This is a genomic window from Pelagibius sp., assembly GCF_965249265.1.
Lineage (GTDB): Bacteria > Pseudomonadota > Alphaproteobacteria > Kiloniellales > Kiloniellaceae > Pelagibius.
On the sequence record NZ_OZ252224.1, the window covers coordinates 3,332,653 to 3,387,441 of the forward strand.

Below are 54,789 nucleotides of genomic sequence, written 5' to 3' on the forward strand. Positions count from 1 at the left end.
CGCGGAGGTGGCGTTGATCCTGCTGCTGGAAACCGTGCTGGGGCCCTTGTGGGTCTGGCTGGTGATCGAAGAATACCCCGGCAACTGGTCGCTGATCGGCGGCGCCATCGTGGTGACGACCCTGGTCGCACACGCCCTCACCGCCAACGGCAAAGCCCGTTCACCATGATCGAAGTCACCGAGCGGATCAGCCTGGACCCGGAGGAAATCGAGGAAACCTTCGTGCGCGCCTCCGGCCCCGGTGGCCAGAACGTCAACAAGGTCTCCACCGCCGTTCAACTGCGCTTCGATATCCGGCACTCGCCCTCCCTGCCGGAAGCGGTGCGCCAGCGGGCCGAGCGGCTGGCCGGAAAGCGTCTCACCAAGGACGGCGTGCTGGTGTTGACCGCCGCCCGCTTCCGCAGTCAAGAGCGCAACCGCGAAGACGCCATCGCCCGCCTTGTCACTTTGCTGCAGGAGGCCGCAGAGCGCCCAGAGCCGCGCCGGCCTACCCGGCCGACACTCGCCGCCAAACGCCGCAGGGTCGATGCCAAGACCCAGCGCGGCAGCATCAAGAAACTGCGCCAGCGCCCGCCGCGCGACGACTGACGCCCTTGCCGCCCTGCCGGCGGTGACTAGGTCTTACCTTGTAACGCCGTCCCGGGAGACCTTATGCGCGCCGTCCTCTTCGCCATCTTCGTGGTTCTGTTCAATCCCATCGCGGAAGCGCTGGCCGCAGACACTGCGATTCTGCAGCGCCTCAACGAGCCGCGCACCCATGCGATCATGCGCCATGCCCTGGCGCCGGGAACCGGCGATCCGGCGAACTTCACTCTGGGAGACTGCACGACCCAACGCAACCTGAGTGATCGCGGGCGGAATCAGGCCCGGGCCATCGGCGGCGCCATCCGAACTGCCGGTGTATCGGTCGACCGGGTGCTCACCAGCCAGTGGTGCCGCTGCGCCGAAACCGCCCGCCTGCTCGACCTTGGAACGGTGACGGCGGAACCGGCCGTGAATTCCTTCTTCGCCGACCGCAGCACCGCTGAGAAACAGACAGCGGCCGCCCGCGACCTCCTGGCCGCCATGCCGGAAGACCAAACGGCAATCCTGGTCACCCATCAGGTGAACATCACCGCCCTGATCGATGTCTTCCCGCAGTCGGGAGAGGTCTTCGTTCTGAAGGTTGCCGAGGACAGCAGGATCGACGTCCTCGGCTCTTTCCTGCTCACCGAGTAACCGGTTCTAGCCGCGCCCGATGAAGGGCATGTTGGTGGCCATGATGGTCATGAACTGCACGTTGGCCTCCAGCGGCAGGCCGGCCATGTGGACCACGGCATCGGCGACGTGGGCCACATCCATCACCGGCTCCGGCTTCATGCTGCCGTCGGCCTGCGGGACGCCCGCCGACATCGCCTCGGTCATCAAGGAGGCGGCGTTGCCGATGTCGATCTGGCCGCAGGCGATGTTGAAGGGCCGCCCGTCCAGGGAGATGCTGCGCGTCAGCCCGGTGATGGCGTGCTTGGAAGAGGTATAGGGCGCAGAGCCCGGGCGCGGAACATGGGCCGAAATCGAACCGTTGTTGATGATCCGCCCGCCCTGCGGCGACTGGCGCTGCATCAGCTTGAAGGCGCCGTGGGCGCAGAGAAAAGCGCCGTTCAGATTGACGCCGATGACCTGCAGCCACTGATCGGGCGTCAGGTCGCCGAAGCTGGTCGCCGGGACGTTGGTGCCGGCATTGTTGAAGACCACGTCGAGATGACCGAGTTCACTTTCCACCTTGGCGTAGAGCGCCTCGACAGCCGCCGGGTCCGTGACATCGCAGGGCATGACGGCCATGCCGCCGCCACCGGCGGCATCGGTTTCCTTCAACGCCTCCTCGCGCCGTCCGACAAGCGCCACCTTGAAGCCCGCCTTGTGCAGCGCCAAAGCGCTCGCACGGCCGATCCCCGATCCCGCACCCGTCACCAAAGCCGTCTTAGCCATCGCCTCTTCCTCCAACAGATTTTCTTGATTGATGACGGATCGCGAACCTGAGCACGGCAAACCCGACAAGAGCGCCGGAGTTTAGTACAGAGTCAGCGATCCTGGCCAGACTTGCCTCTGAGGGCCGAGATGATGCCGTGCAGCGTGTTCACTTCACCCTCAGTCGGCGCGATGCGATGAAAGAGGTTGCGCAGGTTGCGCACCATGGTCGGGCGCTTTTCCGGCGGGTAGAGAAAGCCGGTTTCGTCCAGCGCCGCCTCCAGGCGGGTGAAGAAGTTCATCAGCTCCGCCTTGCTGGCCGTCTCTCCGACGCCCAGTTCCAGCCTGCGCGCTTCGGTGTCGTCGGCCGCCATGAACCAGGCATGGCCGACAAGGAGGACCGCCTGCGCCAGATTGAGCGAAGAGAAAGCCGGATTGAGCGGCACCGACAAGACGGCATCGGCAAGCGCGATGTCGTCGTTCACGAGGCCTGAGCGTTCGGGCCCGAACAGCAGCCCGGTACGTCCCCCCTTCGCAGCCGCCGCGCGCAGTTCCGTTGCCGCCTGTCCCGGGGTTACGACCGGCTTCACCATGCCCCGCGGCCGGGCCGTGGTGGCATAGACCCTTTGCAGATCGGCCAGCGCCGCCTCTGTGGTGTCGAACAACCGCGCGCCCTCGATCACCTCCAGCGCGCCGGAGGCCGCCGCCGCGGCTTTTTCACTGGGCCAGCCGTCACGCGGCCGCACGAGGCGCAACTCGGTCAGACCGCAATTCAGCATCGCCCGCGCGACCATGCCGATGTTCTCGCCCAACTGCGGGGCGACCAGGATGATTGCCGGCCCGCCGTCTTTCACGGGTTCTTGGGTGCGGTCTGTCCCCGCCATGACTCTCAGGACCCGCCTATTCGGCCAAGAGGCTTTTGGCGCGCAGGTTCACTTCTTCGATGCTCATACCGACCGTCAGCGCGTCGTTGAAGAAAAGCCTGAAGACGGCCTGGCCGAGCGGCGTCAGGCTTGGCCCCAACGCTTCGTCGTTGCCGACCAGCCCGGTCAGTTCCGGCCCCAGGGTCACCCCACCCAGTGCCCAGACCGTCGCGAGGATGAAAGAGGCTTCGCGGGCCAGGGGCGGCTCGTCGTCGGCCAGCAAGACGATGCTGCGGCGCCCCGGCAGCTCGGCGAAGGAAAACATGAACGGCAGGGTGCCGAGTTCGAAACGCGCCAACATGCCCAGATCGAACTTTTCCGCAAAAGCGATCTGCGCCAGGTCCGGGCGCGAACCGATGGCAATCACCAGATCCGCTTCCGGGGCCATGCCCGCGGCGTCCTGCTCCGGCGCGGGCGAGGCGCCGGTTTCGATCAATGAAACTGGCTGGCCCGTCGCTTCCGAGAAGATCGCCATGACCCGCTCAAGCGAAGACGTCAGGCTCGCGGCATCCTCCGCCAGCAAGGCGATCTGCAGCCCGCCGCTGCGCCGCCAGAAAGCGTCCGCCGGCAGCCCAAAGAGCTGCGCGCGCATCTCGCCGCGGTCCACCAGTTTCACAAAGGCACTGTGTACGGTCTCGGCATCGACCGCCTCTGAACCACTACTGTCCTGGGCAAGGCTGGAGAGCGGTAGCAAACAAGCCATCGCCATCACCCATGCGAGAACAAGCCTCATTCAGCAACCTCCTCGGGCACCTCTGCGCCATCCTGTAACAGCTTCCAGGTAATGCCGTCATGCAGGGCATTAAAGGAGGCATCGATCACGTTGGTCGAAACCCCGATGGTGTTCCAGCGCCTGCCTTGGGAATCCGCGCTCTCGATCATCACCCGGGTAACCGCCCGCGTGCCGGCCTGGGGCGTCAGGATACGCACCTTGTAATCAACCAGCCGCATGTCCTGAAGTTGCGGATAGAGCGGCACCAGGGCCTTGCGCAAGGCGGTGTCCAGAGCGTTCACGGGACCGTTGCCGTCGGCAACCTCCATCTTGGCCTTGCCCGCCACCTCCAGCGTCACCGTCGCCTCAGACTCGGTCACCAGTTCGCCGCGGGCGTTCCAGCGGCGGTCATCCATGATGCGAAAGCGGGCCAGCGAGAAGTAGCTCGGCACCTCGCCGCGCGCGCGCCTGGCCAGCAGTTCGAAAGAGGCCTCGGCGCCGTCGTAAGCAAAGCCCTCGAATTCCCGCGTCTTTACCTCGTCGACCAGCCTGTTGATGGCGCGATCATCACCGTCCAGGGCAATGCCGATCTCGGAGAGGCGGGCGAGGATGTTGGAACGGCCCGCCTGATCGGAGACCACGATATGGCGTTGATTGCCGACCTTGGCGGGGTCGATGTGCTCGTAGGTGCGCGGGTCCTTGGCGACGGCGGAGACATGCAGCCCGCCCTTGTGGGCGAAGGCCGACTCGCCGACATAAGCCGCGTTGCGCTGCGGCTGCTGATTCAAACGGTCGTCCAGGAGCCGCGACACATGGGTCAACTGTTTCACCGCCGCTTCGTCCAGGCCGACATCGTAGTCCGTTTTCAGAACCAGCGAGGCGATTAGGGAAATCAGATTGGCATTACCGCAGCGTTCGCCCAGCCCGTTGATGGTGCCTTGAACCTGGCGCGCACCGGCGCGGATCGCCGCCAGCGAGTTGGCCACCGCATTCTCGGTATCGTTGTGGCAGTGAATGCCCACATGGCTGCCCGGGATTTTTTTGCAGACCGCCGCAACGATACGCTCCACTTCGTCCGGCAGGGTCCCGCCGTTGGTGTCGCAGAGCACCACCCAGCGCGCGCCCGCCTTGTGGGCTGCCTCGATACACTCCATCGCATAAGCCGGGTTGGCGCGGTAGCCGTCGAAGAAATGCTCGGCGTCGAACATCACCTCGTCCTTGCGGGTCAGGGCATGGGCCACAGAGTCCGCGATCATCGCCACGTTCTCCGAGCGCTCGATACCCAGGGCCACGTCGACGTGAAAGTCCCAGGCCTTGCCGACCATGCAGATGGCATCCGCGGAGGAGTTCAGCAAGCCGGAGAGGCCGGGGTCGTTTTCCGGGCTGCGGCCCGGCCGCCGGGTCATGCCGAAAGCCACGAAGCGGCTGTTCTCGAAGCCCGGCGGTTCGGCGAAAAAAGCATCGTCGGTCGGATTAGCGCCGGGCCAGCCGCCCTCGACGTAATCCACCCCCAGGCGGTCGAGCGCCGAGGCGATGGCCAGCTTGTCCGATACCGAAAAATCGACGCCCTGGCTCTGCGCCCCGTCACGCAGAGTGGAATCGAAGAGATAGACCCGCTTATCCTCGGCCATGCCGCTTTCCCGCCCGTTGGAGGGCGCTATTCACCACAGGCAGGACGTTACGTCAACTTGGGGCCCCTGAAATGCCGGCCATGGCGGCCTCTCCCGCCACATCCTGACAATCCTGGTAGGCAGGGATCAAGACGCGACGCCGTCCTCCGCCTCGGCGCCGTCGCGGGCCGTCTCGCGGGCGAAACTGCGGCCCTCAGCCACCAGCCAGTCACGGAAGGCGGCAACCTTGGGCTTGCGGGCGGCGGCCTTGGTGGTCAGCACGAAATAGGCCATGGAGCCCTCGATCGAGCGGTCGAACAGCCGCACCAGCCGCCCTGCCCGCAGGTCATCGTCGGCCAGTGTCGCCCAGGTCAGCGCCACGCCCTGACCGTGGATCGCCGCCTGAATCAGCATGTAGCTGTTAGGAAAGCTGGGCCCCTGGCCGGGATCGACCCCCGGCACGCCGAGAATACCGAGCCAGACTTCCCAGTTCGCCATGGAGTTCACCTCCATCCGGGTGGACTCGCTGTGCAGCAGGGTATGGTTTTCGAGATCCGAGGGCCGGCGCAGCGGCAGGCCCTTGGTCAGCAGGTCCGGGCTGCAGACGGCAAAAACCGTCTCGTGCATGATCACCGTGGCGTCGAGACCGGGAAACGGCCCCTGGCCGAAGCGGATCGCCATATCGATGGTGCCGGCCTCCGCCTCCACGTCGATGCGCAGGCCGCTGGGCTTGATCCGGACGTCGATGTCAGGATGCAGGGCATGGAAGCGCCCGAGCCTGGGGATCAGCCACTTCACCGCCAGGGAGGGACTGGCCGAGACTGTCAGGATGCCGCCGTCGCCGGGCTGCTGAAGCTCTTCGACCTTGTCGAAAAGGCGGCGAAAGACGCTATGGGCGGTCTCCGCCAGCGCCTCGCCCTTCTCGGTCAGGCTGAGGCCGCGGGCGCCTCTGTGGAAGAGCGCAAAACCCAGATTGGCCTCCAACTGCTTGATCTGCTGGCTCACCGCCCCCTGGGTCACGTGAAGCTCTGCCGCCGCCTTGGTGAAACTGAGGTGGCGGGCGGCGACTTCAAAGGTACGCAGGGCGGCCAGCGGCGGCGGCGCCATCGGCTTCTCCGGGATTAGTGTTTCATTAGGTCAGCTTATCCAACCCATTAACAATCGTCGTTTGTGAATTCTTATCGATTACCCGATATTTCTGGGCAGAAGAGAATTGTGCTGTCAAGCCTCCCAGCCACCCAAGCCAATCAGGTGTTCTAATGACGACCCTTTCGAAAGGGGCCCAGCCCGGGGCCCCCGCAAGCATCCCCTACCTGCCGGGCCGTTCACCCTACAGCCAAGCCGACCTCGGGCGGCCGGATGTCCGCTGGCGCCATGGCCGCGGGCTGCTGCTTCAGGCCCTGATCAGCGGATTTTTCATGCTGGCCAGGCCGCTGATTGCGTGGCAGCGGCGGGTTCAGGACAATGACCGGCTGCGCGACATGCCGGACTACCTGCTGCGTGACATCGGGCTGGACCGGAGTCACCTGGACATCGACTGAAGTCCGCCCGAACCGAAACCCACAAGCCCGGGACCGCTGATCCTCTCAGCATTCCCACCTTGTAAACGTTCTTACCCTGCAAACTGCGGCGGCGGGCCGTTCCCCCCGAATACCGGCCCGCCGCCGAATTTTTTCTCCCGAACACGAAGCCCGCAGGTCAGTCTTCATCCTTGAAGGGATCCGGGTCGCCGGGATCTCTCAGCTTGGCGATTTCCGCAGCCACCCTTGGTGCATCGGCAATGCCGAAGAATCCCTCGATCTGATAGCTGCCGCCGGCCGAGCGCCGCCACCAGCCCAGCTTACGCTCCAGAAAGATCACATTGCCCCGCCCGCCCTCGTCAGCCATGGCACGCGGCTCGTCGAGCTCCGCCGGCGCAAAGGAGCGTTCAAGGCGAAACGGCCAGAAAGACAGGATCATCACCCGCCGGTCGGTAACGGCATAGACCATGCTGCGGGCCGCATGCCGGGCAATGTTCGGCGCCACGACCAGCACGATGCAGTAGAGGCCGGCGGCGGCCAGGAAACCGAACAACAGGGCGTTTTCGGTGCTCGACCGCCAGTCCGGCACATAGCCGTACCAATGCAGCCCCGCGATCACCGCCAGCCCCAGCACCCCGCGGATCACCTGCGGAAACTTGGTGCGGGCATAGGCATGGAGGCCCGGCCGGTCGGCCCAGATCAGCGTTTCGCCCGGCGCCAGCGCCTGGCGTGCGATCTCAAGCGGATCACCCGACATGGTGAAGCCGATCGGCAGCCAGAACCCTAATCATGCGCCACCATGACCGGCACCTTGGCGAGGTGCAGGACCTTGCGGGAGACCGAACCCAGCAGCAGTTCGGCGTACTCACCGAGGCCACGGCGGCCGACGACGATCAGATCGGCACCGGCCCGGCCCGCCTCCTCAAGGATTTCGTCCGCGGGATCGCCATGGCCGACGCGGCGCTCCACCGTCACGCCCGCCGGCACTTCGGCCAGAACCTGGGCTGAGGAGAGGATGCGGTCGAAAACCTCGGCGCGGCTGAGGTCCTCGGCATTGGCGAGATCGGCCAGAGGCCCCTTGAGCGGGCGGTGGCCGTCGACCGCCATCAAAATCAGGGTCGCCCCGTAGGTCTTGGCCAGGTCGCCGGCGCAGCGGACCGCCTTGCCGGCATGGCCGGAGCCATCGACCGCAACCAGAATGGTCTTGAACATCGCCCTTTCTCCTTCCCCTTTCGAAATCCTGCTTTGCGGTTTCGCGCCTTTCGGCGGCGCACAGCTTAGCCGCCCCGGTCTGCACGTCCAACGGCCATGCCCCCGACAATGCAAAAAAGCGCCACAAAATGGCCGCATCGGGCGATGAACCTCCAGCATCAAGCGAACGACTTATGGAAAGCCTGGAAGTAGGGAGACATGACCAAGAAAGCCTCTTCGGCCCTTCTGCTCGCCCTTGCCATCGCCTTGGCGTTGCCGAGGACCGGCGACGCAGAAACCGCCGCGCCTGTCAGCCTCGGCTTCGCCGAACGGCTCAACGATGCCGCTTTGGCGCGCACAGAGGCCTTCGTGCTTTACGACCCCGCCTATGTGCGGATTGCCTATCCCGGCGGCGACGTCGCCGAGAATCGCGGTGTCTGTTCCGATGTTGTGATCCGAGCCTATCGCGCGCTCGGCGTCGATCTGCAAAAGCTGGTGCACGAGGACATGCGCGCGAACTTTGCCGCCTACCCCAAACATTGGGGCCTGACGCGGCCGGACAGCAACATCGACCACCGCCGCGTGCCGAACCTGGAAACCTTCCTGCGGCGCCAGGGGACGGCCCTGCCCCCGAGCGACGATCCCGCGGATTACAAACCGGGTGATGTCGTGGCCTGGAACCTGCGCGGCCCCGGCGGTTTCCTGCCGCACATCGGCATCGTCACCGACCGGATCGCGCCTTCCGGCCTTCCCAGGATCGTTCACAACATCGGCGCGGGGCCGCAGCTTGAAGACGTGCTGTTTTCCTGGCCCATGACCGGCCATTACCGCTACCTGCCGGAGGGTGTTGCGGAACCCGCCGCAGAGAGCGCCTTAATCGCTGAACCGGGGCGCTGACGACGACGACACAGAGGTGACAATAAGGGGGTCCCCATGCCGAACAACATTTTCATCCTCGCCACCGGGCTCTGCCTGGCCATCGGCATCGCCGTGAGCGGCTGGTTCGTCGGCGAGGGCTTTTTGGAGGGCCGCAAGGCCGACCGCTATGTCACGGTAAAAGGTGTCGCCGAGCAGGAAGCCAAGGCCGACCTCGCAGTCTGGGCGCTGCGCTTTGTCGCCACCGGCGACGACCTGACAGCCGTGCAGCAGAAGATCGCCGCGGACAGTGCGGTGGTGCGGGACTTCCTGATCAACAGCGACTTCAAAGCCGAAGAGATCGAGAACCGGGATCTTCAGGTTGTCGACCGCCTGGCACAGCAGTATCGCCAGGGCGAGGTCGACAGCCGCTTCATCATCGCCCAGACCGTCGCTCTGCGGACAGCCGATGTGGACCGGGTTGCGGACACCTTCAAGCGCATCGGCGAACTGGTCGCCACCGGGCTGGTCCTCTCCGACGAAAACCAATGGGCCGCGGGACCGACCTACATCTTCACAGGCCTCAATGATTTGAAACCGGCGATGATCGCCGAGGCGACCAAGAATGCCCGCGCCGGCGCCGAACAGTTTGCCGCCGATTCCGGCAGCACTGTCGGCGGTATCCGCCGCGCCAATCAGGGTGTTTTCGTGATCCGGCCGCGCGACCAGATCCCCGGCGCCAACGAGGCCAAACAGATCTACAAGACGGTCCGGGTGGTCTCCACAATCGAGTTCAGCCTTCAGGACTAAGGCGGCTCAGTCCACGAAGGCCCAGGTGTCTGCACCATCGAAGTGACGGATGCGCAGATCGGCGATATCGGCTGGCTCTGCCATGGCGCAGTTCACCGCCATGCGGGCCTCCGGCCCCGGGGTGAGGTTTTCCCAGTGGGTCGTGCAGCCGCAGGTCTTGCAGCTATGAAAGGCGAGCAGTTTATCGCCCCAGATGTAGCGGATTGTCGCACCTTCACTGAAATTCAGCGTGATACGCCCGGTCTCGGCATAAGCCCAAAGCGCACCGGCGCGCCGGCAAAATGAGCAGTTGCAGCGGTTCAGCCAATCCGGCCGGTCCGGATAGACGAAGCTGACCGCGCCGCAGTGGCAGGCTCCTCGAATCATGACGATCTCCGTTTCGCCTGATTTTCGCTGATTGCCAGCAATATCCAACATCGCCGCGCGACTCCAGGGTTAACGGTGCATTTTGGTTAATCAGATTGCGGCTTTTCCTGTGGAAAAACCGGGTCAAGGCGCGTAAAACCGGCGGTCCGAGAGTTTCTGAGGAATGAAGAGGTCCGCCATGGCCACGACCTGGACGCCTGAGTCCTGGCGCAACAAGCCGATCCGGCAGGTGCCGGATTATGCCGATAAAGCCGCGCTGGAGCGTGTCGAGCAGCAGCTTGCCGCCTACCCGCCGCTGGTTTTTGCCGGGGAAGCGCGGCGCCTGCGCCAACAACTCGGCGAAGTGGCCGAAGGCCGTGCCTTTCTTCTCCAGGGTGGCGACTGCGCGGAAAGCTTCGCCGAGTTCCATCCCAACAACATCCGCGACACCTTCCGCGTCATGCTGCAGATGGCAGTGGTGCTGACCTTCGGTGCCGGCTGCCCGATCGTGAAGGTCGGCCGCCTCGCCGGCCAGTTCGCCAAGCCGCGTTCCGCCCCGACCGAGGTGATCGACGGCGTTGAGCTGCCGAGCTATCGCGGCGACATCATCAATGGCATCGATTTCGACGCGGACGAGCGGGTCCCCGATCCGGAACGTCTTGTGCGCGCCTACAACCAGGCGGCGGCGACCCTCAACCTGCTGCGCGCCTTCGCCCAGGGCGGTTTCGCCGACCTGCACAAGGTGCATCAGTGGAACCTGGAGTTCGTTTCCGACGGCGCACCGGCCCAGCGTTATGAGGAACTGGCCGGCCGCATCGACGAGGCCCTCGCCTTCATGCGCGCCTGCGGCATCGCGCCGGAGACAGTGCCGAAACTGCGCGAAACCGATTTCTATACCAGCCACGAGGCCCTGCTGCTGTGGTACGAACAGGCACTGACCCGGGTCGATAGCCTGACCGGCCAGTGGTACGACTGTTCGGCCCACATGGTCTGGATCGGCGACCGCACCCGGCATCCGGACGAAGCCCATGTCGAGTTCATGCGCGGCATCCAGAACCCCATCGGCATGAAGTGCGGCCCGACGACGGACCCGGACGAATTGATCCGCCTGATCGATACCCTGAACCCGGAGAACGAGGCCGGACGCCTGACCCTGATCGCCCGTATGGGCCATGACAAGGTCGGCGACCATCTTCCGGCCCTGATCCGCGCCGTCCAGCGCGAAGGCAAGCAGGTCGTCTGGTCCTGCGATCCCATGCACGGCAACACGGTCAAATCCTCCAGCGGCTACAAGACCCGGCCCTTCGACCGCATCCTGGCGGAGGTGAAGAACTTCTTCGCCGTGCATCGGGCCGAGGGCAGCTACGCCGGCGGTGTCCATTTCGAGATGACCGGCCAGGACGTGACCGAGTGCATCGGTGGCGCCCAGGCGATCAGCGACGAGCGCCTCGGCGACCGCTATCACACGCATTGCGATCCGCGCCTCAACGCCAAGCAGTCGCTGGAACTGGCCTTCCTGATCTCGGAAGCCCTGAAGGACGAACGTGTCGCCCGCCAAAACGGGAACGGCCGCAGCGGCGGTGACAAGGTAGCGGCGATTTTCTAGGGTTTTCGGGCCTTCCCGATACCTTTTGGCCTGCTTCGCGTCAGGCGCATGGCAGCCCGCAGCTCAGGGGTGCTGGCCCTGGCCAGCCCGCTGGGCTAGGCTTTCCAGGACAAGCAATCGCTTGAGGGAGTTGGGTAATGCCGGAAGGTCCCAGCCGCAACAGTATTCCTGATTCGCCGACACGGATCGATCGCTGGCCGATGGATGAGGCCGACATCGCCGCCTGGACCGATGTCTATTTCAAACGCACCCGCAAGGCGGTGGAGCGGTTCGGCGACATCACCGTCACCTACGCCGTCTTCATGCGCCGTCCGGTCATCTCGGCGCCGCGCTTGGCGATCGACTGGCTGCACCAGATCGCCGAGCGCCGAAACACCCGTTTCGAGATCGACCTGCGCTACCCCGAGGGCAAGTGGGTCGGCGCCGGCGAACCGCTGTTCTACGTAACCGGCCAGATGCTGCACCTGGCCGACCTGGAAACCCTGCTGCTGCAAAAGCTGGGGCCGACCTGCGTCGCCGCCTACAACGCCTATACCATGTGCGCGGAGCTGCCCAAGGCGGCATTCCTGGCGATGGACGCCCGGCACTGCGCCGGTGCGGAGATGGCCGAGGCGATGGCCTATGCCGCCTCGGTTGGCTCGGAGCGGGCCCGCCGCAAGGCCGGGGCCGTCGGCTTCATCGGCAATGCGACAGACGCGACCGCCCACTATTTCGGCCAGGACCGCGGCATGGGCACCATGCCCCATGCCTTCATCGGCTATGCCGGCAGCACACTGCGGGCGGCGGAGATGTACGACGAGACCTTTCCCGACGAACCGATGACGGTGCTGGTCGACTACTTCGCGCGGGAGGTGACCGACGCCCTCACCTGTTGCCGCCGCTTTCCCGGACGCGCCGCAGACGGCAGCCTCGCGATCCGCATCGACACGCCGGGCGGCCGCTTCATCGAAGGGCTCGACCCGCCCGGATCCTACGCCGTGGTCGAACGCAACGTCCCCGGCGTGCTGCGCGGCTACCGTACCGATGACGAACTGCGCTATCTGGTCGGCGCGGGTGTCTCCGCCGCAGCCATCTGGCGTATGCGGGAGAGCCTGGACAACGAGGGCTTCGACAAGGTGAAGATCGTCGCCTCCTCCGGCTTCAGTCCCGCCAAATGCCGCCTGATGGCGGAGGCCAAGGCGCCGGTCGACGTGATCGGCACCGGCTCCTACTTGCCCGGTAAGTGGTCGGAGACCTACGCCACGGCAGATATCGTCGAGTACGACGGTGTTTCGCGGGTGAAGGTCGGCCGCGAGTTCCTGTTGCGAAAATAGGCCGCCTCACCCATAAACCGCCCGTAACGGCAAGCTTCGCCGGGCAGGGTCCGATCCGCCACCATCTTTACAGAAGAACCATGCAAGACAGCCGCATCGCCGAAGTGATCGACAACTTCTCCTTCCTGGACGATTGGGACGAGCGCTTTCGCTATCTCATCGACCTCGGGCGCAAGCTGCCCCCCATGGACGAGGCCCTGAAGACCGAGGAGACCAAGGTCCGCGGCTGCACCAGCCAGGTCTGGATCATCGACGAAGTGCTACCCGGAACGCCGCCACGGCTGCAGTTCCGCGCCGACAGCGACGCCCACATCGTCAAGGGACTGATCGCCGTTCTGCTGTCGATCTACGACAACCGGAGCCCGGAGGAGATCCTGGCCGTCGACATCAAGAACGCCATCGGCGAACTGGGATTGGCCGAACACCTCAGCCCCAACCGGGCCAACGGCCTGTTTTCCATGGTCGAACGCATTCGCCAGCTTGCCCTGCAAGAGGTTGGGCCGGAAAGCGGCCAGAGTCCGGAGGGCCTTGTCGCTGAGGCGTCGCGGGAGTAAGTATCGCTTATGGCCGACCGACTGAAAATCGCCCTGGCGCAGATCAACCCGACGATGGGCGACATTGCGGGGAATCTTGAGCGCCTGCGCGCGGCCCGCAAGGAAGCCGCCGCCAAAGGCGCTGATCTGGTGGTCGCTTCCGAGATGGTGATCACCGGCTATCCGACCGAGGACCTGGTGCTGAAGCCGATGTTTCTCGATGCCGCTGAAGACGCCATTGCCGAACTGGCCAAGGACACGGCGGACGGCGGGCCAGGTATGATCGTCGGCGGCCCTTCCCGACCGGATCCGGAAGCCAGGCCGCCGCTCTTCGGCAAGGTCTTCAACTCTGCCTATGTTCTGGATGCCGGCGAAATCGTCACGCTGCGCTCCAAGTACGACCTGCCCAACTACGGCGTGTTCGACGAGAAACGGGTTTTCGGCGCCGGCCCCCTGCCCGGCCCGGTAAACTACCGCGGCGTGCGCCTGGGATTGATGGTCTGCGAGGACATGTGGACGTCGGAGGTAAGCGAGTGCCTGGAAGAATCCGGGGCCGAGATCCTGATGGTGATCAACGGCTCGCCCTACGAGGCGAACAAGACCGAAGAGCGTATCCAGCTCGCGGTCAGCCGGGTCAGCGAAACCGGCCTGCCGATCATCTACGTGAATCAAGTCGGCGGCCAGGATGAACTCGTTTTCGACGGCGCCTCCTTCGCCCTGAACAGCGACAACTCCATGCCCATCCATCTGCCGGCCTTCGCCGAAGCGGTGGCGGTCAGCGATTGGCAGCGCGGTGACGAGGGATGGCGTTGTGAAGAAGGTTTGCGCGAAGCCCCCGACAGCAGCCTGGACGGCGGACCCGATGCGGGCATGGAGCCGGTCTATCGGGCTTTGATGCTGGGACTGCGCGACTACGTGCAAAAGAACCGTTTTCCCGGGATCATTCTCGGTCTGTCCGGCGGCATAGACTCCGCCCTTTCGGCGGCAATCGCTGTCGATGCCCTGGGCCCGGAGCGGGTGCACTGCGTTATGATGCCCTCGCCCTACACCAGTCAGGAAAGCCTGGACGACGCCGCCGAGGCCGCCGACCTGATGGGGATCAAACTGGACTCGGTCTCCATCGAGCCGGCCATGCAGGCCTTCGGCGAGATGCTGACGCCGATGCTGAACGGCTTCGCGGCCGCCAACGGGGCCGGCGACACAACGGAAGAAAACATTCAGGCCCGCTCGCGCGGCCTGACCCTGATGGCGATCTCCAACAAGCTCGGCTACATGGTGCTTTCGACGGGCAACAAGTCAGAGGTCTCGGTCGGCTATGCCACGCTCTACGGCGACATGGTCGGCGGCTACAACGTGTTGAAGGACGTCTACAAGACCTTGGTCTTTTCGTTATCGCGCTGGCGCAACCAGGTGCTGCCGCCGGACGCTCTCGGCCCGGCCGGCCGGGTGATCCCGGAGCGGATCATCACCAAGCCGCCCTCGGCGGAGCTGAAGCCCGACCAGAAGGACGAGGACAGCCTGCCGCCCTACGACGTGCTGGACGAGATCCTGAAAGCGCTGATCGAGGACGAGGCGAGCATCGACGGTATCGTCGCGCGCGGCCACGACCGCGACCTGGTGAACCGCATCTGGCGGATGCTGGAACTCGCGGAATACAAACGCCGCCAAGCCTGCCCGGGGGTGAAGATCACCCGCCGCGCCTTCGGCCGCGACCGCCGCTATCCGATCACCAACGCCTTCAAGGGCCCGGCCTGAGCCAGGCCCCCAAAAGCTTTTACCCTCAGAGCTTTCTGACCTCGCCGAGGAATAGGCCGACACGCTGCTTGAGCTCGTCGGCCTGTCTGTTCAGTTCGCCGGCAGCCGAAAGGACCTGACCGGCGGCATTGCCGGTTTCGGAAGAGGCGCTGGAGACGCCGCCGATGTTGCCGGTTACCTCCTGGGTGGCGGCCTGCTGCTCTTCGACGGCGGCGGAAATCGCGGTCGTGACTTCGCTGATTTCGCCGATGGTTCCGGTGATCACCTTGATGGCGCCGACAGCCCCATCGGTCGAAGTCTGGATCTGCGCGACCTGTGCGGCGATGTCCTCCGTCGCCTTCGCGGTTTGATTGGCCAAAGCCTTCACCTCGCTGGCGACCACGGCAAAGCCCTTACCTGCCTCTCCGGCCCGGGCCGCCTCGATGGTGGCGTTCAGGGCCAGGAGATTGGTCTGCTCGGCGATTTCCTGGATCAGATTGACCACGTCGCCGATTTTCTGCGCGCCCTCCGAAAGGCCGTTGACCAGCTCGGTGGAGCGTTTGGCTTCATCGACCGCTTTACCGGCGATGGTCGTGCACTGACTGATCTGCCGCGAGATTTCCTGCGCCGAGGCGGTCAGCTCTTCGGAAGCGGTGGCAACCGAGTTGGCCTGGCTGTTGGTCTCCTCAGCCGTGGCGGTGAGCGATTCGGCGCTGCTTTGCAGTTGGGTCGAAGCCGAAGACACAGTGTCCACCACACCACTGATGTTGGCTTCGAAGTCGTCGGCCAGACGAACCCTGTCCGTCGCGAGCGACCATGTCACCATGGGCCCGATGTAAGCGCCCTCGCCGTCGGCCACGGCGGACATACGCAAGTCCAGCGTGTCCTCGCCGACCTTGATCTTCGCGTTGTGCGGCAACTGAGAAGGGTCCGCCAGAAGGTCGCGCTGCATCTGCGGGTTCTTGTGAAAGACGTCGATGCAGGTTCCCTTCAGTTCGTCGACGGGTACCGGCAGCAAAGACTGCAACGGGCGCAGCGTATCGACGCTGGTCTTGTTCACGTAGGTGATTTCCAGACTGTCCTTGTCGGCCAGCATCACGTTGATCGGCATCTGATCGATCATGTCGATCAGAAGACCCGCTTCCTTTTCCTTGCGCGCCTGCTCGGTGATGATCTTCCAGGAAAGCATGGGCCCGATGTAACGGCCACCGCGTCCCGTGATGGCCGTTACCCGCAGGTCGAGGGTCTCGTCCCCCACCTGGATCCGGGTCTGCCAAGGCAGGTTCGCCGGATCGGAGAGCAAGCGGCGCTGATGCGCCGGTTCTTTGTGAAAGATGTCAACGGACTGGCCGACGATGTGTTCCGCGGGAACGGGGAGAACGGTTTCGATGGAGCGCAGAGCCTCGATGGAGGCTTCGTTGGCGTAGTTGATGGTGAAGTCTCTCAAGTCCAGGGTCATAACCGGAACCGGCAGGCTGTCGACCATCTGTTGCAGGGTGCGGCGGTCAAAGGCGGCAGGGGAACCTCCGGGTAGCTGGAAGGCGGCGCGCATAGCTATCTCCTTTTATTGTGATTGTTTTGATTATTTGAAATAATCAAAATATAATAACTTTGTCCCCTACAACAAAATCGCCGTGATACTGACCGGATAAAGTAAACAAACTGCCGATATTTACTCTCTATTGATGTAAATCAATCATGCAAGACTTACGATCGAGGAGCCCAGGCGCCCTGCATCGGAAGGGGCCGGCCAGGCGTGTTTGCCCCGGCGTGTTGCCGCTGGACCGCCAGACGGACTTCCCACGCACATTCAGTCTTTGTTGGCCGGCGCAGCGGTGATAACAAGGCGCCAAGCCGCCTTTACACCCCGTCTTGCCAGCCTTGAGAAACCGACCGCCTGATGAAAGTTCGTTTTGCCCCCAGCCCGACCGGCCTGCTGCACGTCGGGAATACGCGCCAGGCGCTGATCAACTGGCTCTATGCCCGCGCCAAAGGCGGGCGCTTCGTGCTGCGCATCGACGACACGGATACGGAACGCTCGACGCCCGAGTACGCCGCCGCTATCGAGCGGGACCTGACCTGGCTCGGCCTCACCTGGGACGAAAAGGCGGTGCAGTCGGAACGCCTGGAGCGCTACAGCGCTGCCGCGGAGCGCCTGAAACAGGCCGGGCGGCTCTATGCCTGCTACGAAACCCCGGAGGAACTGGGGCTGAAGCGCAAGGTCGCGCTCAATGCCGGACGCCCGCCGATCTACGACCGCGGCGCCCTCGCCCTCAGCGATGACGAGAAAGCGGCCCTGGAGGCCGAAGGCCGCCGCCCCCACTGGCGCTTCAAGCTGGACCACAGCGAGATCGCCTGGCTCGACCGGGTCCGCGGGCCGGTTTCCTTCCAGGGGGAGAACCTCAGCGACCCGGTGCTGATCCGTGAGGACGGCCGCCCGCTCTACACCCTGACCTCGGTGGTCGACGACATGGAGCTGGAAGTAACCGACATCCTGCGCGGCGAGGACCATGTCGCCAACACGGCGGTGCAGGTGCAACTCTTCGCGGCTTTGGGCGGTACCGTGCCGGCTTTCGGCCATCTCTCCCTGATCGCCGGGGCCGGCGGCGAAACCCTGTCCAAACGCCTCGGCTCCCTCTCCCTCGCCTCTCTGCGCGACGAGGGCCTGGAGGCCATGAGCCTCAACTGCTACCTGGCCCGCCTCGGCACGCCGGACCCGGTAGAGCCGCTGCAGAGCCTGGAAGAACTCGTCTCGGGCTTCGACCTCGCGCGCTTCGGGCGCGCGACACCGAAGTTCGATCCCAAGGATCTCGAACACCTGAACGCCCGGCTGCTGCACGGCACGCCTTACGAGGCTGTAGCCGATCGCCTGCCCGGCGGCTTCGACGCCGCCCTCTGGGAGGCGGTACGCCCCAACCTGACCCGTCTGGCCGAGGCCGAGACCTGGCAGATCATCTGCCGCGGACCGGTGGCGCCGGTGATCGTCGATGCCGACTTCACACGGCAGGCGGCGGAACTGCTGCCGCCCGAGCCCTGGGATGAATCCACCTGGCAGGCCTGGACCGGCGCGGTGAGGGAGGCAACGGGACACAAGGGCAAAGCCCTGTTCCTGCCGCTGCGCCAGGCGCTGACCGGCCTCGACCACGGGCCGGAGTTGAAGGCTCTGCTGCCCCTCATCGGACGCGAAAGGGCCGAGGCGCGGCTGGCCGGCAAGGCGGCCTAGGGTGCGGGCCTGCACCCCAAAAGACCCCCTTGATCCCCCAAGATCTCTTGACCGGGGCGCCGCAAGGCGTAAAGTCCCGGGCATGACGCACCCGGCTCTCCTCCGCATTTGCGCGCGATGTTGCGACTGTCCGGCCTTTACGGCCTGAGGCAGCCCCTTCGCCTGCGGCCCGCGCGACGGGCCCCGCCCCAAGATGACCCGGATGTGAGTTCCCAATGTCCAAAGCCGACCTGCAGCTTCACAACACGCTGACGCGCCGTAAGGAGCGTTTCGAGCCCCTCGACCCGAACAACGTGCGCATGTACGTCTGCGGACCGACGGTCTACGACTTCGCCCATATCGGCAACGCCCGCCCGGTGGTGGTCTTCGACGTCCTGTTCCGCCTGCTGCGCCACATCTATGGCGCCGAGCAGGTGACCTATGCGCGCAACATCACCGATGTCGAAGACAAGATCATCGAGGCCGCCGACAAAAGCGGCGAGCCGATCGAGGCGATCACCACGCGCACGACAAAGGCCTATCAGGACGATATGGCGGCGCTCGGCGCCCTCAACCCCACGGTGCAGCCCCGCGCGACCGAACACATCGGCCAGATGATCGCGATGATGGAGACCCTGGTCGAGAAGGGTCACGCCTATGCCGCTGAGGGCCACGTCCTCTTTGCCGTTGCCTCGATGGCGGACTACGGACAGCTCTCACGCCATAACCGCGACGAGATCATCGCCGGTGCCCGGGTCGAGGTCGCACCCTACAAGAAAGACCCCGCCGACTTCGTTTTGTGGAAGCCCAGCACGCCGGAGCAGCCCGGTTGGGAAAGCCCCTGGGGCCGCGGCCGTCCGGGCTGGCACATCGAGTGCTCGGCCATGGCCGAAAAACATCTCGGCCAGACCTTCGATATTCACGGCGGCGGTCTCGATCTGACCTTTCCGCACCACGAGAACGAGATCGCCCAGAGCCGCTGCGCTCACGGCACCGAACTGATGGCCCGATTCTGGATGCACAACGGCTATGTCGTGGTGAACGGCGAGAAGATGTCCAAGTCTCTCGGCAACTTCTTCACCGTCCGCCAGTTGCTGGACGAGGGTTTGCGCGGCGAGGCGATCCGTCTCGCCCTGCTCTCCGGCCACTACCGCGCCCCCTTGGATATCACCCGCGACAAGATCGCCGAGTGCAAAGGCCAGCTCGACCGCCTCTACGGTGCGTTGCGCGGCGTGAAGGCGAGCGCCGAGCATCCCCCGGCCAAACTGCTCGACGCCCTGGCCGACGACCTCAACACGCCCTTGGCCGTGGCGGCGCTGCATGAGGTGGCGGGCAATCTGAACAAGGCAACCGACGAAGGCGACCGCGCGGCCCTGGCCGGTGCATTGCTGGCCGGCGGCGAACTGCTCGGCCTGCTGTGGGAGGACCCGGAAGCCTGGTTCAAGGGCGACACGGCGGAGGGCGGTCTCTCCGCCGAGGAGATCGAAGCGCTGATCGCCGCCCGCGTCGAAGCCCGCAAGGCCAAGGACTTCGCCGAGTCAGACCGCATCCGCGACGACCTGCAGGCCAAGGGCATCATCCTGGAAGACGGCCCCGCCGGCACCACCTGGAAACGGGGGGATTGAGGCGGCTGTCATCCTTCGAGACGCTTGCTCCGCAAGCTCCTCAGGATGAGGGGACCGAGGTAAGACTCTCACCCTGAGGAGGCGCTTCAGCGCCGTCTCGAAGGGCGAACAGCGACACACTCTGACAACAATAGCCCCTCACCCTCCCGCTCACGCGGGCCCCTCCCTCTCCCACGAAAGGGGAGAGGAAAAACAACGAACCGCAAACGAAAGACCCTCTCCCCTTGTGGGAGAGGGTTGCGCAGCCTTGGTACGATCGCAGATCGAACCTGGGCGAAGCTGGGTGAAGGGGAATGGCTGGTGGCAATGGTCCCGATTAAAACCTCTTGGCGAACAAAACTCCCAACTCTAGACGACTGATTCGCGACCAACCTCCCAGTACTTCAAGCCGGCATCTTCGAACTTCTGCTCGAGCGCTTCCAATCCGTGGTCGGCTCCATAGTTTCGTTCGCATTCGGTGATAGGCAACATCCACGCAACATGAGCGTGAGTATCACCCAAGCTGCAGATCTCGAACTCAGGCCCTAAAGGATAAGGCTTCGAGACCAACCAATAGTCGCAGTAGGAACCGGGCAGCCAAGGCTCCCCAATTGGCAGGGTATGGCCGAAGCCAAGGTCATGCCTTGCATGATAGTGGGTAGTCATCGCCAGAAGCTCGACAATGCGAATACTGTAGTCTTGTGCATGAATGACAAATTCCATCAACCCTGACTGATCATGCCAAAGTCGACTCGCGCCGATTGAGCAGTAGGTCCAAAGACCGATGACGGGCCCCGGCTCTGCGCAAAACACTTCAAAACCAGGAACCACAGCATTGATTGGCCCCTGTTCCCACCGTTCCATCTTTGTCCGGTGGCCACCAAAGTAGTCCTCGTAGTGTTTGAGAATTCTTGCCGTACGGTCTTGTGCTATCACCAGCCCCCGTCCCTACTCCGCCGCCTGCGCTTCCGGTTCGGGCAGCGGTTCGCGCATGGTGACGAATTCCTCCGCCGCCGTGGGGTGGATGCCGACGGTGGCGTCGAAGTGCTGCTTGGTGGCGCCGGCCTTGATGGCGACGGCCATGCCCTGGACGATCTCCGGGGCATCGAGGCCGACCATGTGGACCCCGACCACCTTCTGCCCGGCACGCTCGACGATCAGCTTCATCATGGTCTTTTCGTCGCGGCCGGAGAGCGTGTGCTTCATCGGCTTGAAGGTGGAGCGGTAGAGATCAAGGGCGCCGTAATTCTCCCTTGCCTGAACCTCGGTCAGCCCGACCGTGCAGACCGGCGGATGGCTGAAGACGGCGGAGGGCACGTCGGCGTGATCCATGGCGCGCGGCGTGCCGCGATAGACCGTGTCGACGAAGGCCATGGCCTCCTGGATCGCCACCGGCGTCAGGGCGATGCGGTCGGTGACGTCGCCGACGGCGTAGATGTTGTCCGCCGTGGTGCGCGAATAGGCATCGACCTTGATGGCCCCGCGCGCGTTCAGTTCGACACCTGCAACCTCGAGACCGAGATTCTCCACGTTCGGCTTGCGGCCGGTTGCCGCCATCAGCAGGTCGGTCTCCAGGGTCGAGCCGTCGGAGAGGTGCAGCAGCAGATCCTTCTCCCGCTTCTCGACCCGGTCGATAATGGTCTCGACGATGATGTCGATGCCCTTCTTCACCATCTCCCCGGCCAGGGTGTTGCGCACGTCGTCGTCGAAGCCGCGCAGGATCTGCGGGCCGCGGTACATCTGCGTCACCTTGCTGCCGAGGCCGTTGAAGATGCCGGCGAACTCCACCGCGATATAGCCGCCGCCGGCGATCACCACCCGCTCGGGCAGTTCGGTCAGATGAAAGGCTTCGTTGGAGGAGATGCCGTGCTCCCAGCCCGGCTCCATGGGAAAGGTCGGCGTGCCGCCGGTGGCGATCAGGATCGTCTCGGCGGAGAACACCTCTTCGCCGACCTCGATGCGGTGGGCATCCAGCAGGCGGGCATGGCCCTGGTAGATTTCGACCCCCGCTGTGTTGAGCAGCTTTTTGTAGATGCCTTCCAGCCGGTCGATTTCCTTGTCCTTGTTGGCGATCAACGTGGCCCAGTCGAAACTGGCCGGCGCCACGGTCCAGCCAAAGCCCGCGGCATCCTCGAAGTCCTCGTGAAAATGGCTGGCGTAGGACAGCAGTTTCTTCGGAACGCAGCCGCGGATGACGCAGGTACCGCCGTATCGGTAGGATTCCGCTATGGCAACGCGCGCACCGGTTGCAGCCGCCATACGGGCGCCCCGGACTCCGCCCGATCCGCCACCGATAACGAAAAGGTCATAGTCATATCCGGCCATTTTTTGTCCTTCGAAAGGCCCAGGCATAGGGCTCGGCTTGGTCAGGCGCCAATCTAGGCAGAGCCCCCTGGAGCCGCAAGGCTCGCCGGCCCCGGGGCGGCGCCGGAAGCTACGCTGAATGCTTAGATGCTTAGAATCTCAAAGAGTTGCGCGATTTATCACACCGCGCCAAGATAATGTAACAAAAGCAACAAATGAAACAGTGGGGACACAAAACCACCACACAGGGACGGATATCCGGAGTTGAACCATGTTGTTCCAAAAGCTGATGCAGAAGGTCGTCGAGCAAGGCAACCTGCGCCTGATCGATGCTGCGGGACGGACCTACGACTGCGGCGACGGCAGTGGCCAGCGCTGCACCCTGCGCCTCAATAACCGCAGCCTTGAATACAAGCTCGTTCTCAATCCACCGCTCTATCTGGCCGAGGCCTACATGGACGGCGAGATCACGGTGGAGGAAGGCAACCTGCGCGGCTTCATCGAGATGCTGGCGCGCAACTATCATGTCCTGGAGAACAACAGGCTGGTCTCGCTGGGCTTCGCCCTGGCCCGCCACACCCGGCATCTGAAACAGTACAACCCGATCGGCAAAGCCCAGCAGAACGTCGCCCACCACTACGACCTCTCCGGCGAACTCTACGATCTTTTCCTCGATGCCGACCGCCAGTATTCCTGCGCCTACTTCCGCAACGGTGATGAAAGTCTGGAACAGGCCCAGGCCGACAAGAAGCTGCACCTCGCCGCCAAGCTCTACCTGAACAAGCCGGGCCTGAAGCTGCTCGACATCGGTTCCGGCTGGGGCGGGCTCGGCCTCTACATGGCGCGCACGGGTGACTGCGACGTCACCGGCGTCACCCTCAGCACCGAGCAGCACAAGGTGAGCCAGGCGCGGGCGAAGAAAGCCGGTCTGGACGACCGGGTGAAGTTCCATCTGCGCGACTACCGCGAAGACCAGGACCGCTACGACCGCATTGTCTCTGTCGGCATGTTCGAACATGTCGGCAAAAAGAACTACCGCGAGTTCTTCCAGAAGGTCAGCGACCTGCTGAGCGACGACGGCGTCTTCGTGCTGCATTCGGTCGGACGGGTGAACGATCCGGGCCCGGTGAATCCCTTCATCCGCAAGTACATCTTCCCCGGCACCGACGTGCCGACTCTGGGCGAAGTCCTGCCGGTCATCGAGGACTGCATGCTGACGGTGACCGATGTGGAGGTGCTGCGGCTGCACTACGCGGAAACCCTGCGCCATTGGGAGGAACGCTTCCAGGCCAACCGGGACAAGATCGCCGAACTCTATGACGAGCGCTTCTGCAGGATGTGGGAGGCTTATCTGGTGGGCTGCGAGATGGGCTTCCGCCACCAGGGCCTGATGGTCTTCCAGATTCAGATCACCAAGAGCCCGACCGCCGTGCCGCAGACCCGCGATTACATCTATGAGTGGGAGCACGACCGCGCCGGCGCGGCCAGCCAGGCGGCGGAGTAGGGTCCGAGCGGAACCAAAAGCCCCCTCACCCCGGCCCTCTCCCTTGATGGGCTACGGCATTCACGGAATTGCTTCTCTTTGAGGCGATGATGTGATTCAAGCAATCCAGGTTTTTTGGGGGATCTGGATGGCTGGGTTTGGAGACGTGCGTGTTGCGGGTCGGTCGGAATGGATGATGGACCAGTTGGTGTCGAGCGGCAGTTGCGTATTGCGCAAGGTTGGTGGTGACCGGGCTGGTGAGATGGCGTGCCACCGGTTTTTGTCTTCGCCGCATTCCAGCGTTGCGGCGATCCTGTCCGGCCTTGCGGCCCGGACGGCGGCGGTGTGCGCGGGTCGGCATGTGATCTGCATCCAGGATACGAGCGAGATCAACTTCAAGAACCGCGCGGCCAACCGCCGGGGTTTTGGATGCGGGGCGGATGGCACGAGCCCGGCCTTTTTCCTGCACCCGCTGCTTGCGGTGGACGCCGAGGACGAGGCGGTGCTTGGCCTTGTGGGGGCCGAGATCTGGACCCGGCCGCCGGTCAAGGCGGGCGATCGTCGGCGGCGTGCGCCTTCGGACAAGGAGAGCGGTCGCTGGCTGTCCGGGGCGCGCTGCGCCGGCGAGGGTTTGGCCGGCGCCGCCAGCGTAACCGTGGTGGCCGACCGGGAAAGCGACGTCTACACGCTGTTTGCCGGCAAGCCCGAGGGCGTGGAGCTTGTGGTGCGGGCGCGCCACGACCGTGGCTTGGCGGACGGGGAGAACGAAGCAGACGGGGCGGATGGCCGCCGCCTGTTCGAGGCACTGGCGGCGGAACCTGCGCAAGGCCGGTCTGTCGTGAAGGTCGGCCCGCGTGGGCCGGGCGACAAGGGCCGCGAGGCCACGGTGGAACTGCGGGCACGCCGTGTGCGGATCGTCCGCCCCTCGAGGCTGAAGAAGGCGCATGCCGCAGAGATGGTCGAGATGACCGTCGTCGAAGCGCGCGAGCCCGATCCGCCGGCGGGCAAGGCGGCGCTGCACTGGCGTCTGCTGTCGTCGGCGGACATCGCGCCGCAGCGTGCGGTTCAGCTCTACCGCCTGCGCTGGCGCATCGAGCAGCTGTTCCGAACCTGCAAGAGCGACGGCCTGCGCTTCGACGAAACCCAGATGCACGATGCCGGGCGGCTGATGAAGTTCGCCGCCATGGCGCTCGGCGCCGCGGCCCGCATCATGCAACTGGTCGATGCCCGCGACGGCTCGCGCCGACCGGCGACGGACGCCCTCGACGCCGGCTTTCTGCCCGCACTCCAGGCGATCTCCAAGACGCTCGAAGGCAACACCGAGCGCCAGAAAAATCCGCATCCAGCCGACAGCCTCGCGTTCCTCGCCTGGGTCTGCGCCCGCCTCGGCGGATGGAACTGCTACTACAAACCGCCCGGACCAAAGACCATGAAAACCGGTTGGCAAACCCTCGCAGCACAACTCACCGGATTCGCACTCGCAACAAACATCGAAAATGTGTGAATCCCATAGCCCACCAGGGGAGAGGGAGAAACAAAAAGGGACTCTACAGATCCCTCTCCCCTTCGTGGGAGAGGGAGGGGCCCGCGTAGCGGGAGGGTGAGGGGGAACCGGCAGTGAGAATCGTGCCGGATGGTCCTCTTAGATGAGGGGGAAGCGCTGCGCGCCGCTTACACTCCGCCCATGCAGAGGTATTTGGTCTCCAGGAACTCCTCGATACCGTACTTGGAGCCCTCGCGGCCGATGCCGGATTCCTTGACCCCACCGAAGGGCGCCACTTCGGTTGAGATGAGGCCCGTGTTGATGCCGACCATGCCGCTTTCCAGGGCTTCGCCGACGCGCCAGACGCGGCCCAGGTCGCGGGCGTAGAAATAGGCTGCCAGCCCGAACTCCGTATCGTTGGCGAGCGCGATGCCCTCCTCCTCCGTCTTGAAGCGGAACAGCGGTGCGACCGGGCCGAAGGTTTCTTCCCGCGTCACCTTCATGTCGGTCGTGACCTCGGTCAGCACGGTCGGCTGGTAAAAAGTGCCGCCGCGCTCGTGCCGGGCGCCGCCGAGCACCACCTTGGCGCCCTTCCCGGCCGCATCGGCGACGTGCTCCTCGACCTTCTCCAAAGCCGCGGTGTCGATCAGCGGGCCCTGGCCAACACCCTCTTCCTGGCCCGGACCGACCTTCAACTGCTTCACGGCTTCGGTCAGCTTGGCGGCGAAAGCGTCATAGACGCCTTCCTGCACAAAGATGCGGTTGGCGCAGACGCAGGTCTGGCCGGTATTGCGGAACTTGGAGATCATCGCCCCCTCGACCGCCGCATCCAGATCGGCATCGTCGAAGACGATAAAGGGCGCGTTGCCGCCCAGCTCCATGGAGACTTTCTTCACCGTCGAGGCGCACTGCTGCATCAGCAGTTTGCCGACCTCGGTCGAACCGGTGAAGGAGAGCTTGCGCACGATCGGGCTGGACGTCATCTCACCGCCGATCTCTTTGGCCGAACCGGTGACGATGTTGACGATGCCGGCTGGAATACCGGCGCGTTCAGCCAGCTCCGCCAGTGCCAGTGCCGAATAGGGGGTCTGCGCCGCCGGCTTGATCACCACCGGGCAGCCCGCCGCCAGGGCCGGCGCGCATTTACGGGTGATCATGGCATTGGGGAAGTTCCACGGCGTGATCGCCGCGACGACGCCGACCGACTGTTTGATCACGACGATGCGCTTGTCGGCCTGATGCTGCGGAATCGTGTCGCCATAGACGCGCTTGGCCTCCTCGGCGAACCACTCGATGAAACTGGCCCCATAGACCACCTCGCCCCGGGATTCCGCCAAGGGCTTGCCCTGCTCCAGGGTCATGAGTTGGGCCAGGTCCTCCTGGTTCTCCAGGATCAGATCGAACCACTTTCTGAGGATGGCACCGCGTTCCTTGGCCAGGAGACCGCTCCAGGCCGGCCAGGCCTTCTCCGCCGCCTCGATGGCCCGGCGGGTCTCGGCCGCCCCCATCTTGGGCACGGTCCCGAGCACGTCGCCGTTGGCGGGGTTGGTTACTTCGATCGCCGCGCCGCTATCGGCATCGGCCCACTGGCCGTCGATATAGCACTGCTCCCGGAACAGGCTGGGGTCGGAAAGCCGCGGCGCGGCGGCGCCAAGGGGTTGGGTCTGCGCGGTCATCTTGGGGAGTCCTCCTGTCGACCGGGGTGTCGTCCCCGGCATTGTCAGATCTTGAGGCGGAGTATAGACCTGTCAGAGGAAAGGACAATTGCCGGACACGCAGGGCAGATTTGCCCGGCGGTCCCGGGAAACCCGCCCCCGGCGGTCCGTGGAAGAATGACAGAGACCAAAGCGTTTCCCGCCAGAGCGGAGAGAATGAGACCATGAAGCACAGAGAACCAGGACAGTCTGAGTCGGAACCCAAGAGGCCCCGGTTTCCGGCGCCGATGGGCCAGCCTGTCCGCGCCGGCCTGTCCGCCGGCCTGGCGGTGCTGCTGCTCTCGGCCCTGCCGGCGCAGGCTTCCGAGCGCTGCCACAAGGAAGTCGTCGACTATCTCGAAGAGCTGCCGCTGGCAGAAGGCGAGGTAAAGAGCCTTCGCATCATCGAGCGAACCAACATCTCCGACGATTTCGGCCCCGATATCTTTGGCGTCGATGCCTGGATCAGGTTGAATTCCTGTAGCGGCTACCTGGTCATCAACATGACCAAAGGCTGCTTCGTCAAACAGGCCTACACCCGCGGGGATTGCAGCGTCCAGGGCTTGTCAAACTACTGAGTTCCCCTTAAATCCAAGGTCTCCGCCGGCAACTTCCTGCGATCTCCGTCATCCGTCGCAAAGCCACTACCGCCGATCAACGAGGCTTCCGTATGCTCCGCCGACTTTTGGTCATTGCGTTCGTCTGCTTCCTGCCGGGCGCTGCAGCGTCGCCGGCCCTCGCCCAGACTTTTCCAAACTGCGCCGAGTGGGCCGAAGCCGAGATACGGAGCCTGCCGTTTGACCCCGAAGAGCGGATCGTCTCCCTGCGCTACGAGCGGATCGTCAATCGCGGGGACCAGGGGCCGGAGTTGCTGGGCGTACGGGCCTGGGTCCGGCTGAAGTCCTGCAGCGGCTACCTGGTGATCGACATGACCCGGTCCTGCTTCGTCCGCCAGAGTTACACCCGGGGTAACTGCGCCGTTGAGGGTGTGACCCGCTACTAAGGCTCCGCCGCGGGACACCAAGAGCGGCCGAACTGAAGGCAAAGACAGCCTGTGGGCTGGCAAGACCGATTGCCGGAGCCGAGCCACCCTCCGCCAACACTGCTCTGGTCACCGGTCCGTGACTGGGAATTTCCGAGCGCCGACCTATTTGAAAGCCAAAGCGTAATTTGGGAAAGAGGTCGAACTCTAATGATCAAGACAAACCTTGGTGTCTGGCTTGCCGCACTCGCGATCGCGGTGTTCCTGGGTGCAGAGAATGCCGCTGCCGACAGCCGCGACGACCGCTTCGAGGCAAAGGCGCGGGCGCATCTGGCCACGCTGGACATCACGGAAACGGATATACGATCCATCCGCATCGTCCTGCTTCGGCGCAAAGACGACCGGGCCGGCCCGGATATCCGCGGTGGGGAGGCCTGGGTGCGCCTCAACGACTGCAGCGGCTATGTGGTTGTCGTCATGAACCGCGCAGCCGCCTTTGTCCGTCAGGCCTACACCCGCGGCGACTGCTCGGTTCCGGGGCTCGCCAACTATTAGACCCGACTCCAGACATCACATGGGGCATTTGCCCGATCAGCTCTGACAATTGCGCAGAGCTGAGTTGCAGGGCTTGGCATGACGTGTGATCGACCCCAGTTTTAAAACCTGGGTAGTTGATTTCCGGGATATCGCCATGCTCTTCCGCATCCTTGCCTTTGCCTGTCTGATCTCCCTACCGGCAGCGGCCAGCTTGCTGGCAGCTTCCACTCCGGCCGCCGCGGCGCTTCAGTGCGAGGCGCAGATCAATGAATCCCTTGCCGGCATGTCGATTCCGCAGGACGACGTGAAGTCGGTGAGGGTAATGCGCCGTGGAAAAGGCGCAAAGTCAGCAACCAACTATACCTGGGATGCCTGGGTCCGGCGGAACTCCTGCAGCGGCTATGTGATGATCCACATGACCCGAACCTGTATGATTCAACAGGTTTACACGACCGGCGACTGCAGGGTTGACGGCATGCAGCGTTACTAGTTCCCTAAACCTCTGGGTAGAGCGAATCATCCGCATAAGTCATGCGGATGCACGATCCGAGGCAACTCGGAAGGGAGAACCCGTCAATCGATGCGCAAGCTCGCTCTCGCCGCCGCGACCATGGCCCTGATCATGAATCCGTTCTGGGCCACCGCCGATCAAACCATAGAGGTCGATCAGATTACCGATCCCCGGGCCCGCTCGGCCCATGAGATGTTTCGATTCTCACCCGATCTGGTGAAACTGGATCCTGGGGAAAAGCTGATATTTCTGAATTCGCGGTCCCACCACACCGTTCACAGCATTCCTCAGTTCTGGCCCGAGCAGGCCCCAAAGGTGGCGATTTCCAACAAACCAAGGGTCGAGGTGGCGCTCGAACAGGAGGGCTTCTACGGCTTCACCTGCCGCCGCCACGGAACCTATGGCATGACCCTGCTGGTCGTCGTCGGCAACCCGGAGATCGGGGCTGATTTTGAGGAGAGAATCGACGCAATGCGGGCTTCCAGCCGCGAGAAAGCATCTTTCCGCGCCTTGATCGAAAGGTATCGAGGCTCCCTTTAGCCTCTCTACTCTACCGTGACCGCCTTGGCGAGATTGCGCGGCTGATCGACGTCGGTGCCTTTGAGCACCGCCGTATGGTAGGCCAGAAGCTGCACCGGCAGTGTATAGAGCAGCGGCGCCACGAAGGGATCGACCTTCGGCAGTTCGATCACGTGGGCGGCTTCGTCGCCGGCGCGGGCAATGCCCTCGGCATCGGAAATCAGGATCACCTTGCCGCCGCGGGCGATAACCTCCTGCACATTGGCCGCGGTTTTCTCGAACAACGGCCCGGCCGGTGCACAGACAACGATGGGAACATCCTCGTCGATCAGGGCGATGGGCCCGTGCTTCATCTCGCCGGCGGCATAGCCCTCTGCATGGATGTAGCTGATCTCCTTCAGCTTCAGGGCGCCTTCCAGGGCGATGGGATAGAGCGCCCCACGGCCGAGGTAGAGCACATCGCGCGCCTCCATCACATCCGCAGCGATCATGCGGATGGTGGTGTCGTGGTTCAACACCTCGGCCACCCGGGCGGGCACCTCCAGCAGCGCCTGTGACAGCGCGGCCTCACGGACCGCGTCGATGCTGCCCCGGGCACGGGCCGTGGCCAGCGCCAGGCAGGCGAGCACCGTCAACTGGGTGGTGAAGGCCTTGGTCGAGGCGACGCCGATTTCCGGTCCGGCCAGGGTCTGCAGCACGGCATCGGACTCCCGCGCAATGGCGCTCTCCGGCACGTTGACCAAAGACAGGATGGTCTGTCCGCAGCGCTTGGCATAGCGCAGCGCCTCCAGGGTATCGATGGTCTCACCGGACTGAGAGATGAACAGGCCGAGCCCGCCCTCGGGCATCGGCGCTTCGCGGTAGCGAAACTCCGAGGCGATGTCCACCTCGACCGGCTGGCGGGCGATCTGCTCGAACCAGTATTTGGCAACCAGCCCTCCGAAAGAAGCGGTGCCGCAGGCTGAGATGGTAATCCGCGGCAAGGCCGAAAAGTCGATATCGAGGTCCGGCAGTTGCACCGATCCCTTCAGCGGATCGAGAAAGGAGTGCAGCGTATCGCCGATCACCGCCGGCTGCTCGAAAATCTCCTTCTGCATAAAGTGGCGGTATTCGCCCTTGCCGATCATGGCGCCGGAAAGCGCGGTCTGTTTGACCTCTCGCGCCACCGGCCGGTCGTCGGCATCGTGAACCTGGGCGCTCTCTTTCGTGAGTTCGACCCAGTCACCCTCCTCCAGATAGCAGATACGGTCGGTGAGCGGCGCCAGCGCCAGGGCGTCGGAGCCCAGGAACATCTCGCCGTCGCCGTAGCCCACCGCCAGCGGCGAACCGCGGCGCGCGCCGATCATCAGGTCATGACGGCCGGCAAAGATGATCGCCAAAGCAAAGGCCCCTTCGAGGCGCTTCAAGGTGGCGGCAACCGCCTCCTGCGGCGACATCTGCTTTTCCAGGTAATCGCGCACCAAGTGGACCACCACTTCAGTGTCGGTTTCGGTCTCGAAGCTGTGGCCCGCCTCGGCCAATTGACCGCGCAGTTCTTTGAAGTTCTCGATGATACCGTTATGGACCACCGCGACGCGTTCGTTGGCATGGGGGTGGGCGTTGGTCTCACTCGGCCGGCCGTGGGTGGCCCAGCGGGTGTGGCCGATGCCGATGGTGCCTTCGACCGGCTGCTGTTCGACCAGCTCGGCCAGGTTCACCAGCTTTCCCTCGGCCCGGCGGCGATCGATGGAGCCGTTCATCAGCGTCGCGATCCCGGCGGAGTCATAGCCGCGGTATTCCAGTCGCTTCAGGCCGTCGACCAGCAGAGGGGCGACGGGGGCGGTACCGATGATTCCAATGATGCCGCACATATATCCTTGATCCTCTCGTTTACCTGACGCTGCCGAAGCGCTTTAAGGCGGTTCGGAATTCAGCCCTTCTTGCCGTCTTTCGCGATCTTCTTCGCTTCCTGCTCAGCCCGGTACTGCGCCGCCTTGCCGGGGCGCTGCTGCTGCTCGCCACGCGCCACCGCCAGGGCATCGCCGGGCACATCCTTGGTGATGGTGCTGCCGGCGCCGATCAAGGCACCGGGCCCCACATCCACCGGGGCCACCAGAGCGGTGTTCGAGCCGATGAAGGCTCCGGCCCCGATGGAGGTGCGATGCTTGGCATAGCCGTCGTAGTTGCAGGTGATGGTGCCGGCACCGATGTTGGCCCCCGCCCCGACGCTGGCATCGCCGATGTAACTCAGATGGTTGGCCTTGGCGCCGGTCCCGAGTTCGGCATTCTTGATTTCGACAAAGTTGCCGACATGGGTCTTTTCCGCCAGCCGGGCGCCCGGACGCAGGCGGGCAAAGGGTCCCAGGACAGAGTCGTCGGAGACCTTCGCCCCCTCCAGATGGCAGAAACTGCGGATCTCCACCCGGTCCCCCACCGTGACGCCGGGTCCGAAGAACACCGAGGGAAACACGGTTACGTCACGCCCCAGCCGCGTGTCGGCGGAAAACCAAGTCGTCGCCGGGTCGATCAGGGTGACACCGGCATCCATCGCCCGGCGGCGCAGACGATCCTGCATCACACCCTCGACCAGCGCCAGATCGGCTCGTGAGTTCACCCCGTGTACTTCTTCCGCCGGACACTCCACCACGCCGGCGGGGCGGCCGTCCTGATGGGCCAGGCCGAAAATGTCGGTCAGGTAGTATTCGCCCTGGGCGTTGTCGCTGCCGAGCCGTTCGATCAGATCGAAAAGGCGCCGGCCCAGGCCGATAACGATACCGGCATTGCAAAGGCTGATCCGGCGCTGCGCTGAGTCGGCATCGGCGAATTCGACGATTTTCTCAACCCGCCCGGAGTCGTCCAGGATGATACGGCCATAGTGGGCCGGGTCCTCCGGCCGGAAACCCAGGCCGATAATCTCCGGCGCCCCGGGTTCGGCGCGCGCCGCCACCATCCGGTTCAGCGTCTCCGCGGTCAGTAGCGGGGTGTCGCCGAAGACCACCAGGACCTCGGTCTCGACGATGCCGAGCAGAGGCTCCAGCGCCTCCCGGGCCGCGGCAACGGCATGGCCGGTGCCTTGCGGCTTGGCCTGGATGGCGCAACGACTGGGGGCCGCCGCCGCCTCGACATCGGCCATGCCCGGGGCGATGACAACGACGGTTTCTTCCGGCGAAAGCGTAGCGACGGAGGACTGTACGTGACGCAGCATGGAACGGCCGGCAACCGGGTGCAGCACCTTGGGCAGGTCGGACTTCATGCGGCTGCCTTTGCCGGCAGCCAGGATTACGACGGCGAGTTTACGGTCTGACATGGTGGAATCGTCAAATCTAAATCAGTGCTGATGATAAGCCGGACGGAAGTCTCCAGGACCGGAGTCGTTTCACTTGAACCGGGCGGAGAGTGCCACAGGCCAATTTTTCCCAGCAAATCAACAATTGTTGCCGCTTATTACAGGCTGTTGCGGTTTGTTTCAAGGAAGGACCCGAAAGCCACAGAGAGCGGAAACCGCCAGGTATCCGCTCCCCGATCCGAATAAGAGAGAGGGCGGATACCGCTGGGTATCCGCCCTCTCCTGCTTTGCACTCAATAAGCCGAAATCGCGTCAGTATTAGCGCCGCGCCATGCCGTTCCGGTAGGAACTCGTGCGGGTCGCCCTGGCAATCGCAGCCATGCGATTGGCCGTTGACGGACGCGAAGATGCCAGACGAGCTGCGATCAGGCGACGCGTCGCAATAGCCTTACGGGAAGGCGTCCTGCGGGCGATAGCCTTACGGGCAGTCGTCTTGCGAGCCGTCGTTTTGCGGGCCGCGGGCTTGCGGGCCGCCGTCTTGCGAGCGGTCGTCTTCCGCGCGGTGCTCTTGCGAACTACGCGCTTCTTGGCGGCCGTCTTGCGAGCCGGACTCTTGCGAGCCGTGGTCTTGCGAGCGGTCGTCTTCCGCGCGGCGCTCTTGCGAACTACGCGCTTCTTGGCGGCCGTCTTGCGAGCCGGGCTACGGCGAGCCGTGGTCTTGCGAGCGGTCGTCTTCCGCGCGGCGCTCTTGCGAACTACGCGCTTCTTGGCGGCCGTCTTGCGAGCCGGGCTACGGCGAGCCGTGGTCTTGCGAGCGGTCGTCTTCCGCGCGGCGCTCTTGCGAACTACGCGCTTCTTGGCGGCCGTCTTGCGAGCCGGGCTACGGCGAGCCGTGGTCTTGCGAGCGGTCGTCTTCCGCGCGGCGCTCTTGCGAACTACGCGCTTCTTGGCGGCCGTCTTGCGAGCCGGGCTGCGGCGAGCCGTGGTCTTGCGAGCGGTCGTCTTCCGCGCGGCGCTCTTGCGAACTACGCGCTTCTTGGCGGCCGTCTTGCGAGCCGGGCTACGGCGAGCCGTGGTCTTGCGAGCGGTCGTCTTCCGCGCGGCGCTCTTGCGAACTACGCGCTTCTTGGCGGCCGTCTTGCGAGCCGGGCTACGGCGAGCCGTGGTCTTGCGAGCGGTCGTCTTCCGCGCGGCGCTCTTGCGAACTACACGCTTCTTGACGGCCGTCTTGCGAGCCGGGCTGCGGCGAGCCGTGGTCTTGCGAGCGGTCGTCTTCCGCGCGGCGCTCTTGCGAACTACGCGCTTCTTGGCGGCCGTCTTGCGAGCCGGGCTACGGCGAGCCGTGGTCTTGCGAGCGGTCGTCTTCCGCGCGGCGCTCTTGCGAACTACACGCTTCTTGGCGGCCGTCTTGCGAGCCGGGCTACGGCGAGCCGTGGTCTTGCGAGCGGTCGTCTTCCGCGCGGCGCTCTTGCGAACTACGCGCTTCTTGGCGGCCGTCTTGCGAGCCGGGCTGCGGCGAGCCGTGGTCTTGCGAGCGGTCGTCTTCCGCGCGGCGCTCTTGCGAACTACGCGCTTCTTGGCGGCCGTCTTGCGAGCCGGGCTACGACGAGCCGTGGTCTTGCGAGCGGTCGTCTTCCGCGCGGCGCTCTTGCGAACTACGCGCTTCTTGGCCGCTGTCTTCCGAGCCGGGCTCTTGCGAGCCGTCGTCTTCCGGGCGGTGGTCTTCTTCACAACGCGCTTCTTGGCCGCCGTCTTCCGAGCCGGGCTCTTGCGAGCCGTCGTCTTCCGGGCGGTGGTCTTCTTCACAACGCGCTTCTTGGCCGCCGTCTTCCGAGCCGGGCTCTTGCGAGCCGTCGTCTTCCGAGCGGTGGTCTTCTTCACAACGCGCTTCTTGGCCGCCGTCTTCCGAGCCGGGCTCTTACGAGCCGTCGTCTTCCGGGCCGTGGTCTTGCGGGCCGTAGTCCGCCGGGCCGTCGACTTCCGGGCAGCCGTCTTGCGAGCCGTGGTCTTACGGCGCGCCGTGGTCTTCTTGGCGGCGGTTCTACGCACCGCCTTAGTACCAGACTTCCGGGAAGCCTGTTTGCTAGTGATAGCCATTGCTATTTCCTCGTCAAACTCTGTAAACCCAAGTGGATTTCGGCTAATAAGAAAGGGTCATATCCCTATTGCATTAATAAAAGATTACCGAAATCCGCAGTTCATAGACGGCGGACAGTAGCCAGTATTCCAGACTTAGGTCGAATTGAGGATAAGAGGCGCGACGACTTCAGGCTTCATTAAGGACGGTTCAGCCGCAGCATTCCTTGGATTTCGGGGATTTCGAGATGGCAAACCACGGCTCAGAGCCGGTCCTGGCACCTAAGACAAGCCAAGGCTATTTCATGGATTAACTTGCGGCCCGCCGGGCGTCTTCTCAGTCGTTTCTTCAGTGTAACGAGAAGGCCCCGCCATCCATTGGAAATGCCCTAAAAAGGCGAAAATCCGGGCGCCTTGACAGGTCCGGGCGCCTGTCCTAAACCACGCCACCGCGAAACGGGCCGTCATGGCCACCGGACGCCATCCGGCGGCATCAGTGCGGGCGATTAGCTCAGCGGGAGAGCGCTCCCTTCACACGGGAGAGGTCACTGGTTCAATCCCAGTATCGCCCACCATTCCAAAGCCACAGAATCCTGCCTCCAAACCCAAAACCGTCGAAAAGCGCCTCAAGCTCAAGCGAACCAGTCGAGACTCTGGCCATGCGGTCCCGTCCAGGCGACCGGCTGACCGTCAATCGACAGAAGAAAACTGCCCTCGGTCGGTGACGGGGGCGCCTGCGCCGCAATACGCGGGAAGACCCTGGGCGATTCATTGCTGATCCAAACCGCCGAGGCGTTCATCATCTTCTCAGCAAAAGCTTCGCGGCGCTCCTCCTCGCCGATATAGGCAAGAACGGCGGAATGGAAGACGACCAGGGTCGCCTCATCAGGCGCAGCCTCGATGATTTTGTCCAAATCGACGAAGAGGTCCCCCCGCTGGACTTTAGGGGGGTCCTGACGGGCAACGGTTACGGCTGCCTGGAGACGCTCGGCCCTTTCTTCCTGGCCGGGCCAGACCAGCGTTTGTAACCAAGCCACATCGCTCTGTGAGCCTGGATCAAGCGGATTGAGGTCCAGCCCACGGCGCCAGACGACCCTGGGCAAGGCCATCGGCAGGGGCGTGTTGCCACCCACCTTGCAGGGGAACTCCGGCGGCATGGTCCCGCTTGGCAGTTCAGGCCGAAGGGAAACATCGCCGTAGTCGTAGCCATACCTGTCCGGCAACAGACATAGGCCGGCTGAGGCGCCGACTTCCACCAATGCCAGGGGCTGCGGCAACCGCGCCAGAAGCGGCAGCAGGGTGGCGCAGCGCGCCGGCTCGTTGGTCTGTGTGGTCCGCTTCAGCATGATCCGGCGCAGATCCTGCGGCCTCTCGCGGACAACCCTGACCAGACCGTCGCCGCTTGCCGGCACCCCGGCCAGGTGCCGCACGGCAGCCAGGAACAAGTTGGGTTGCCGGCGCTCATCGGGGAACGTGGCGATGAAACCTAGAAGCTCCGGTGAGTCTCCAATGAAGAGTGCCAGATCTTCGTAAACCGCCGATACACCGTGCGCCTCAGCCTGGGCGAATCTTCGATAGCTCTGCGACAGTTCTTCAAGAACAGCGGCATCGCCGGTCATCACCTACAGCCGCAGTAGGGCGAGCTTTGCGCCGAAGGCCACAAAGACCGTGCCGGTCAGCGCCTTGATGAAGCGCCGGAAGGCGCCGCTGCGCAGCCCGGACGACAGCCTGGCGAACAGCCGCACCATGACGCCGAACCACAGCACGTTGAGCATGGCGTGCAGGAAAACCAGGAAGAAGGCGGCCGTCACCGCCCCCTCACCTGTCGGGATGAACTGTGGGAAAGCGGCAAGGTAGAACATCGAAACCTTGGGATTCAGCGCATTGGTGAGGAAGCCCTCGCCAAAAGCCTTCAGCCAGCCGCGCCGCCGCGCCGAGGATGTCGGCGCCTGCGGCAGAGGCTGCGCGCCCTTCCAAGCCTCCCACAAGGCCTTGGCGCCGAGCCAGACCAGGTAGGCCGCCCCCAGAAGCTTGACGATCAGGAACAACTCCGCCGACTGGACCAGAATCAGCGACAGGCCGAAGATCGACAAAACGCCGTGGACGTAAAAGGCAATGACAAAGCCGGCGATATTGGCGAAACCGCCGCTGCGGCCCGAGGCCGGCACGGTCTTGGCGATCAGCACGCCGTTGGGGCCCGGCGACATCACCAGCAAGGCGGCCACCACGACAAATGCGAGTATTTCGGTCAGTCCCAGCGGCACCGGGCGTTCTCCTAAACTTCTGCAATGGTCTTCCGTGAACGGAAGGCAGTCTACCGCGGAGAATGTGGGTTTGGCCACAGACCCTCGGCGTAGCTCAGCGTACCCTGTTCCCCGCCGCTTTGAGCTGTGTGGGGTGGAGAGCAATGGCAAGTGAAGCCGGGAAAACGCTCATTGGGAAAGACTACGTCTTGGGCCGGCTGGTTCTAGATTACATCCGTGCCTTCATGTGGCCCCTGGTCGCCATTGTCGTGGTCCTCGTCTATCAGAACGACGTCCGAACCTTGATCTTCGAGCGTGAGATCGACGTTTTCGGGGTCCGGATCGGCGCCAAGGTCGAACAGATCGAATCCCAGGCCCTGGCGGAAATCGCCGATGTCCGGGTACTGCTGGAGGCCCAGCAGGCCAGCGGCTCAGACAATGCCGCCAGCCCGCAGATCGCCGAGGACATCGATGCCAAGCTTGCCAACCTGGAACGCAACCTGACCCGCGAAATCGCGGAGGTTCAAAGCGTTCAGCAGACCCGCCGGCCACCGCCACCGCCAAGCGCGCTGCCGAGCCGGGCGCCGTCGTCACCGCCCGCCGCCGACAGCATCGCGGCCCGCGCAAAGGCCGCCGAAAGGCGCGGCTTTCAGGCGTTGATCGATCACGACGTCGCCGCCGCCATCAAAGCCTTCGACAACGCCCGCAGTATCTGGCCGGACTACAACAACGTGGCCGAGATCGGCCAGGCTCTGCGCCGGTTCGAAAGCAGGCTTCAAGACCCGGAAAGCCCGATGTGGCCCCAGCTCTATCGCGAGATCCTGACACGTTATTCCTGGGGCATGCCGGAAGACCTGCGCATCGCCATCCGCAAGGGCGCGAAGAAAGCTTATTGAAGAAAGTGCTGTTTTAGCGAGCCGTTGCCTTGCGACGGCTTTCGCGCTTCAGGGGGCGCGAGACCGGGCAGACTTCCTGAACGAAACCGTTCAGGGTGTTCACCAGGTTCTCCTCGACCAGCCGGTAGTGAATGAACTGCCCGCGCTTGTCGCCGGCGATCAGGCCGGCGTTTTCCAGGATAGAAAGATGCTTGGAGATCGAGGGCTTGGAAATGTCGAAGCGCTCGGCAATATCCCCTGCCGTCAACTCGCTGGCGGAGAGGTAGGCCAGGATCTTACGCCGTACCGTCGACGACAACGCCTGAAAGACCTTCTCCATATCTTACCTTTCCGCGCTTTGGTCTGCAGGCCGCCTTGGGCCCCTGAGATTTAGCTGCTTAACTAATCAATATATAGGGCCAGGGTGGAAGCCAGGCAAGACGGCAGACATCCGGCGTTCCAGCCATTATACCGAAGGACCGGTGAACCGGGCCGGTTGCCTGGCCCCCAGACCCAAACGGAGCGTCCCTTTGGCCCTTCTTCCTCAAGCAGCCATCTTCCTGGGCGCCGCCGTGGTGGCGGTGCCGCTGTCAAAGCGCCTCGGCTTTGGGGCGATCCTCGGATACCTTGCCGCCGGCCTGGCCATCGGCCCTGGCGGCTTCGGTCTGATCTCCCAAGTCGATGCGATTCTCCATTTTGCCGAGTTCGGTGTCGTCCTTCTACTCTTCGTCATCGGTCTGGAACTGCAACCCAGCCGCCTCTGGGCCATGCGCAAATCCGTCTTCGGTTTAGGGCTGGCGCAGGTGATGGTGACCGCCGTTCCCCTTGGACTGGCGGCCCTGATCTACGGCCTCACCATCGAGACGGCAATCATCATCGGCCTCGGCCTGTCGCTGTCTTCCACGGCCTTTGCCCTGCAAAGCCTGGCCGAGAAGAACGAGCTGACCACGCGGCACGGCCGCTCGGCCTTTTCCATTCTGCTATTCCAGGATCTTGCGGTTATCCCGCTGATCGCGATGATCCCCCTTCTCGCACCGGCCGGTGGCGACAGCGGCGGCGGCAGCGGCTGGCTGGAAGCGGCCAAGGTGGTGGCCGTGCTCGCCGCGGTCATCGTCGGCGGCCGCTACTTTCTGCGTTATGCACTGCGCATCGTCGCCCTCACCAAGGTTCGGGAGATTTTCACCGCCATGGCGCTGCTGACGGTGACCGGCACCGCCCTGATCATGGAGTCCATCGGTCTTTCCATGGCGCTCGGTGCCTTCCTGGCCGGCATGCTGCTGGCGGACTCCGAATACCGCCATGCCCTGGAAGCGGATATCGAGCCTTTCAAGGGATTGCTGCTCGGCCTCTTCTTCATTGCGGTCGGCATGTCCTTGAACATCTCGCTGATCTTCGAAAGCCCCTTGGAGATCATCGGCTGGGTGATTTTCCTGATGGCGACCAAAGGGCTGATCTTGGCCGTGCTGGGACGTTTCGCGGGATTGAACTGGACCTCGGCCCGTAATCTGGCGGCAGCCATCTCTCAAGGCGGTGAGTTTGCTTTCGTCATTTTCGGCATCGCCGTCGCCGCACAGTTGATGGACAACGGCCTGGCAGATCTCCTGATCGTCGTGGTGACCCTTTCAATGGCGGCCACCCCGCTGCTCGCCGCGGCCAACAGCTGGCTGTCCGGCCGCGGTAAAAGCCAGGAGGAAACACCGACCAAGCCTGAAGACATGGAAGAAAACCAGGTCATCATCGCCGGCTTCGGGCGCTTCGGGCAGATCATCGCCCGCATCCTCCGCGCCAGGAAGATCGGTTTCACGGCGCTCGACGTGAGTGCCGAACAGGTCGACTTCGTCAAACGCTTCGGCAACAAGATCTACTATGGCGACGCGTCGCGGCTCGATCTGCTGCGGGCGGCCCAGGCGGACAAGGCGGTGATCTTCGTGCTGGCCATCGACGATGTCGAAGCGTCGCTGCAAACGGCCGCTACGGTGACCGAGCACTTTCCGAACCTGACCATCTATGCCAGAGCGCGAAACCGCAAGCACGCCCATCAGCTCATGGATCTGGGCATCACCAACATCCGCCGCGAGACCCTGCACGCCAGCCTGGATCTTTCGCAGGCCGTTCTTGCCGGGCTCGGCCTGCCGGCCACGGAAGCGGCACGCAGCGTGAAGACCTTTCAGGAGCATGACGAGCGTCGCCTTGTCGCCCAGCATGCGGAACACAATGACGAGGAGAAAATGATCTACATGGCAAAGGAGGCCGCCGAAGAACTGGAAGAGCTGTTCGATCATGATGCCCGGACGGAGGCGGCGGAATGATCGGACGCGGCACGAGGGACGGATCGAGGAGAGTGCGGCAATGAGCCCGGAAGGCAGCAACAAGCCGAGGCGTGGACTGATCCCGCTGGAGACGGTAAGGCAGATATCCGGTCTCGCCCTGCTTCAGGGCATGGTGGAGGGCCGCTTTCCGCCGCCCCCCATGGCGGAGACCCTCGACTTCGCCCTCATCTCCGCAAAGCATGGAGAAGCGGTCTTTCGCGGCACGCCCGGCTCTCACCATTACAATCCCCTGGGCACCGTGCACGGCGGATACGCGGCCACACTGCTCGATTCCGCCCTGGGCTGCGCCGTGCACAGCACCCTGGAAGCCGGCGAAGCTTACACAACGATGGAATTCAAGGTGCATCTGGTGCGGGCGATGACCGAGGCGACCGGTGATGTGCTGGCGCAAGGCCAAGTGATCCATCGCGGCCGACGCTCAGCAACGGCAGAGGCCAAGCTTGTTGATGATGCCGGCAAGCTTTACGCGCACGGCACGACCACCTGTATGATTCTTCCGATTTAGAAAAACGCCTCAGCCAAGAAAGCACGCCGATGGCGGCAGGCCGGCGTCAACCCGATCCGAAGCGCAACGGCGCCGCCTGGCGGTCATTGCTGTTGTCGGCGGCAGGCATGTTATCGACGGCACGGCCACCAACCACCGCTTTGCGGCCAGGGCTGACCCCCGCCTTGCGGCCGGTCAGGTGGCGTTCCCGCAACACCTCTTCGAGGCTGCGCAACGGCTTCAGGAGGTAGGGGCTGAGGGGTTGTTTCGTCGTCATAGTCTTACATACGCCGGCAACGCGCAAAACGGTTCAGCCGGCCTAGCCCTCGCGCCAAGCAGCCGTGGATTTGCATCGCTTACAGATGCGTTCTCCCGACCAAGTGCTTTCAAAGTGGTCGCGGCATTTAAGGCAGCTTCGAATCACTGAATCCTGGCGGGAAACGGCTTCCGGCTTTTTCAAAGATGTCTGGCTCATAGGGGTTACTTGGGTTTTGGATTCAAGTATTTCAAGGGGTTAAGAGCCAAGCCGTACGGCAAAGGCGCGCTTCTTCGCAACCATGACAAGAACTTGGGATTGACTTCCTGGATACTCGGTGGGGATTGCCAACCATGATATGCAGGGCGCGCCAAGCTTCGCGCTTAACGTGCGCGCTTGGGTCACATCCCTGGGATCGAGGCCAAAGCCCAGGCTCTAGGCAGCCTGTGGTACCCTTCGGCCCCTAAAGCCACCATCCATGCCGAAGAAAGGCCGCAGGGCATTGCCCAGGTAGCTGCCGCCCAGCGCCGCGGCAAACCACAGCCAGCCGTGGAGACTGCCCGAGGCGACGCCGCTGAAGTAGGCGCCGACGTTACAGCCATAGGCCAGACGCGCGCCGTAACCCATCAGCAAACCACCCAGGGCCGCGGCAAGCACCCTGCGCCAGGGCAGCCGCCAGGCCGGATTGAACTTTCCGGCAAGCCCGGCGGCCAGCAGAGCGCCGACAATCACGCCGAAGTTCATCACCGAGGTGCTGTTCGCGAACACCGAGCCCGCCAATGCACGGCTCGGAAAAGGCCAGGTCCAGAACGCCCAGGTGGAAAGGTCAAGACCCGCGGCGCTGGCCAGCTTGCCGCCCCAGAGCGTGTAGCCGAAACTGATTGTCCAGGGGTGACCGGCGGAGACCAGGGTCACGGCATTGAGGACCGCCAGCAAGACAGCGCCCCAGAGCAGCGGCCAGGGGCCGGAAACAAGCCGGCGCCATCCCGTCGGCCCGACGGTCCCGGATGCCGCTGCGCCAGGACGGCGGCGCCGTTCGACCCACAGCGTGAATGCGGCAATCGCTGCCAGAAGCGCCAACTGCGCCGCCAGGGCCTGAAACAGGCCCCACTCTCGCAGGATGGAAACGCTGCCCCAGCTTGCGGTCTCAATCCACCACGGCATATGGGCGGTACCGATGAGCGAGCCGATCATGAAAAAGATCAGTGCAAAGACCATGTGGGTCGAGCCGCCGCCGACCGTATAGAGGGTGCCGGAGGCGCAGCCACCCGCCAGTTGCATACCGACGCCGAAGATGGCGGCACCGACCGCGACCGATATGCCCAAGGGTGCCACCGCTCCGCCGCCGACCGGCTGGCCGAGAAAAGAGCCGTGATCGATCAACGGAAAAAACAACAGGCTTGCCAAGCCCAGCATCACCATTTGAGCGCGCAGGCCGGCGCCCCTGCCCTCGGCGATGAAAACCCGCCAGGCGGACGCAAACCCGAAGGCGGCGTGATAGAGGACCAGCCCCAGCGCCGCGCCCAGGATGTAAAGCCAGGCCATTTTGCCGCTGGCGCCTTCGGCGATATAGAGGGCGCCGGCGGCGAGCAACACAAGCGCCGGGCCCGACACGCGCCAGTCCGGCCGGTGAACTGCATCTGCAAGGCTTGTCATGGCAGCCAGGTCACTTCTCCATGCCGCTGTAAGGGGTGGTTCTTGGCGTGCTACTGGCCTTTCACTTCGATCGGCAGGTCCTTCTGGGCCGTCCAGTCGACCATCGATCCGTCATAGAGGCGTACGTTCTTGCGGCCGAGGATTTCGCTCTGAGCAAACCAACCCAGCGAAGCCCAGTGGCCGGTGTTGCAAAAGGTGATCGCCCCTTCGTCCTCGGCGCCGACACCGGCGGCCTGCAGCAGTTCGGAAACCCGGCCGCTGCTGACGAAGCGGCCTTTGTCGTCGGTCAGTTGACTCTCCGGGACCGATACCGCCCCGGGAATGGTGCCCGGGCGCTGAGCCGCCGGATGACTGCTCTGGCCGAGATACTGGGCAGTCGGCCGGTTGTCGATCAGCACCGTCCCGGCCTTCATCGCAGCCGCGACATCGTTGCGGTCGGCGATCATCTCGGGCCGGAAATCGGCTGTGAAGATGGTGGCTTCAGGGCTCGACGGACCGCGGGCAACCGGGTTCGACGGATCAGCCGCGTAGGCGCGGTAACCGCCGTCGAGGATTGAAACCGCATCGTGGCCCAGGACCTTGAAGGTCCAGTAAACCCGGGTGGCGCTGCCCATCTCCAGAGCGCTGGCACCGGCAGCGACGATGACCACATGGTCGTCGTTGCCGATGCCAAGGCCGCCGATCAGCGCTTCCAGATCGGCAACCGGCGGAAGCTGACCGGGCACGCCGTCGCGCTTGCTGCGCCAACCGTCCCGCAGATAGTCGCTGTAGACGGAGCCGGGGATGTGACCCTCGGCAAAGACCGCAGCCGACCCGCCGCCGATCTTGTTGCGGATGTCCAGCAGACGGACGTCATCCCGCGCGGCATTGGCCTTCACCCAATCAACATCGACAAGCGGCTCAACACTCCCGGCGGCGGGCGCGGGCGAAGGCTGCGCCAAAACGGCGCCCAGCAGAAAAAAGGCCGCCAAAACCGCCTCGCCGGCGGCCCGGAGACGGCCCCGTTGTGGTGAGTCGATCTGAGACATCTGCGGCCCTTCCGTCATCAACGATCATTCGATAATTAATCATTACACGATGTAAATTTTTCTAAAATAACAAATAAATAATGTTATTTATGCCGCTATTTTGCCCCTTGCGGTATCGCGCGACAGTCGATTGAAAGAAAATTGTGACGTTACGGACCGCTGGCGATTTGTTGTTTTGCCGCGCGGTCCTTTGATGGGGGAATATGTGTTGTGCTTTTGCCGTGCCGGCACCGGGCATTCCCGGCGTTGGCATTATTTCGGTTGGTGATCGCCTGAGTTGGCGATCGTCTGACCGGAAAGCGGCAGCACGGCTGGGAGAGCCGTATTTTCGGAGGGATACTTTAATGATCAGCAATCGCTATGCCGGACGCTATACCGGACGTGGCTTCAGAGCCGCCGCCGCCCTTGTCCTGCTGGGCCCGGTGGTCGTCGCCTGCACGGAAGTCAAGGACGCCTTGGACGGCGCTAACGATGGCATGTCGGGCGCGCTGACCAGCGACGGAACACCGGCAGCCAGCAGCGAACAGGCCGCCCTGGTGGATACGGCGGCCCTGAATGCGCTCTATGACGAAGGTCTGAGCCTGCGGCAGGGCGGCGCCGAAGACGAAGCCATCATCCGCTTCAAGGAAGCAGCCGAACGGGGCCATGGCCCCGCCGCCTTCGAACTTGGCGAGGCCTACAACCAGGGGCGCGGCGTCGATCAGGACTTAAGCGCTGGCGCAAAGTGGATCAATGCGGCAGCCGCGCGCGGTGAACCGCGGGCGCAGTATGTCGTCGGCGCGGCCTACTATAACGGTGATGACGTCGAGCAGGATTTTGTCCGCGCTGCAGGATATCTGGAGAACGCCGCCGATCAGAATTATGCCCCGGCTCAGTTCCTCCTGGCTGAATGTTATGCCAACGGACGCGGTGTGACCAAGAACCTCGCCTGGGCTGCGCGCTGGTACGGCAAGGCCGCCGAACAGGGACATCTGGACGGCGCCTTTTCCTATGGAGTCATCCAGGCTGCCGGGCTGGGTCTGCCGACCAACCTGCCCGCGGGCTATGGCTGGCTTTCTATCGCAGAACAGAAGGGCCATGCGAATGCGAAAGACATTCGCGCCGCCATCGCCAACAACATGTCGGCACGCGAACTGGAAGTCGGTAAAGCCCGCGCGGCGGCTTTTGAACCGCAGAGCGATCAAGTCTTTGCCGACAAACCGACCGTTATGTTCGTTCAGCACAGCCTGAACCAACTCGGCTTCAATGCGGGCAGTGTGGACGGGCTGCCGGGTCCGCGGACCCGTGGAGCGATCGACGCCTATCAGAAAAGTGTTGGCCTTGGAGACAGCGATCCGGAGATTACGCCTGAGTTGCTGCAGCGCCTTTTCGAAAGCCAGCAGAATACAGCCTGAGTCCTGAGCGGAAATCGAAGTGAGAGCGCCGGCGGCCAACGGGAGGCCAGCCGAAATCGGCTTTCTCGGCTGTATTCTGGAAGTCTAAAGGCCACCGGTATTTGGCATTCTCTTTGCCATGACAAATCGGCCTTCGGCACGGACAGATAACCGTCTGCAAAGACCCGCGCGTCTCGCCCGTTTGATTGATTGGCAATTAACGGTATGATTAATACTGCCTTAGGAGTTGTGCCGCAGGTTGCGTTGCAGCAGCGCGAAACAACAATGCGGGGGATCATTGCCAGTTCCGGTTTATCGGCTCATGTACATAAGCACGTCGAAACAGGCGATGGGCGAGCAGGAACTCGAGGCCATTCTGTCGGTTGCGCGCGAAAAAAACATCGATTTGGGTGTCTCCGGCCTGCTGCTCTATGTCGACCGCCACTTCCTGCAGTACCTGGAGGGGGAGCAGGGGGTGGTTGAAGACCTCTACCGGCACATCGAAAAAGACGAAAGGCATTCCGGCGTGATGCGGCTTTTCGCCGGCCTTTACGACCGGCGTATCTTTACCGACTGGTCGATGGGCTTCCACCGCCTCAGCGAAGACGAACAGGCGGAGCTGTCCGGCGCCATCGATCTCTGCAAGAACTCCGTCCGCGATACCCTGCCCGAAGAAGCGCCCGAAGAGATTGTCATATTCATGGAGAGCTTCTACCGCACCAGCAAGGGTCTGCGCGACCACGCGTGATGTGGCGGGGCGGCGGCTGATCGGCTAGCGGCCGGTGGTCCGGAAAACTTCGGAAATCAGAACAAGTTCATTTGAGAAGGCGCTTCGGGCAGGCGTTCTTCCTCCAGCAATCCGGCATCATCGTTTCTGACCGCGTTGACCCGTTTCGAGACAGGGGTCAGGGCCAGCGCCTCGCCCGGCAAGGGCCGCAACAAAGGCTTGAGGGCCGTGGGACTGCTGGCCGGGTCGAGCCACTGCCCGACATCATCTTTCGACAGAATAACCGGCATGCGGTGATGGACCGTCGCCATCACCTCGTTGGCCGCCGTGGTGATCAGCGCACAGGTGTCCCTGGCCCGGCCCTGGTTGCTGTTGGCATCGCTGCCCACACCTGCAGGTTCCCAGATCGCCGCAAAAGCGAAAGGTCCACCCTCCAACAGACGAACATGGTAGGGCTGACGATTGCCGCCCTGCCGCCATTCGTAAAAGCCGTCAGCGAAAACCACACAACGCCTAGACCGGAACGCAGCGCGAAACGATGGTTTCTCGGCGACGGTCTCGGCACGCGCATTGATCAGCGGTGCCATCGGCCGCGCGCCAACCGCCTTGCCGTCATTGGCCGCGCCATCATTGGCCCGGCCCTCTTTCGACCAAGACGGCACAAGGCCCCACTGCAGCCAGGCGAAGTGACGCTGCAGGTCTTCGCCCAACCGCATTGCCGCCACCGGCTCCCCCGGAGCGATGTTGAAGCGCACGGTCAGATTCGGCATCTCGGGGAAACCGAAAAGCTGGCGCACGGCCGCCAAGGGCGTTGTCAGCAGGAAGCGGCCGCACATAGCAAAGACAGCTTTCTTGTGGGTAACCGCGCCTCTGCCCTTGCGGGAAAAGCCCTAAGCGCTACTATGATTAATGTTCTTATTTTGTTCACGATGACAGAATCAAGACAGCTGGATAGATTTGGTCCACATTTGGTGTGGGGCCAGGGGCATCAACCCAAGATGTAGTGGAGTTACGCTCCGTTTTCACATTTGAATTTTCCACAAGCTGTGGACTGAGGGGATACAAACATGGATGGATCGGGGATTTTCGCGCGCAACCGGGCTGTCGACGCCGAGGTCGAAGCCAACCCGGGTGTTGTGGATAACGAAGCGCCTGTCGAAATGCAACCCGATCACGCCGCGAAACACCTGAATACGGCGGCGGCTGAGGCCGATGCCGTGAAGGCTGAGGGCGCGAGCGAATCCGCCTCCGCCGAATCGGAAGACACCGAGGATCTGCTCGGCAACGGCCAGATCCGCGACGAGTTCCAGAACGAGCGGGGCATCAAGGTCCGCATTCACCGGGAGCGCGACGACCTGCTGACCGCGTTCGGCAAGGCGACCCTGACCGACCGCTATCTGATGCCCGGCGAAAGCTTTCAGGACCTCTTTGCCCGCGTCGCCGCCCACTACGCCGACGACAGCGCCCATGCCCAGCGTCTCTATGACTATATCTCCAAGCTCTGGCTGATGCCCTCCACGCCGGTGCTGTCCAACGGCGGCACCAAGCGCGGCCTGCCGATTTCCTGTTTCCTGAACGAAGCCGGCGACAGCCTGGACGGCATTCTCGGCCTGTGGAACGAGAACGTCTGGCTGGCGGCGCGCGGCGGCGGCATCGGCAGCTATTGGGGCAACCTGCGTTCGATCGGCGAGAAGGTCGGCCAGAACGGCAAGACCTCCGGCATCATCCCTTTCATCCGGGTGATGGATTCGCTCACCCTGGCGATCAGTCAGGGCTCCCTCCGGCGCGGCTCGGCGGCTTGCTACATCCCCGTCTCCCACCCGGAGATCGAGGAATTCATCGAAATGCGGCGGCCGACCGGCGGGGACCCGAACCGCAAGGCCCTCAACCTGCACCACGGCGTGGTGATCAGCGACGCCTTCATGCGCGCCGTCGAAAAGGATGAGGAATGGGGGCTGCTGAGCCCCAAGGACAGCGCCGTCATCCGCAAGGTGAAGGCGCGCGATCTCTGGATCCGCATCCTCACCGCCCGCATCGAAACCGGCGAGCCCTACATCATCTACGGCGACCATGTGAACCGGCAGATCCCGGAGCATCACAAGCTGGCCGGCCTGACGGTGAAAATGTCGAACCTCTGCAGCGAGATCACCCTGCCGACCGGCATCGACCACCACGGCGTCGACCGCACCGCGGTCTGCTGCCTGGCGTCGATGAACCTCGAGACCTATTTCGAGTGGCAGGACAACGAGGCGCTGGTCGAAGACACCATGCGCTTCCTCGACAACGTGCTGCAGGACTTCATCGACAACGCACCGGATTCCATGGCCCGCGCCAAGTATTCGGCGGCACGCGAACGTTCCGTGGGCCTCGGCGTCATGGGCTTCCACTCCTTCCTGCAGGCCAACGGCATTCCCATGGAAGGCGTCATGGCCAAGGTCTGGAACAAAAAGATCTTCGCCAATATCCGCAAAGGCGCCGACGCGGCCTCGCGCAAGCTGGCCGAAGAGCGCGGCGCCTGCCCGGATGCCGAAGAGTTCGGCATCATGGAGCGCTTCTCCAACAAGATGGCAGTGGCGCCGACGGCATCGATTTCGATCATCTGCGGCGGCGCTTCGCCGGGTGTCGAGCCGATCGCCGCCAACAGCTACACCCACAAGACCCTCTCCGGCTCCTTCAACGTGCGCAACAAGCACCTCACCGCGCTGCTGGAGGAAAAGGGCCAGAACACCGAAGAGGTCTGGACCTCGATCACCGTCAACGAAGGCTCCGTCCAACACCTGGACTTCCTCAGTGACGATGAAAAGGACGTGTTCAAGACGGCTTTCGAGTTGGATCAGCGCTGGCTGATCGAACACGCGGGCGACCGCTCCGAGTTCATCTGCCAGGGCCAGTCGCTAAACGTCTTCGTGCCTGCGGACGTGCACAAGCGCGACCTGCATCAGATCCACTACCAGGCCTGGAAAAAGGGCGTGAAGAGCCTCTACTACTGCCGCTCCAAGTCGATCCAGCGGGCCGAATCCTCGGAGATCTCCGGCGCCGCCGCCACCGTGCCGCACCTCGGCAAGATATCCTCCAAGGAAACGCCCGCGGCCAACGCGACGGACTACGAGGAGTGCCTTGCCTGTCAGTAAGCACCGATAACGCGGCCCCTTAGGGCCGTCAGAGTTAGCCTTCGAAGAACCAGAGTTTATTGGGGATGCTTCGGGGCTCAGAGGCCGGCGGTTCGGGGGGACCGCCGGCCTCACCTGCCAAAGGCCTTAGCCAACGTTACGTTGGCGGAACAAAAGGCCCAGAACACTGAACGGCAGCCCGTCGTTGAAGACCGGGCGCCACCTTTGGAGAAGTCACGCCATGTCCCTGCTTGATGCCAGCCCCGTCTACAAACCCTTCCGCTACCCCTGGGCCTATGACGCCTGGCTGATGCAGCAGCGCATTCACTGGTTGCCGGAAGAGGTGCCGCTGGCCGACGACGTGAAGGACTGGAACCGCAACCTGACCGGTGCCGAGAAGAACCTGCTGAGCCAGATCTTCCGCTTCTTTACCCAGTCCGACGTGGAAGTGAACAACTGCTACATGAAGCACTACAGCCGGGTGTTTCAGCCGACCGAGGTGCAGATGATGCTGGCCGCCTTCTCCAACATGGAGACGGTGCACATCGCCGCCTATTCGCATCTGCTCGACACCATCGGCATGCCGGAATCAGAGTATTCGGCCTTCCTTCATTACAAGGCGATGAAGGACAAATACGACTACATGCACGAGTTCGGCTGCGACACGAAGGAGGAGATCGCCAAGACCCTGGCCGTCTTCGGCGCCTTCACCGAGGGCCTGCAGCTCTTCGCCAGCTTCGCCATTCTGCTGAACTTCCCACGCTTCAACAAAATGAAGGGCATGGGCCAGATCGTCACCTGGTCGGTGCGCGACGAGACCCTGCACACGCAGTCGGCGATCCGCCTGTTCAAGACCTTCATCGAAGAGAATCCGGAAATCTGGACCGAGAAGTTCGAGCGCGATCTCTACAAGGCCTGCGAGACCATCGTCACCCACGAGGACGCCTTCATCGATCTCGCCTTCGAACAGGGCGGCATCGAGGGCCTGGAGGCCGAGGAAGTGAAGGCCTATATCCGCTATATCGCCGACCGCCGCCTCACACAGCTCGGCCTGCAGCCGATCTATCGCAGCGACAAGAACCCCCTGCCCTGGCTGGACTCCATCCTGAATGGTGTCGAACACGTGAACTTCTTCGAAAACCGCGCGACGGAGTATTCCAAGGCCGCGACCCAGGGCAATTGGGAAGAGGCCTTCGACTGACCCCTGTTCAGCCTGTCACCCTCGGGCTTGTCCCGAGGGTCCATGGCGCCGACTGCGCGGTTCCAGCAAGCTTCAGAATGGATGCTCGGGTCAAGCCCGAGCATGACATCGGTGGTATCGCTTTATCTATACCCCAGCGCCGCCATCATCGCCCGGCGCAGGGCGTAAACGTTGGCGACGCCGAGCAAGGTTCCGCCCTGCTCTAGGGTCACCAGCAAACGCTGCATCTCCACATCCTCAAAAGAGTCCAGACGGGCCCAGGCATCAGGCAACTTGGCACTGACCAGCAGCTTCACCGGCATCACCGCCCCCTTGGGATCGAGCCGCAGGCCCGGCAGGCCTTGGTGGACGCCTTCGGGTACCTGCCCGAGGTCCCCGCGCAGCGACCCGTCGCACCACTCGCCGCCGAGATCGGCGATCTGATGGTGGTTCACCTTGCCCGGCGCCAGGGTGCCGTAGACGGCCAGTTTTTCGGAACAGTTGAAGCGCTGCTCCAGCAAAGCTTCATCCGCGGCCGCATCGGGCATCAGGCCAAGGCGACCCTTGTTCGCCCGCGCGATTGCTGCCGCAAGCCCGTCATCTTTCAACACCATCGCCTTCGCCGTTTCTATTCGTCCTTCTTGTCCAGGCTCACGCTACCATCGTCGTTCAGGGTCCAGAAGGGGTTGAAGGCGACCTCCCAGGGATGACCGTCGGGGTCGGCGAAGTAACCGGAGTAGCCGCCCCAGAACACCTTCTCCGCCGGCTTCAGGATGGTGGCGCCCGCCGCTGCGGCTTCCGACAGGGCGGCATCCACCGCCGCCTCGTCGCCGACGTTATAGGCCAGGGTTATGCCGCCCAGGGTCTTGCCCGGCTCCAGGGGGGCCAATGTCAGCTTGGCATCCTCGGCCAGGGCTTCCAGTCCGTAGAGTCCGACAAGGATGCCGCCGAGCTGATAGAAGGCGACCTGTCCGTCCACCCCGTCTCCCAGAGTCCAGCCGAGGCCCTGTTCGTAGAAAGCCCGGGCGCGGGCAAGGTCCCGTACCCCAAGGGTCACCATGGTCAGGCGCTGTTCCATCTGCTGCTCCTTTGTTGCTCCAGGCCGTGAAGCTAACCCGGCGGCCAGCCGACATGCTCCTGTCAATTCGAGTGTGTACCGGCAATCCGGCCATGCGTCTGCCTCATGGAACCGTCATGACTTTCCCCTTGGTGCCCGGCGGGTCCCTCGACTATCATCAAGATCTATCCACACATTCTTTCTTCACGAGGAACTCTGTAGCCATGGGGCGATTTGGCGTTGGCCAGGGCCTGCGCCGGGTGGAGGACTTGCGCTTCCTGACCGGACTGGGCCGTTACAGTGACGACATCAAGCTGGAGGGGCAGAGCTACGGCGTGTTGGTCCGCAGCCCCTACGCACACGCGGAAATCCTGTCCATCGACCTGGAGGACGCCAAGGCGGCCCCGGGGGTGCTGGGCGTCTTCACAGCCGATGATCTGAAGGTTGACGGCGTCGCGGACATTCCCTGCCTGGTGCCGATGCCGGGCAAGAACGGCAGCAAGATCGTCATGCCTCCGCATCCGGCCCTGGCCCGCGGCCGGGTGCGCCATGTCGGCGACCCCATCGTCTTCGTCGTCGCGGAAACCCAGGACCAGGCCCGCGATGCCGCCGAGCTGGTGATGGTCGACTATGGCGAACTGCCAACGGTTACGGACACGAAAACTGCCAAGGAACCGGGCCAGCCGCAGATCTGGCCGGAAGCGCCAAACAACACCAGCCTGGTCTGGGACATGGGCGACGAAACCGGCACCAAGGCCGCCTTCGACCAAGCCCATCACGTCACCAGGCTGGAGTTCGTCAACAACCGCGTGGTGGTGAACGCCATGGAGCCGCGCGGCACCATCGGCGACTACGATCCGGCGAGCGAGGTCTTCACGCTCTACACCGGCAACCAGGGCTCGCACCGCATGCTCGGGCCTCTCAGCAGCGTCTTCAAGGTGCCGCAGGAAAAGCTGCACGTGATATCGCCGGATGTCGGCGGCGGTTTCGGGATGAAGATCTTTGTCTATCCGGAAACCGTGCTGGTGCTCTTCGCCGCCCGCCGCCTCGGCCGCCCGGTGCGCTGGATTTCAGAGCGCAGCGAGGGTTTCCTCAGCGATACACAGGGCCGCGACCACGTGACGGTCGCCGAACTGGCATTGAACGAGAACGCCAAAGCATTGGGTCTGCGGGTCACCACCACCGCCAATATGGGCGCCTATCTCTCCGCCTTCGCACCCTATATTCCGACCGGCTGCTATGGGCCGATGCTGAGCGGGCTCTATGCCATTCCCGTCGGCTATACCGAAGTCACCTGCGTTTTCACCAACACGGTTCCGGTCGATGCCTACCGCGGCGCCGGGCGACCGGAAGCAGCCTATATGATCGAGCGGCTGATGGACGCCGCCGCCCGCGATGTCGGGCTTGCGCCGGACGAGCTGCGGCGGCGCAACTTCATCACCCCCGAAGCCCTGCCCTTCAAAACCGCCTTCGGCGAGACCTACGACAGCGGCGACTTCGACCTGCCCCTGACCGAGGGACTGAAGGCCATCGACGCCGATGGTTTTGCGGCAAGACGGGAGGCGGCGCAGGCGAAAGGCAGGCTGCGCGGCCTGGGCTTTGCCAGCTACGTGGAGGTCTGCGGCTCCAACGGCGAGGAAACCGCCCACCTGAAGCTGCGCGAGGACGGCGGAGTCACTTTGTGGATCGGCACCCAGTCCAACGGCCAGGGCCACCACACCGCCTACACCCAGTTGCTGGCCGACAAGCTGGGGCTGGAGCCGGCGCAGATCGAAATCCACCAGGGCGATTCCTGGGATCTGCCCCAGGGCGGCGGCACCGGCGGATCACGCTCCCTGCTGATGGGCGGCCGGGCGCTTGACGGCGCAGCGGACAAGGTAATCGAACGCGGCCGCCGGATTGCCGGCCACCTGCTGGAGGCCGCCGAAGCGGACATCGAGTTCGCCGAGGGCATCTTTACCGTCGCCGGCACCGACCGGCGGGTCTCCCTGACCGATGTCGCCAAGGCCGGCGGCAGCGACGCCCTGCCGGAAGATATGCAGGAACCTCTGGAAGACCAGCACCATTTCGTTGCCGAGGCGCAGACCTACCCCAACGGCTGTCATCTCTGTGAGCTGGAGGTCGACCCGGATACCGGTGTGGTGAAGATCGAGCGCTATGTGGTGATCGACGACTTCGGTGTGCTGGTGAATCCGCTGCTGGTCGCCGGCCAGGTGCATGGCGGCACCGTGCAGGGCATCGGCCAGGCGCTGCTGGAACAGACGGTCTACGATGAGAACGGCCAACTGCTCAGCGGGTCCTTCATGGACTACTGCATGCCGCGGGCCGACGACCTGCCGTCCATCGAACTGACCATGGTGGAAGACATGCCCTGCGCGACCAACCCCATGGGGGTGAAGGGTGCCGGCGAGGCCGGGGCCATCGGCGCCTGCCCTGCTGTCATGAATGCCCTTGTTGACGCACTTTCGCCCCTCGGCATCCGGCACATTGACATGCCCGCGACGCCGGAAAAGGTGTGGCGGACCATACAGGATGCACAACAACAGAAAGCGGCTGAGTAATTGGTGAGCAACAGCAACGGCGCAGCCGTGGAAACGGCGGACGAACTCGGCGCGGAAGACATCATCGCCACCTTAAAGATGATCGCCGAGCGTGCGGGGAAGATCATCCTCGCCTACTACGTCGAAGGCGAGGAGATCGAGGTCCGCCAGAAGGACGATGCCTCGCCCGTCACCGAGGCCGACGAGGCGGCGGAGACTTTCATTCTCGGCGCCCTTAACACCCTGACGCCCGACATTCCGGTGGTCGCCGAGGAGGCCATGGCCGCCGGTGAGGAGCCGGTGATCGAGGGCAACCGTTTCTGGCTTGTCGACCCCCTGGACGGCACCAAGGAATTCATCAGCCGCAACGGCGAGTTCACCGTCAACATCGCCCTCATCGAAGACGGCCAGCCCGTCGCCGGCGTGGTTCACGCCCCGGCCATGGCCATGACCTGGGCCGGGGTCTGCGGTGACGAGGAAGACGGCGGCAAGGGTGCCGGCCAGGCCGTCTTTGCCGAGACAGACAAACCCGTCATGGACATCCGCACCCGCGACATGCCGGAAGACGGCGCCGTCGTCGTCGCCAGCCGGCGCCATGGCAGCGGCGCGGAACTGGAGGACTTTCTCAGCCGCTTCAAGGTCGCGGAAACCGTGAGTGCCGGCAGTTCGTTGAAGTTCTGTCTCGTCGCCTCAGGGCGGGCCGACCTCTACCCGCGTCTCGGCCGCACCATGGAATGGGATACCGCCGCCGGGCACGCCGTGCTGCTGGCCGCCGGCGGGCAGGTCTACACCCTCGACGACGAACCGCTGGACTACGGCAAGCCGGGCTTCGAAAACCCCAACTTCTACGCGCTCGGCAGCCGCCAGAGCGCTTAGCGCGAAGCTTCGTTTAAAGCGGCAAGCTCGCGTAGCAGCCAGGTCTTGAAATGCGCGATGCGGCGGTCTGCCGCCGCGGCCTTCGGATAGACCAGGAAGAAACTTGATCCCAGCGGTAGCTTGAGGTCGAAGGGCGCAATCAACCGTCCGGCAGCCAGGTCGTCGCTGGCCAGCCGCAAGCGCCCGAGAACGATCCCCTGCCCGTCCATCGCCGCCTGCAGCGCCAGGTCGGGATGATTGAAGTGCGTGCCCTTTTCCGCAAGAACCGCGTCGAGACCGGCCACCGCCAACCAGCTTT

At 63.8% G+C, this 54,789-nt stretch carries 53 protein-coding genes and 1 tRNA gene (2 of these 54 cut by a window edge); 29 read left to right on the forward strand and 25 right to left on the reverse strand.

Going from position 1 to position 54,789, the window contains the following annotated elements; translation table 11 throughout:
- From ACP146_RS15890 to ACP146_RS15900, 3 genes are all read left to right on the forward strand, one after another.
- Positions 1 to 169, forward strand: partial view of a DMT family transporter gene (locus ACP146_RS15890; RefSeq protein WP_422367728.1) — the 3' end only. Its footprint begins 674 nt before the window's first position; 169 of the gene's 843 nt are visible here — the last part of the coding sequence; its start codon lies beyond the left edge, outside the window; the stop codon is at positions 167 to 169.
- Positions 166 to 588, forward strand: a complete 423-nt coding sequence (gene arfB / locus ACP146_RS15895) for an alternative ribosome rescue aminoacyl-tRNA hydrolase ArfB (protein ID WP_422367729.1) — start codon at positions 166 to 168, stop codon at positions 586 to 588. Before ACP146_RS15890 ends, arfB begins: the two co-directional genes overlap by 4 nt.
- A 63-nt stretch (positions 589 to 651) precedes the next feature.
- Positions 652 to 1,218, forward strand: a complete 567-nt coding sequence (locus tag ACP146_RS15900) for a histidine phosphatase family protein (RefSeq protein ID WP_422367730.1) — start codon at positions 652 to 654, stop codon at positions 1,216 to 1,218.
- A 6-nt stretch (positions 1,219 to 1,224) separates the two neighbouring features.
- Here the strand turns inward: ACP146_RS15900 and ACP146_RS15905 are convergent, their stop codons facing one another.
- The 5 genes from ACP146_RS15905 to gcvA (ACP146_RS15925) form a co-directional block, all read right to left on the reverse strand.
- On the reverse strand, positions 1,225 to 1,965 hold the full coding sequence (locus tag ACP146_RS15905) for an SDR family oxidoreductase (RefSeq protein WP_422367731.1): 741 nt from the start codon (positions 1,963 to 1,965) through the stop codon (positions 1,225 to 1,227).
- Between the two features lie 92 nt (positions 1,966 to 2,057).
- Complete coding sequence (locus ACP146_RS15910; protein WP_422367732.1) at positions 2,058 to 2,828, reverse strand: RNA methyltransferase; 771 nt, start codon at positions 2,826 to 2,828, stop codon at positions 2,058 to 2,060.
- A 16-nt stretch (positions 2,829 to 2,844) separates the two neighbouring features.
- Complete coding sequence (locus ACP146_RS15915; RefSeq protein WP_422367733.1) at positions 2,845 to 3,600, reverse strand: hypothetical protein; 756 nt, start codon at positions 3,598 to 3,600, stop codon at positions 2,845 to 2,847.
- Positions 3,597 to 5,210: a citramalate synthase gene (cimA, locus tag ACP146_RS15920; protein ID WP_422367734.1), complete on the reverse strand. Its 1,614-nt coding sequence runs from the start codon at positions 5,208 to 5,210 to the stop codon at positions 3,597 to 3,599. The genes ACP146_RS15915 and cimA overlap by 4 nt, the downstream gene beginning before the upstream one ends.
- 126 nt (positions 5,211 to 5,336) lie before the next feature.
- The gene (gene gcvA, locus ACP146_RS15925; protein ID WP_422367735.1) at positions 5,337 to 6,296 is read right to left on the reverse strand and encodes a transcriptional regulator GcvA; all 960 of its coding nucleotides are present in this window, start codon (positions 6,294 to 6,296) and stop codon (positions 5,337 to 5,339) included.
- 152 nt (positions 6,297 to 6,448) lie between these two features.
- Between gcvA (ACP146_RS15925) and ACP146_RS15930 the strand changes: the two genes are divergently transcribed.
- A complete protein-coding gene (locus ACP146_RS15930) occupies positions 6,449 to 6,730 on the forward strand; it encodes a hypothetical protein (RefSeq protein WP_422367736.1) in 282 nt (93 codons plus the stop codon).
- Between the two features lie 157 nt (positions 6,731 to 6,887).
- On the opposite strand, the gene ACP146_RS15935 is transcribed toward ACP146_RS15930, so the two are convergent.
- Together ACP146_RS15935 and ACP146_RS15940 are read right to left on the reverse strand one after the other, a co-directional pair.
- Entirely contained in the window at positions 6,888 to 7,466 is a 579-nt protein-coding gene (locus ACP146_RS15935) for a hypothetical protein (RefSeq protein ID WP_422367737.1), read from the reverse strand.
- A gap of 26 nt (positions 7,467 to 7,492) precedes the next feature.
- Positions 7,493 to 7,921: a universal stress protein gene (locus ACP146_RS15940; RefSeq protein ID WP_422367738.1), complete on the reverse strand. Its 429-nt coding sequence runs from the start codon at positions 7,919 to 7,921 to the stop codon at positions 7,493 to 7,495.
- Between the two features lie 198 nt (positions 7,922 to 8,119).
- On the opposite strand from ACP146_RS15940, the gene ACP146_RS15945 reads away from it, so the two are divergent.
- Both ACP146_RS15945 and ACP146_RS15950 read left to right on the forward strand, forming a co-directional pair.
- Positions 8,120 to 8,797, forward strand: a complete 678-nt coding sequence (locus tag ACP146_RS15945; RefSeq protein ID WP_422367739.1) for a DUF1287 domain-containing protein — start codon at positions 8,120 to 8,122, stop codon at positions 8,795 to 8,797.
- A 36-nt stretch (positions 8,798 to 8,833) separates the two neighbouring features.
- Entirely contained in the window at positions 8,834 to 9,565 is a 732-nt protein-coding gene (locus ACP146_RS15950; protein ID WP_422367740.1) for an SIMPL domain-containing protein, read from the forward strand.
- 6 nt (positions 9,566 to 9,571) lie between these two features.
- On the opposite strand, the gene ACP146_RS15955 is transcribed toward ACP146_RS15950, so the two are convergent.
- Positions 9,572 to 9,931 (reverse strand): GFA family protein, encoded by a 360-nt coding sequence (locus ACP146_RS15955; protein WP_422367741.1) that lies wholly within the window; start codon positions 9,929 to 9,931, stop codon positions 9,572 to 9,574.
- A 178-nt stretch (positions 9,932 to 10,109) separates the two neighbouring features.
- On the opposite strand from ACP146_RS15955, the gene ACP146_RS15960 reads away from it, so the two are divergent.
- From ACP146_RS15960 to ACP146_RS15975, 4 genes are all read left to right on the forward strand, one after another.
- Positions 10,110 to 11,516: a class II 3-deoxy-7-phosphoheptulonate synthase gene (locus tag ACP146_RS15960; protein WP_422367742.1), complete on the forward strand. Its 1,407-nt coding sequence runs from the start codon at positions 10,110 to 10,112 to the stop codon at positions 11,514 to 11,516.
- Positions 11,517 to 11,716: 200 nt separating this feature from the next.
- Positions 11,717 to 12,829 (forward strand): nicotinate phosphoribosyltransferase, encoded by a 1,113-nt coding sequence (locus ACP146_RS15965; protein ID WP_422369662.1) that lies wholly within the window; start codon positions 11,717 to 11,719, stop codon positions 12,827 to 12,829.
- A gap of 80 nt (positions 12,830 to 12,909) precedes the next feature.
- Positions 12,910 to 13,383, forward strand: a complete 474-nt coding sequence (locus tag ACP146_RS15970; RefSeq protein WP_422367743.1) for a SufE family protein — start codon at positions 12,910 to 12,912, stop codon at positions 13,381 to 13,383.
- Positions 13,384 to 13,392: 9 nt separating this feature from the next.
- Complete coding sequence (locus ACP146_RS15975; protein WP_422367744.1) at positions 13,393 to 15,117, forward strand: NAD+ synthase; 1,725 nt, start codon at positions 13,393 to 13,395, stop codon at positions 15,115 to 15,117.
- 25 nt (positions 15,118 to 15,142) lie between these two features.
- Here ACP146_RS15975 and ACP146_RS15980 read toward each other — a convergent pair whose 3' ends face one another.
- Positions 15,143 to 16,648, reverse strand: a complete 1,506-nt coding sequence (locus ACP146_RS15980) for a methyl-accepting chemotaxis protein (protein ID WP_422367745.1) — start codon at positions 16,646 to 16,648, stop codon at positions 15,143 to 15,145.
- A 348-nt stretch (positions 16,649 to 16,996) separates the two neighbouring features.
- On the opposite strand from ACP146_RS15980, the gene gltX reads away from it, so the two are divergent.
- Both gltX and cysS read left to right on the forward strand, forming a co-directional pair.
- Entirely contained in the window at positions 16,997 to 18,319 is a 1,323-nt protein-coding gene (gene gltX / locus ACP146_RS15985; protein WP_422367746.1) for a glutamate--tRNA ligase, read from the forward strand.
- 215 nt (positions 18,320 to 18,534) lie between these two features.
- The gene (gene cysS / locus ACP146_RS15990; RefSeq protein WP_422367747.1) at positions 18,535 to 19,923 is read left to right on the forward strand and encodes a cysteine--tRNA ligase; all 1,389 of its coding nucleotides are present in this window, start codon (positions 18,535 to 18,537) and stop codon (positions 19,921 to 19,923) included.
- 348 nt (positions 19,924 to 20,271) lie between these two features.
- Here the strand turns inward: cysS and ACP146_RS15995 are convergent, their stop codons facing one another.
- Together ACP146_RS15995 and gor are read right to left on the reverse strand one after the other, a co-directional pair.
- Entirely contained in the window at positions 20,272 to 20,838 is a 567-nt protein-coding gene (locus ACP146_RS15995) for a suppressor of fused domain protein (RefSeq protein WP_422367748.1), read from the reverse strand.
- A gap of 12 nt (positions 20,839 to 20,850) precedes the next feature.
- A complete protein-coding gene (gor, locus tag ACP146_RS16000; RefSeq protein ID WP_422367749.1) occupies positions 20,851 to 22,227 on the reverse strand; it encodes a glutathione-disulfide reductase in 1,377 nt (458 codons plus the stop codon).
- A 250-nt stretch (positions 22,228 to 22,477) separates the two neighbouring features.
- Between gor and ACP146_RS16005 the strand changes: the two genes are divergently transcribed.
- Together ACP146_RS16005 and ACP146_RS16010 are read left to right on the forward strand one after the other, a co-directional pair.
- Positions 22,478 to 23,710: a class I SAM-dependent methyltransferase gene (locus tag ACP146_RS16005; protein WP_422367750.1), complete on the forward strand. Its 1,233-nt coding sequence runs from the start codon at positions 22,478 to 22,480 to the stop codon at positions 23,708 to 23,710.
- A gap of 127 nt (positions 23,711 to 23,837) precedes the next feature.
- A complete protein-coding gene (locus tag ACP146_RS16010; RefSeq protein ID WP_422364713.1) occupies positions 23,838 to 25,193 on the forward strand; it encodes an IS4 family transposase in 1,356 nt (451 codons plus the stop codon).
- A gap of 167 nt (positions 25,194 to 25,360) precedes the next feature.
- On the opposite strand, the gene gabD is transcribed toward ACP146_RS16010, so the two are convergent.
- Complete coding sequence (gene gabD, locus ACP146_RS16015) at positions 25,361 to 26,848, reverse strand: NADP-dependent succinate-semialdehyde dehydrogenase (protein WP_422367751.1); 1,488 nt, start codon at positions 26,846 to 26,848, stop codon at positions 25,361 to 25,363.
- A 266-nt stretch (positions 26,849 to 27,114) separates the two neighbouring features.
- Between gabD and ACP146_RS16020 the strand changes: the two genes are divergently transcribed.
- The 5 genes from ACP146_RS16020 (at position 27,115) to ACP146_RS16040 (ending at position 29,436) form a co-directional block, all read left to right on the forward strand.
- Positions 27,115 to 27,444 (forward strand): hypothetical protein, encoded by a 330-nt coding sequence (locus tag ACP146_RS16020; RefSeq protein WP_422367752.1) that lies wholly within the window; start codon positions 27,115 to 27,117, stop codon positions 27,442 to 27,444.
- A gap of 92 nt (positions 27,445 to 27,536) precedes the next feature.
- A complete protein-coding gene (locus ACP146_RS16025) occupies positions 27,537 to 27,869 on the forward strand; it encodes a hypothetical protein (RefSeq protein ID WP_422367753.1) in 333 nt (110 codons plus the stop codon).
- A gap of 189 nt (positions 27,870 to 28,058) precedes the next feature.
- Positions 28,059 to 28,403: a hypothetical protein gene (locus tag ACP146_RS16030; protein WP_422367754.1), complete on the forward strand. Its 345-nt coding sequence runs from the start codon at positions 28,059 to 28,061 to the stop codon at positions 28,401 to 28,403.
- 136 nt (positions 28,404 to 28,539) lie between these two features.
- On the forward strand, positions 28,540 to 28,875 hold the full coding sequence (locus tag ACP146_RS16035; protein WP_422367755.1) for a hypothetical protein: 336 nt from the start codon (positions 28,540 to 28,542) through the stop codon (positions 28,873 to 28,875).
- A gap of 90 nt (positions 28,876 to 28,965) precedes the next feature.
- Positions 28,966 to 29,436, forward strand: coding sequence for a plastocyanin/azurin family copper-binding protein (locus tag ACP146_RS16040; protein WP_422367756.1), 471 nt, complete (start codon positions 28,966 to 28,968; stop codon positions 29,434 to 29,436).
- A gap of 5 nt (positions 29,437 to 29,441) precedes the next feature.
- Here ACP146_RS16040 and glmS read toward each other — a convergent pair whose 3' ends face one another.
- From glmS to ACP146_RS16055, 3 genes are all read right to left on the reverse strand, one after another.
- On the reverse strand, positions 29,442 to 31,265 hold the full coding sequence (glmS, locus tag ACP146_RS16045) for a glutamine--fructose-6-phosphate transaminase (isomerizing) (protein ID WP_422367757.1): 1,824 nt from the start codon (positions 31,263 to 31,265) through the stop codon (positions 29,442 to 29,444).
- A gap of 59 nt (positions 31,266 to 31,324) precedes the next feature.
- The gene (glmU, locus tag ACP146_RS16050; protein WP_422367758.1) at positions 31,325 to 32,701 is read right to left on the reverse strand and encodes a bifunctional UDP-N-acetylglucosamine diphosphorylase/glucosamine-1-phosphate N-acetyltransferase GlmU; all 1,377 of its coding nucleotides are present in this window, start codon (positions 32,699 to 32,701) and stop codon (positions 31,325 to 31,327) included.
- 297 nt (positions 32,702 to 32,998) lie between these two features.
- Entirely contained in the window at positions 32,999 to 34,777 is a 1,779-nt protein-coding gene (locus ACP146_RS16055; RefSeq protein WP_422367759.1) for a histone H1-like repetitive region-containing protein, read from the reverse strand.
- A gap of 479 nt (positions 34,778 to 35,256) precedes the next feature.
- Here ACP146_RS16055 and ACP146_RS16060 point away from each other — a divergent pair.
- Positions 35,257 to 35,331 (forward strand) — tRNA-Val (locus tag ACP146_RS16060).
- 57 nt (positions 35,332 to 35,388) lie between these two features.
- Here ACP146_RS16060 and ACP146_RS16065 read toward each other — a convergent pair.
- Positions 35,389 to 36,375 (reverse strand): DUF2332 domain-containing protein, encoded by a 987-nt coding sequence (locus tag ACP146_RS16065; RefSeq protein WP_422367760.1) that lies wholly within the window; start codon positions 36,373 to 36,375, stop codon positions 35,389 to 35,391.
- 3 nt (positions 36,376 to 36,378) lie between these two features.
- Complete coding sequence (locus tag ACP146_RS16070) at positions 36,379 to 37,020, reverse strand: LysE family translocator (protein ID WP_422367761.1); 642 nt, start codon at positions 37,018 to 37,020, stop codon at positions 36,379 to 36,381.
- 143 nt (positions 37,021 to 37,163) lie between these two features.
- Between ACP146_RS16070 and ACP146_RS16075 the strand changes: the two genes are divergently transcribed.
- On the forward strand, positions 37,164 to 37,895 hold the full coding sequence (locus ACP146_RS16075) for a hypothetical protein (RefSeq protein ID WP_422367762.1): 732 nt from the start codon (positions 37,164 to 37,166) through the stop codon (positions 37,893 to 37,895).
- Between the two features lie 13 nt (positions 37,896 to 37,908).
- Here ACP146_RS16075 and ACP146_RS16080 read toward each other — a convergent pair whose 3' ends face one another.
- The gene (locus tag ACP146_RS16080) at positions 37,909 to 38,214 is read right to left on the reverse strand and encodes a metalloregulator ArsR/SmtB family transcription factor (RefSeq protein ID WP_422367763.1); all 306 of its coding nucleotides are present in this window, start codon (positions 38,212 to 38,214) and stop codon (positions 37,909 to 37,911) included.
- A gap of 190 nt (positions 38,215 to 38,404) precedes the next feature.
- On the opposite strand from ACP146_RS16080, the gene ACP146_RS16085 reads away from it, so the two are divergent.
- Together ACP146_RS16085 and ACP146_RS16090 are read left to right on the forward strand one after the other, a co-directional pair.
- Entirely contained in the window at positions 38,405 to 40,183 is a 1,779-nt protein-coding gene (locus ACP146_RS16085) for a monovalent cation:proton antiporter-2 (CPA2) family protein (protein WP_422367764.1), read from the forward strand.
- 40 nt (positions 40,184 to 40,223) lie between these two features.
- The gene (locus ACP146_RS16090) at positions 40,224 to 40,709 is read left to right on the forward strand and encodes a PaaI family thioesterase (RefSeq protein ID WP_422367765.1); all 486 of its coding nucleotides are present in this window, start codon (positions 40,224 to 40,226) and stop codon (positions 40,707 to 40,709) included.
- 46 nt (positions 40,710 to 40,755) lie between these two features.
- Here ACP146_RS16090 and ACP146_RS16095 read toward each other — a convergent pair whose 3' ends face one another.
- The 3 genes from ACP146_RS16095 to ACP146_RS16105 all read right to left on the reverse strand — a co-directional run bounded on the left by ACP146_RS16095 (position 40,756) and on the right by ACP146_RS16105 (position 43,628).
- On the reverse strand, positions 40,756 to 40,965 hold the full coding sequence (locus ACP146_RS16095; protein ID WP_422367766.1) for a hypothetical protein: 210 nt from the start codon (positions 40,963 to 40,965) through the stop codon (positions 40,756 to 40,758).
- Between the two features lie 414 nt (positions 40,966 to 41,379).
- Positions 41,380 to 42,600 (reverse strand): YeeE/YedE family protein, encoded by a 1,221-nt coding sequence (locus ACP146_RS16100; RefSeq protein ID WP_422367767.1) that lies wholly within the window; start codon positions 42,598 to 42,600, stop codon positions 41,380 to 41,382.
- 50 nt (positions 42,601 to 42,650) lie between these two features.
- Positions 42,651 to 43,628 (reverse strand): sulfurtransferase, encoded by a 978-nt coding sequence (locus ACP146_RS16105; RefSeq protein WP_422367768.1) that lies wholly within the window; start codon positions 43,626 to 43,628, stop codon positions 42,651 to 42,653.
- A gap of 344 nt (positions 43,629 to 43,972) precedes the next feature.
- On the opposite strand from ACP146_RS16105, the gene ACP146_RS16110 reads away from it, so the two are divergent.
- Together ACP146_RS16110 and ACP146_RS16115 are read left to right on the forward strand one after the other, a co-directional pair.
- Positions 43,973 to 45,022: a peptidoglycan-binding protein gene (locus ACP146_RS16110; RefSeq protein ID WP_422367769.1), complete on the forward strand. Its 1,050-nt coding sequence runs from the start codon at positions 43,973 to 43,975 to the stop codon at positions 45,020 to 45,022.
- A gap of 301 nt (positions 45,023 to 45,323) precedes the next feature.
- The gene (locus tag ACP146_RS16115) at positions 45,324 to 45,749 is read left to right on the forward strand and encodes a BLUF domain-containing protein (protein WP_422367770.1); all 426 of its coding nucleotides are present in this window, start codon (positions 45,324 to 45,326) and stop codon (positions 45,747 to 45,749) included.
- A gap of 56 nt (positions 45,750 to 45,805) precedes the next feature.
- Here the strand turns inward: ACP146_RS16115 and ACP146_RS16120 are convergent, their stop codons facing one another.
- Complete coding sequence (locus tag ACP146_RS16120) at positions 45,806 to 46,564, reverse strand: SOS response-associated peptidase (protein WP_422367771.1); 759 nt, start codon at positions 46,562 to 46,564, stop codon at positions 45,806 to 45,808.
- 231 nt (positions 46,565 to 46,795) lie between these two features.
- Here ACP146_RS16120 and ACP146_RS16125 point away from each other — a divergent pair, with 231 nt between their 5' ends.
- Both ACP146_RS16125 and ACP146_RS16130 read left to right on the forward strand, forming a co-directional pair.
- The gene (locus ACP146_RS16125; protein WP_422367772.1) at positions 46,796 to 48,859 is read left to right on the forward strand and encodes a ribonucleoside-diphosphate reductase subunit alpha; all 2,064 of its coding nucleotides are present in this window, start codon (positions 46,796 to 46,798) and stop codon (positions 48,857 to 48,859) included.
- 220 nt (positions 48,860 to 49,079) lie between these two features.
- On the forward strand, positions 49,080 to 50,039 hold the full coding sequence (locus ACP146_RS16130) for a ribonucleotide-diphosphate reductase subunit beta (protein ID WP_422367773.1): 960 nt from the start codon (positions 49,080 to 49,082) through the stop codon (positions 50,037 to 50,039).
- A gap of 122 nt (positions 50,040 to 50,161) precedes the next feature.
- Here ACP146_RS16130 and ACP146_RS16135 read toward each other — a convergent pair whose 3' ends face one another.
- Positions 50,162 to 50,632 (reverse strand): gamma-glutamylcyclotransferase family protein, encoded by a 471-nt coding sequence (locus ACP146_RS16135; RefSeq protein ID WP_422367774.1) that lies wholly within the window; start codon positions 50,630 to 50,632, stop codon positions 50,162 to 50,164.
- Between the two features lie 14 nt (positions 50,633 to 50,646).
- The gene (locus ACP146_RS16140; protein WP_422367775.1) at positions 50,647 to 51,096 is read right to left on the reverse strand and encodes a VOC family protein; all 450 of its coding nucleotides are present in this window, start codon (positions 51,094 to 51,096) and stop codon (positions 50,647 to 50,649) included.
- 203 nt (positions 51,097 to 51,299) lie between these two features.
- Here ACP146_RS16140 and ACP146_RS16145 point away from each other — a divergent pair, with 203 nt between their 5' ends.
- Together ACP146_RS16145 and cysQ are read left to right on the forward strand one after the other, a co-directional pair.
- Positions 51,300 to 53,636 carry a xanthine dehydrogenase family protein molybdopterin-binding subunit gene (locus ACP146_RS16145; RefSeq protein ID WP_422367776.1) on the forward strand — a complete coding sequence of 779 codons (2,337 nt, stop codon included), beginning with the start codon at positions 51,300 to 51,302 and terminating at the stop codon, positions 53,634 to 53,636.
- Positions 53,637 to 53,639: 3 nt separating this feature from the next.
- Positions 53,640 to 54,491: a 3'(2'),5'-bisphosphate nucleotidase CysQ gene (gene cysQ, locus ACP146_RS16150; protein WP_422367777.1), complete on the forward strand. Its 852-nt coding sequence runs from the start codon at positions 53,640 to 53,642 to the stop codon at positions 54,489 to 54,491.
- On the opposite strand, the gene gcvA (ACP146_RS16155) is transcribed toward cysQ, so the two are convergent.
- On the reverse strand, positions 54,488 to 54,789 hold the 3' portion of the coding sequence (gcvA, locus tag ACP146_RS16155; protein ID WP_422367778.1) for a transcriptional regulator GcvA. It continues 610 nt past the right edge of the window; 302 of the gene's 912 nt are visible here — the last part of the coding sequence; its start codon lies beyond the right edge, outside the window; its stop codon occupies positions 54,488 to 54,490. The genes cysQ and gcvA (ACP146_RS16155) overlap by 4 nt on opposite strands.

Excerpts from the sequence above, each read along its gene's own strand:
- ACP146_RS16035 (WP_422367755.1), top strand. The coding sequence starts at position 28,540 with ATGCTCTTCCGCATCCTTGCCTTTGCCTGTCTGATCTCCCTACCGGCA.
- ACP146_RS16025 (WP_422367753.1), top strand. The coding sequence starts at position 27,537 with ATGCTCCGCCGACTTTTGGTCATTGCGTTCGTCTGCTTCCTGCCGGGC.
- cysS (WP_422367747.1), top strand. The coding sequence starts at position 18,535 with ATGTCCAAAGCCGACCTGCAGCTTCACAACACGCTGACGCGCCGTAAG.
- ACP146_RS16040 (WP_422367756.1), top strand. The coding sequence starts at position 28,966 with ATGCGCAAGCTCGCTCTCGCCGCCGCGACCATGGCCCTGATCATGAAT.
- ACP146_RS16120 (WP_422367771.1), bottom strand. The coding sequence starts at position 46,564 with ATGTGCGGCCGCTTCCTGCTGACAACGCCCTTGGCGGCCGTGCGCCAG.
- ACP146_RS16080 (WP_422367763.1), bottom strand. The coding sequence starts at position 38,214 with ATGGAGAAGGTCTTTCAGGCGTTGTCGTCGACGGTACGGCGTAAGATC.
- ACP146_RS15905 (WP_422367731.1), bottom strand. The coding sequence starts at position 1,965 with ATGGCTAAGACGGCTTTGGTGACGGGTGCGGGATCGGGGATCGGCCGT.
- ACP146_RS16090 (WP_422367765.1), top strand. The coding sequence starts at position 40,224 with ATGAGCCCGGAAGGCAGCAACAAGCCGAGGCGTGGACTGATCCCGCTG.
- ACP146_RS16095 (WP_422367766.1), bottom strand. The coding sequence starts at position 40,965 with ATGACGACGAAACAACCCCTCAGCCCCTACCTCCTGAAGCCGTTGCGC.
- ACP146_RS15955 (WP_422367741.1), bottom strand. The coding sequence starts at position 9,931 with ATGATTCGAGGAGCCTGCCACTGCGGCGCGGTCAGCTTCGTCTATCCG.
- ACP146_RS16010 (WP_422364713.1), top strand. The coding sequence starts at position 23,838 with ATGGCTGGGTTTGGAGACGTGCGTGTTGCGGGTCGGTCGGAATGGATG.
- ACP146_RS16055 (WP_422367759.1), bottom strand. The coding sequence starts at position 34,777 with ATGGCTATCACTAGCAAACAGGCTTCCCGGAAGTCTGGTACTAAGGCG.
- ACP146_RS16140 (WP_422367775.1), bottom strand. The coding sequence starts at position 51,096 with ATGGAACAGCGCCTGACCATGGTGACCCTTGGGGTACGGGACCTTGCC.
- ACP146_RS15960 (WP_422367742.1), top strand. The coding sequence starts at position 10,110 with ATGGCCACGACCTGGACGCCTGAGTCCTGGCGCAACAAGCCGATCCGG.
- gor (WP_422367749.1), bottom strand. The coding sequence starts at position 22,227 with ATGGCCGGATATGACTATGACCTTTTCGTTATCGGTGGCGGATCGGGC.
- ACP146_RS15965 (WP_422369662.1), top strand. The coding sequence starts at position 11,717 with ATGGATGAGGCCGACATCGCCGCCTGGACCGATGTCTATTTCAAACGC.
- ACP146_RS16065 (WP_422367760.1), bottom strand. The coding sequence starts at position 36,375 with ATGACCGGCGATGCCGCTGTTCTTGAAGAACTGTCGCAGAGCTATCGA.
- ACP146_RS15930 (WP_422367736.1), top strand. The coding sequence starts at position 6,449 with ATGACGACCCTTTCGAAAGGGGCCCAGCCCGGGGCCCCCGCAAGCATC.
- ACP146_RS15975 (WP_422367744.1), top strand. The coding sequence starts at position 13,393 with ATGGCCGACCGACTGAAAATCGCCCTGGCGCAGATCAACCCGACGATG.
- ACP146_RS15900 (WP_422367730.1), top strand. The coding sequence starts at position 652 with ATGCGCGCCGTCCTCTTCGCCATCTTCGTGGTTCTGTTCAATCCCATC.
- ACP146_RS16130 (WP_422367773.1), top strand. The coding sequence starts at position 49,080 with ATGTCCCTGCTTGATGCCAGCCCCGTCTACAAACCCTTCCGCTACCCC.
- ACP146_RS15980 (WP_422367745.1), bottom strand. The coding sequence starts at position 16,648 with ATGCGCGCCGCCTTCCAGCTACCCGGAGGTTCCCCTGCCGCCTTTGAC.
- ACP146_RS15945 (WP_422367739.1), top strand. The coding sequence starts at position 8,120 with ATGACCAAGAAAGCCTCTTCGGCCCTTCTGCTCGCCCTTGCCATCGCC.
- ACP146_RS15940 (WP_422367738.1), bottom strand. The coding sequence starts at position 7,921 with ATGTTCAAGACCATTCTGGTTGCGGTCGATGGCTCCGGCCATGCCGGC.
- gabD (WP_422367751.1), bottom strand. The coding sequence starts at position 26,848 with ATGACCGCGCAGACCCAACCCCTTGGCGCCGCCGCGCCGCGGCTTTCC.
- ACP146_RS16110 (WP_422367769.1), top strand. The coding sequence starts at position 43,973 with ATGATCAGCAATCGCTATGCCGGACGCTATACCGGACGTGGCTTCAGA.
- ACP146_RS16020 (WP_422367752.1), top strand. The coding sequence starts at position 27,115 with ATGGGCCAGCCTGTCCGCGCCGGCCTGTCCGCCGGCCTGGCGGTGCTG.
- gcvA (WP_422367735.1), bottom strand. The coding sequence starts at position 6,296 with ATGGCGCCGCCGCCGCTGGCCGCCCTGCGTACCTTTGAAGTCGCCGCC.
- ACP146_RS15970 (WP_422367743.1), top strand. The coding sequence starts at position 12,910 with ATGCAAGACAGCCGCATCGCCGAAGTGATCGACAACTTCTCCTTCCTG.
- ACP146_RS15935 (WP_422367737.1), bottom strand. The coding sequence starts at position 7,466 with ATGTCGGGTGATCCGCTTGAGATCGCACGCCAGGCGCTGGCGCCGGGC.
- ACP146_RS16125 (WP_422367772.1), top strand. The coding sequence starts at position 46,796 with ATGGATGGATCGGGGATTTTCGCGCGCAACCGGGCTGTCGACGCCGAG.
- ACP146_RS15915 (WP_422367733.1), bottom strand. The coding sequence starts at position 3,600 with ATGAGGCTTGTTCTCGCATGGGTGATGGCGATGGCTTGTTTGCTACCG.
- ACP146_RS16075 (WP_422367762.1), top strand. The coding sequence starts at position 37,164 with ATGGCAAGTGAAGCCGGGAAAACGCTCATTGGGAAAGACTACGTCTTG.
- ACP146_RS16115 (WP_422367770.1), top strand. The coding sequence starts at position 45,324 with ATGTACATAAGCACGTCGAAACAGGCGATGGGCGAGCAGGAACTCGAG.
- ACP146_RS15910 (WP_422367732.1), bottom strand. The coding sequence starts at position 2,828 with ATGGCGGGGACAGACCGCACCCAAGAACCCGTGAAAGACGGCGGGCCG.
- cimA (WP_422367734.1), bottom strand. The coding sequence starts at position 5,210 with ATGGCCGAGGATAAGCGGGTCTATCTCTTCGATTCCACTCTGCGTGAC.
- ACP146_RS16030 (WP_422367754.1), top strand. The coding sequence starts at position 28,059 with ATGATCAAGACAAACCTTGGTGTCTGGCTTGCCGCACTCGCGATCGCG.
- glmS (WP_422367757.1), bottom strand. The coding sequence starts at position 31,265 with ATGTGCGGCATCATTGGAATCATCGGTACCGCCCCCGTCGCCCCTCTG.
- arfB (WP_422367729.1), top strand. The coding sequence starts at position 166 with ATGATCGAAGTCACCGAGCGGATCAGCCTGGACCCGGAGGAAATCGAG.
- gltX (WP_422367746.1), top strand. The coding sequence starts at position 16,997 with ATGAAAGTTCGTTTTGCCCCCAGCCCGACCGGCCTGCTGCACGTCGGG.
- ACP146_RS16005 (WP_422367750.1), top strand. The coding sequence starts at position 22,478 with ATGTTGTTCCAAAAGCTGATGCAGAAGGTCGTCGAGCAAGGCAACCTG.
- ACP146_RS16100 (WP_422367767.1), bottom strand. The coding sequence starts at position 42,600 with ATGACAAGCCTTGCAGATGCAGTTCACCGGCCGGACTGGCGCGTGTCG.
- ACP146_RS15950 (WP_422367740.1), top strand. The coding sequence starts at position 8,834 with ATGCCGAACAACATTTTCATCCTCGCCACCGGGCTCTGCCTGGCCATC.
- ACP146_RS16105 (WP_422367768.1), bottom strand. The coding sequence starts at position 43,628 with ATGTCTCAGATCGACTCACCACAACGGGGCCGTCTCCGGGCCGCCGGC.
- glmU (WP_422367758.1), bottom strand. The coding sequence starts at position 32,701 with ATGTCAGACCGTAAACTCGCCGTCGTAATCCTGGCTGCCGGCAAAGGC.
- ACP146_RS16135 (WP_422367774.1), bottom strand. The coding sequence starts at position 50,632 with ATGGTGTTGAAAGATGACGGGCTTGCGGCAGCAATCGCGCGGGCGAAC.
- ACP146_RS16145 (WP_422367776.1), top strand. The coding sequence starts at position 51,300 with ATGGGGCGATTTGGCGTTGGCCAGGGCCTGCGCCGGGTGGAGGACTTG.